Annotated in this window: 50 protein-coding genes and 2 pseudogenes (1 of these 52 running past the window's edge); 30 read left to right on the forward strand and 22 right to left on the reverse strand. The window is 65.7% G+C overall.

The genetic code is table 11. The annotated features are described in order from the left end of the window. Both JNL31_RS15250 and JNL31_RS15255 read right to left on the reverse strand, forming a co-directional pair. Positions 1-1,146, reverse strand: a 1,146-nt coding sequence (locus JNL31_RS15250) for a hydantoinase/oxoprolinase family protein (protein WP_294974966.1), incomplete at its 3' end; no start/stop codon positions are given. Between the two features lie 87 nt (positions 1,147-1,233). Continuing rightward, on the reverse strand, positions 1,234-2,982 hold the full coding sequence (locus JNL31_RS15255) for a hydantoinase B/oxoprolinase family protein (RefSeq protein ID WP_294974969.1): 1,749 nt from the start codon (positions 2,980-2,982) through the stop codon (positions 1,234-1,236). A gap of 299 nt (positions 2,983-3,281) precedes the next feature. Between JNL31_RS15255 and JNL31_RS15260 the strand changes: the two genes are divergently transcribed. After that, the gene (locus tag JNL31_RS15260; RefSeq protein WP_294974972.1) at positions 3,282-4,241 is read left to right on the forward strand and encodes a helix-turn-helix domain-containing protein; all 960 of its coding nucleotides are present in this window, start codon (positions 3,282-3,284) and stop codon (positions 4,239-4,241) included. Positions 4,242-4,311: 70 nt separating this feature from the next. Here JNL31_RS15260 and JNL31_RS15265 read toward each other — a convergent pair whose 3' ends face one another. Next, positions 4,312-4,479, reverse strand: coding sequence for a hypothetical protein (locus JNL31_RS15265; protein ID WP_294974975.1), 168 nt, complete (start codon positions 4,477-4,479; stop codon positions 4,312-4,314). Positions 4,480-4,693: 214 nt separating this feature from the next. Here JNL31_RS15265 and JNL31_RS15270 point away from each other — a divergent pair, with 214 nt between their 5' ends. The 8 genes from JNL31_RS15270 (at position 4,694) to JNL31_RS15305 (ending at position 16,059) form a co-directional block, all read left to right on the forward strand. Beyond that, positions 4,694-5,845, forward strand: coding sequence for an amidohydrolase (locus JNL31_RS15270; RefSeq protein WP_294974978.1), 1,152 nt, complete (start codon positions 4,694-4,696; stop codon positions 5,843-5,845). Positions 5,846-6,015: 170 nt separating this feature from the next. Then, positions 6,016-6,774 carry an IclR family transcriptional regulator gene (locus JNL31_RS15275; protein WP_294974981.1) on the forward strand — a complete coding sequence of 253 codons (759 nt, stop codon included), beginning with the start codon at positions 6,016-6,018 and terminating at the stop codon, positions 6,772-6,774. Beyond that, entirely contained in the window at positions 6,771-10,625 is a 3,855-nt protein-coding gene (locus JNL31_RS15280) for a hydantoinase B/oxoprolinase family protein (protein WP_294974984.1), read from the forward strand. Before JNL31_RS15275 ends, JNL31_RS15280 begins: the two co-directional genes overlap by 4 nt. A gap of 51 nt (positions 10,626-10,676) precedes the next feature. After that, a complete protein-coding gene (locus tag JNL31_RS15285) occupies positions 10,677-12,251 on the forward strand; it encodes an ABC transporter substrate-binding protein (protein WP_294974987.1) in 1,575 nt (524 codons plus the stop codon). Between the two features lie 66 nt (positions 12,252-12,317). Continuing rightward, the gene (locus JNL31_RS15290; RefSeq protein ID WP_294974990.1) at positions 12,318-13,325 is read left to right on the forward strand and encodes an ABC transporter permease; all 1,008 of its coding nucleotides are present in this window, start codon (positions 12,318-12,320) and stop codon (positions 13,323-13,325) included. Continuing rightward, positions 13,322-14,218: an ABC transporter permease gene (locus JNL31_RS15295; RefSeq protein ID WP_294974993.1), complete on the forward strand. Its 897-nt coding sequence runs from the start codon at positions 13,322-13,324 to the stop codon at positions 14,216-14,218. Before JNL31_RS15290 ends, JNL31_RS15295 begins: the two co-directional genes overlap by 4 nt. A gap of 1 nt (position 14,219) precedes the next feature. After that, the gene (locus tag JNL31_RS15300) at positions 14,220-15,248 is read left to right on the forward strand and encodes an ABC transporter ATP-binding protein (RefSeq protein WP_294974996.1); all 1,029 of its coding nucleotides are present in this window, start codon (positions 14,220-14,222) and stop codon (positions 15,246-15,248) included. Then, a complete protein-coding gene (locus JNL31_RS15305) occupies positions 15,241-16,059 on the forward strand; it encodes an ATP-binding cassette domain-containing protein (protein WP_294974999.1) in 819 nt (272 codons plus the stop codon). The genes JNL31_RS15300 and JNL31_RS15305 overlap by 8 nt, the downstream gene beginning before the upstream one ends. Positions 16,060-16,222: 163 nt before the next feature. Here the strand turns inward: JNL31_RS15305 and JNL31_RS15310 are convergent. From JNL31_RS15310 to JNL31_RS15340, 8 genes and pseudogenes are all read right to left on the reverse strand, one after another. Then, positions 16,223-16,525 (reverse strand): annotated as a pseudogene (locus tag JNL31_RS15310) (helix-turn-helix domain-containing protein); the annotation flags it as partial. Continuing rightward, complete coding sequence (locus JNL31_RS15315) at positions 16,525-17,184, reverse strand: hypothetical protein (RefSeq protein ID WP_294975002.1); 660 nt, start codon at positions 17,182-17,184, stop codon at positions 16,525-16,527. The pseudogene JNL31_RS15310 and the gene JNL31_RS15315, both read right to left, overlap by 1 nt. Before the next feature lie 75 nt (positions 17,185-17,259). After that, positions 17,260-17,700 (reverse strand): 2Fe-2S iron-sulfur cluster-binding protein, encoded by a 441-nt coding sequence (locus tag JNL31_RS19180; RefSeq protein WP_366928951.1) that lies wholly within the window; start codon positions 17,698-17,700, stop codon positions 17,260-17,262. 736 nt (positions 17,701-18,436) lie between these two features. Further along, a pseudogene (locus JNL31_RS19185) lies at positions 18,437-18,862 on the reverse strand (Rieske 2Fe-2S domain-containing protein); the annotation flags it as partial. A 41-nt stretch (positions 18,863-18,903) separates the two neighbouring features. Continuing rightward, a complete protein-coding gene (locus JNL31_RS15325) occupies positions 18,904-19,920 on the reverse strand; it encodes a nitrate/nitrite transporter (RefSeq protein WP_294975008.1) in 1,017 nt (338 codons plus the stop codon). 16 nt (positions 19,921-19,936) lie between these two features. Next, complete coding sequence (locus tag JNL31_RS15330) at positions 19,937-20,842, reverse strand: alpha/beta hydrolase (RefSeq protein WP_294975011.1); 906 nt, start codon at positions 20,840-20,842, stop codon at positions 19,937-19,939. 28 nt (positions 20,843-20,870) lie between these two features. Then, entirely contained in the window at positions 20,871-21,254 is a 384-nt protein-coding gene (locus tag JNL31_RS15335; RefSeq protein WP_294975014.1) for a RidA family protein, read from the reverse strand. 143 nt (positions 21,255-21,397) lie between these two features. Continuing rightward, positions 21,398-21,703 (reverse strand): hypothetical protein, encoded by a 306-nt coding sequence (locus JNL31_RS15340; RefSeq protein ID WP_294975017.1) that lies wholly within the window; start codon positions 21,701-21,703, stop codon positions 21,398-21,400. 264 nt (positions 21,704-21,967) lie between these two features. Here JNL31_RS15340 and ribB point away from each other — a divergent pair, with 264 nt between their 5' ends. Further along, entirely contained in the window at positions 21,968-22,711 is a 744-nt protein-coding gene (gene ribB / locus JNL31_RS15345; RefSeq protein ID WP_294975020.1) for a 3,4-dihydroxy-2-butanone-4-phosphate synthase, read from the forward strand. A gap of 95 nt (positions 22,712-22,806) precedes the next feature. Next, positions 22,807-23,904 carry an LLM class flavin-dependent oxidoreductase gene (locus JNL31_RS15350; RefSeq protein WP_294975023.1) on the forward strand — a complete coding sequence of 366 codons (1,098 nt, stop codon included), beginning with the start codon at positions 22,807-22,809 and terminating at the stop codon, positions 23,902-23,904. Positions 23,905-24,091: 187 nt separating this feature from the next. Here the strand turns inward: JNL31_RS15350 and JNL31_RS15355 are convergent, their stop codons facing one another. Then, complete coding sequence (locus JNL31_RS15355; RefSeq protein ID WP_294975026.1) at positions 24,092-24,736, reverse strand: FCD domain-containing protein; 645 nt, start codon at positions 24,734-24,736, stop codon at positions 24,092-24,094. A 141-nt stretch (positions 24,737-24,877) separates the two neighbouring features. Here JNL31_RS15355 and JNL31_RS15360 point away from each other — a divergent pair, with 141 nt between their 5' ends. From JNL31_RS15360 to JNL31_RS15375, 4 genes are all read left to right on the forward strand, one after another. After that, positions 24,878-25,999, forward strand: coding sequence for a cupin domain-containing protein (locus JNL31_RS15360; RefSeq protein WP_294975028.1), 1,122 nt, complete (start codon positions 24,878-24,880; stop codon positions 25,997-25,999). A gap of 9 nt (positions 26,000-26,008) precedes the next feature. Beyond that, a complete protein-coding gene (locus tag JNL31_RS15365; RefSeq protein WP_294975031.1) occupies positions 26,009-26,932 on the forward strand; it encodes a fumarylacetoacetate hydrolase family protein in 924 nt (307 codons plus the stop codon). Between the two features lie 79 nt (positions 26,933-27,011). Next, positions 27,012-27,941: a carbon-nitrogen hydrolase family protein gene (locus tag JNL31_RS15370; RefSeq protein WP_294975034.1), complete on the forward strand. Its 930-nt coding sequence runs from the start codon at positions 27,012-27,014 to the stop codon at positions 27,939-27,941. Beyond that, the gene (locus JNL31_RS15375) at positions 27,941-28,573 is read left to right on the forward strand and encodes a flavin reductase family protein (protein WP_294975037.1); all 633 of its coding nucleotides are present in this window, start codon (positions 27,941-27,943) and stop codon (positions 28,571-28,573) included. The genes JNL31_RS15370 and JNL31_RS15375 overlap by 1 nt, the downstream gene beginning before the upstream one ends. A 15-nt stretch (positions 28,574-28,588) precedes the next feature. On the opposite strand, the gene JNL31_RS15380 is transcribed toward JNL31_RS15375, so the two are convergent. After that, on the reverse strand, positions 28,589-29,335 hold the full coding sequence (locus tag JNL31_RS15380; RefSeq protein WP_294975039.1) for an IclR family transcriptional regulator: 747 nt from the start codon (positions 29,333-29,335) through the stop codon (positions 28,589-28,591). Between the two features lie 125 nt (positions 29,336-29,460). Here JNL31_RS15380 and JNL31_RS15385 point away from each other — a divergent pair, with 125 nt between their 5' ends. The 6 genes from JNL31_RS15385 to JNL31_RS15410 are packed head-to-tail and all read left to right on the forward strand — an operon-like array spanning position 29,461 to position 34,483. After that, positions 29,461-30,432: an ABC transporter substrate-binding protein gene (locus JNL31_RS15385; RefSeq protein ID WP_294975042.1), complete on the forward strand. Its 972-nt coding sequence runs from the start codon at positions 29,461-29,463 to the stop codon at positions 30,430-30,432. Between the two features lie 52 nt (positions 30,433-30,484). Then, positions 30,485-31,276 carry an ABC transporter ATP-binding protein gene (locus JNL31_RS15390; protein ID WP_294975045.1) on the forward strand — a complete coding sequence of 264 codons (792 nt, stop codon included), beginning with the start codon at positions 30,485-30,487 and terminating at the stop codon, positions 31,274-31,276. Next, positions 31,273-32,055, forward strand: a complete 783-nt coding sequence (locus JNL31_RS15395) for an ABC transporter permease (protein WP_294975047.1) — start codon at positions 31,273-31,275, stop codon at positions 32,053-32,055. Before JNL31_RS15390 ends, JNL31_RS15395 begins: the two co-directional genes overlap by 4 nt. Next, positions 32,052-32,429: a hypothetical protein gene (locus JNL31_RS15400; protein WP_294975050.1), complete on the forward strand. Its 378-nt coding sequence runs from the start codon at positions 32,052-32,054 to the stop codon at positions 32,427-32,429. The genes JNL31_RS15395 and JNL31_RS15400 overlap by 4 nt, the downstream gene beginning before the upstream one ends. 8 nt (positions 32,430-32,437) lie before the next feature. Further along, complete coding sequence (locus JNL31_RS15405; protein ID WP_294975052.1) at positions 32,438-32,812, forward strand: ABC transporter permease; 375 nt, start codon at positions 32,438-32,440, stop codon at positions 32,810-32,812. Between the two features lie 3 nt (positions 32,813-32,815). Then, positions 32,816-34,483, forward strand: coding sequence for a sulfatase-like hydrolase/transferase (locus JNL31_RS15410; protein WP_294975055.1), 1,668 nt, complete (start codon positions 32,816-32,818; stop codon positions 34,481-34,483). A gap of 24 nt (positions 34,484-34,507) precedes the next feature. Here the strand turns inward: JNL31_RS15410 and JNL31_RS15415 are convergent, their stop codons facing one another. Then, entirely contained in the window at positions 34,508-34,681 is a 174-nt protein-coding gene (locus JNL31_RS15415) for a hypothetical protein (protein ID WP_294975057.1), read from the reverse strand. Positions 34,682-35,206: 525 nt separating this feature from the next. Here JNL31_RS15415 and JNL31_RS15420 point away from each other — a divergent pair. From JNL31_RS15420 to JNL31_RS15430, 3 genes are read left to right on the forward strand one after another with little or no spacing between them, the layout of a single operon-like run. Continuing rightward, positions 35,207-36,088 carry a cyanophycinase gene (locus tag JNL31_RS15420; protein ID WP_294975124.1) on the forward strand — a complete coding sequence of 294 codons (882 nt, stop codon included), beginning with the start codon at positions 35,207-35,209 and terminating at the stop codon, positions 36,086-36,088. A gap of 24 nt (positions 36,089-36,112) precedes the next feature. Further along, complete coding sequence (cphA, locus tag JNL31_RS15425) at positions 36,113-38,917, forward strand: cyanophycin synthetase (RefSeq protein ID WP_294975059.1); 2,805 nt, start codon at positions 36,113-36,115, stop codon at positions 38,915-38,917. Positions 38,918-38,923: 6 nt separating this feature from the next. Next, on the forward strand, positions 38,924-40,672 hold the full coding sequence (locus JNL31_RS15430) for a Mur ligase family protein (RefSeq protein WP_294975062.1): 1,749 nt from the start codon (positions 38,924-38,926) through the stop codon (positions 40,670-40,672). Between the two features lie 25 nt (positions 40,673-40,697). Here JNL31_RS15430 and JNL31_RS15435 read toward each other — a convergent pair whose 3' ends face one another. After that, positions 40,698-41,390 carry a GntR family transcriptional regulator gene (locus JNL31_RS15435; protein ID WP_294975065.1) on the reverse strand — a complete coding sequence of 231 codons (693 nt, stop codon included), beginning with the start codon at positions 41,388-41,390 and terminating at the stop codon, positions 40,698-40,700. A gap of 192 nt (positions 41,391-41,582) precedes the next feature. On the opposite strand from JNL31_RS15435, the gene JNL31_RS15440 reads away from it, so the two are divergent. The 6 genes from JNL31_RS15440 to JNL31_RS15465 all read left to right on the forward strand — a co-directional run bounded on the left by JNL31_RS15440 (position 41,583) and on the right by JNL31_RS15465 (position 48,121). Continuing rightward, positions 41,583-42,776, forward strand: coding sequence for a Xaa-Pro peptidase family protein (locus JNL31_RS15440; protein WP_294975068.1), 1,194 nt, complete (start codon positions 41,583-41,585; stop codon positions 42,774-42,776). 80 nt (positions 42,777-42,856) lie between these two features. After that, complete coding sequence (locus JNL31_RS15445; protein WP_294975070.1) at positions 42,857-44,461, forward strand: ABC transporter substrate-binding protein; 1,605 nt, start codon at positions 42,857-42,859, stop codon at positions 44,459-44,461. Between the two features lie 71 nt (positions 44,462-44,532). Then, a complete protein-coding gene (locus JNL31_RS15450) occupies positions 44,533-45,540 on the forward strand; it encodes an ABC transporter permease subunit (protein ID WP_294975073.1) in 1,008 nt (335 codons plus the stop codon). Continuing rightward, positions 45,537-46,439, forward strand: coding sequence for an ABC transporter permease subunit (locus JNL31_RS15455; RefSeq protein ID WP_294975076.1), 903 nt, complete (start codon positions 45,537-45,539; stop codon positions 46,437-46,439). Before JNL31_RS15450 ends, JNL31_RS15455 begins: the two co-directional genes overlap by 4 nt. A gap of 3 nt (positions 46,440-46,442) precedes the next feature. Further along, positions 46,443-47,282: an ABC transporter ATP-binding protein gene (locus JNL31_RS15460; protein WP_294975079.1), complete on the forward strand. Its 840-nt coding sequence runs from the start codon at positions 46,443-46,445 to the stop codon at positions 47,280-47,282. Next, complete coding sequence (locus tag JNL31_RS15465; protein ID WP_294975081.1) at positions 47,279-48,121, forward strand: dipeptide ABC transporter ATP-binding protein; 843 nt, start codon at positions 47,279-47,281, stop codon at positions 48,119-48,121. The genes JNL31_RS15460 and JNL31_RS15465 overlap by 4 nt, the downstream gene beginning before the upstream one ends. Positions 48,122-48,497: 376 nt before the next feature. On the opposite strand, the gene JNL31_RS15470 is transcribed toward JNL31_RS15465, so the two are convergent. The 7 genes in view from JNL31_RS15470 to JNL31_RS15500 are tightly spaced (at most 26 nt apart) and all read right to left on the reverse strand, a layout consistent with a single transcriptional unit that may run on beyond the window. Next, complete coding sequence (locus JNL31_RS15470) at positions 48,498-50,312, reverse strand: prolyl oligopeptidase family serine peptidase (protein ID WP_294975084.1); 1,815 nt, start codon at positions 50,310-50,312, stop codon at positions 48,498-48,500. Next, positions 50,309-51,280: an oligopeptide/dipeptide ABC transporter ATP-binding protein gene (locus tag JNL31_RS15475; RefSeq protein WP_294975087.1), complete on the reverse strand. Its 972-nt coding sequence runs from the start codon at positions 51,278-51,280 to the stop codon at positions 50,309-50,311. Before JNL31_RS15475 ends, JNL31_RS15470 begins: the two co-directional genes overlap by 4 nt. Further along, positions 51,277-52,257 (reverse strand): ABC transporter ATP-binding protein, encoded by a 981-nt coding sequence (locus JNL31_RS15480; RefSeq protein WP_294975090.1) that lies wholly within the window; start codon positions 52,255-52,257, stop codon positions 51,277-51,279. The genes JNL31_RS15475 and JNL31_RS15480 overlap by 4 nt, the downstream gene beginning before the upstream one ends. Then, positions 52,247-53,119 (reverse strand): ABC transporter permease, encoded by an 873-nt coding sequence (locus JNL31_RS15485; protein ID WP_294975093.1) that lies wholly within the window; start codon positions 53,117-53,119, stop codon positions 52,247-52,249. Before JNL31_RS15485 ends, JNL31_RS15480 begins: the two co-directional genes overlap by 11 nt. Next, a complete protein-coding gene (locus JNL31_RS15490; RefSeq protein ID WP_294975096.1) occupies positions 53,109-54,032 on the reverse strand; it encodes an ABC transporter permease in 924 nt (307 codons plus the stop codon). Before JNL31_RS15490 ends, JNL31_RS15485 begins: the two co-directional genes overlap by 11 nt. A 19-nt stretch (positions 54,033-54,051) precedes the next feature. After that, on the reverse strand, positions 54,052-55,653 hold the full coding sequence (locus JNL31_RS15495) for a peptide ABC transporter substrate-binding protein (RefSeq protein WP_294975099.1): 1,602 nt from the start codon (positions 55,651-55,653) through the stop codon (positions 54,052-54,054). Between the two features lie 26 nt (positions 55,654-55,679). Beyond that, positions 55,680-56,669, reverse strand: partial view of a succinylglutamate desuccinylase/aspartoacylase family protein gene (locus JNL31_RS15500; RefSeq protein ID WP_294975102.1) — the 3' portion only. Its footprint extends 120 nt past the window's final position; 990 of the gene's 1,110 nt are visible here — the last part of the coding sequence; its start codon lies beyond the right edge, outside the window; its stop codon occupies positions 55,680-55,682.

Genomic DNA, 56,669 nt, shown 5'->3' on the forward strand with positions numbered 1-56,669 from the left:
GCCGAGCACCAGGTTCGCATCTGTCGTGGTGGGCTTCTCGCCGCCCTGGTCATAGCTTGCCGGGCCGGGTTCCGAGCCCGCCGACTGTGGCCCCATCTGCATCAGGCCCATGCTGTCGATCCAGCCGATCGAGCCGCCGCCCGCGCCCAGCGTTTCCACCTGGATCATCGGGATGCCGATCCGGTAGCGCAGGAAGTCGATGTTCTTCGACACGTTCGCCCGCCCGTCGCGGGTCAGGGTGATGTCGAAGGAGGTGCCGCCCATGTCGACGGTGATGATGTCCTTCATGCCCCAGGGCTCGCCCAGCCAGAGTGCGGCCTGCGGCGCCGAGGCGGGGCCGGAGTTGATGGCATAGACCGACTGGTCGCTGACGACATGACCCAGCGCCAGCCCACCATTCGACTGGAAGTAGCGCACCGGATGCCGCGCGCCGAGCGACTGGAAATAGGCATCCACCGCCTCGACATAGCGCTGCAGGATCGGGGCGAGGTAGGCATTGACGATGGCGGTCGAGGTGCGGGTGTATTCGCGCACCTGCGGGTAGAGCTGGCTGCCCACCGTCAGGCGGACATGCGGCATCATCTCGCGCACGATCTCTGCCGCGCGGGCCTCGTGTTCGGGGTGCAGCACCGACCAGACGAAGCTGATGGCCACCGACTCCACGCCTTCGCGGAGGAAGTGACGGCAGGCGTCGCGGACGTCGTCCTCGTTCAGAGGCGTGTGGACGGCGCCGGTGGACAGCACCCGTTCGGCGACGCCGCGCCGCAGGTAGCGCGGCACAAGCATGGTCGCGGGCGGGTATTCGGGATCGTAGCGATAGCCGTCCTCCTTGTGGCCCAGGCGGATTTCGATGCTGTCCTCGTGGCCGCGCGTCGCGATCAGGCCGGTCCTCGCCCCGTTGTGGGTGATCAGCGCGTTCAGCCCCACCGTGGTGCCGTTGATGCACAGGTCGGCGTTCGAGACGATCTGGTGCGGTGAGAGGCCCGTTTCCTCTTCGATCAGGCGCAGGCCGTTGCGGATGGCGGCTGTGGGGTCGTTCGGCGTGGAGAGTGCCTTGAAGATGCGGACGCCCCCCTTCCGGTCGGCCAGGATGAAGTCGGTGAAGGTGCCGCCGGCGTCGATGCCAAGACGATACTGGTTCTGCATGTCGTGGGTCCTTTCGGGGTGGCCGGGGTCGCGCGGGGGGTGTCGCCCCCCGGGTTCCCCCGGGAAATTCCTGTACGAGGGAAGCGATCAGGCGGCGCGGAGCCGTGCCGTCGCTGCGTGATCGACTTCCAGGCTGTCGCGGTCGGCGATGACGACGCCGTAGTCGAGCCGGGCGCCGTCAAGGCTGACAAGGCCATTGCGCACGTCTTCCACGACCTTCTGGATGTCGCGTTGGAACGGGTTGCCGTAGCCGCCGCCGCCGGGGTTCTTGTTGGCGGCGCGTTCGCCGGGCTGGATCGTCTCGATCACATTGTCGGTGATGATCGTCGTCGCGCCGCCCCGGGTGACTTCCAGTCGCCCGACCTTCTTCTCCACCATCGTCGATTTCGCCCCGGCGGCGCCCATCGCCGGGATGCGCCGCCCCTCGCCGAAGGTGATCAGCGTCATCGGGCTGTCCAGCGGCTCCACCTCCCAGCAGGTGCCGGAACCGCCCCGGTTCCTGCCCGCCCCGCCGGAATCCTCCATCAGCGAATAGCGGTGGATGATGATCGGATAGCTGTGTTCCAGCATCTCGATGTCACCGCTCGTCAGTGCGCCGAAGCAGCATTCCGGCCCGACCGCATGCCAGCCGTCGGCCTGCGACGTGGCCCCCGCGCCCGAGATGATCGAGGCCAGCACCATCGTCACATATTCCTCGTCATGCCGCTTGTCCCACCCCGCGATGTTGCAGCCATTGGCATGTCCCCAGCTGGCCGAGACCTTGTGTGGCGCGGCCTGCTCGAAGGCCAGGCGCACCGCATCGGTCAGCGTCTCCATGGGCGTGGTGGTGCAGTTCATGTGCGGCGCCGGGGACTTGGCGTTGCAGAGCGTGCCCTTCGGACCCATGTCGGTGGTCACGCAGCGGTAAAGCCCTTCGTTGTAGGGCGGCGGCAGTTGCGCGAACATCATCAGGCCAAGGTAGACGCCCGAATGGCTGTTGCCTTCGTAGCTGTTGATGAAATACGGAATCTGCGGCGGCGACTGGATGGCGATGTGGCAGCCGTCGCCCTTGACCGTCACGGTCGCGGTGATCTCGAAATCGCCATAGCCGTGCCCGGCGTCCTCAAGGATGGCGGTGCCCTGATAGGTTCCGTCCGGCACTTCGGAAATCAGCTTGCGCATATGCGCCTCGGCCATGTCGAGAAGCTCGGCGATGCAGTCCTGCACCGTCTCCTTGCCGTATTTCTTCATCAGGTTGATCAGGTTGCGCGCCCCGACCTGGCAGGCACCGATCAGGGCGTTGAAATCGCCCTCCTGGTCGCGACGGGCGCGCATGTTGGTCAAGAGCAGGTTCATCACGTCCTTGCGCGGACGGCCACGGTCCCACAGCTTGACCGGCGGGATGCGCAGACCTTCGGCGAAGATCTCGGTGGCGTTCGGGTTGTAGCCTGCCGGGACCGGGCCGCCGATATCGGTGAGATGGCCCTTGCAAACCGTCCAGAACACCAGTTCGCCCTCATGGAACACCGGGTAGTACATGCAGGTGTCGATGATGTGGCTGCCGCCGTAAGCCGGGTCGTTGTGCAGGATCAGGTCGCCCTCGTGAATGTCGCCCTCGAAGAAGCGCGCCACCGATTTCATCGCGGGGATCAGCGAACCAAGGTGGATCGGGATGTCCTGGCCCTGGAGGATCATCTCGGGCGTGTGGTTGAAGAGCGCCGTCGAATAGTCATGCGCGAGGTTGAACACCGACGACCGCGCCGTCTGCTCCAGCGTCAGCGTCATCTCGCGCTGGGTCGTCTCCAGCACGCCGCGCACCACCGACAAGGTGATCGGGTCCACATTGCGTCTTGTCATCCTTCGGCTCTCCCCCTTGGGAAAACCGCCCGGGCCGGGGCTGTCCAAGTCCTCCCTGCGATGCCCGGGCCGTTTTCCAGCCTCTCTCCATGACCGGACTGTGACGCGAATCCCGGCGGCGATCTTGCACCTCAGGGCGGGAAGATTTGCCGATCCGTGCATGGCGGAGGACGGATTTGTCGGCGGGTGCACAATGGCTTGTCACCGGGCGCACCCGGCCAGGGCCGGGGTCGATAGTTCTTGCCTGACAGCGGCTTCGCGCCTAACGATTCCCCATCGGCGCTTTGGGGAGAGGGCGCATGGAAGTCACCGCGCACAGCACGGCCCAGACGGCGCCCGGCCAGAGGTCGGCGCACTGGAACCGGGTGATCGCCGATACCTACTTTCCGCTTCACCTGACCTTCCGGGACGCCGCCGACTTTTCGGGCCAGCTGGAACAGCGGCAGATGGGCACTGTGTCGCTGTCGCGGCTGGCGACGGAACCCCTGCAGTATGAACGCCGCCCGAGCCATATCTCGCACACGAGCGAGGAGGAATACCTGATCACCGTGCCGCGCCTGAGCCCGGTCGAATTCCGCCAGATCGGGCGCGAGGTGCGTTGCGACCCGGGCGGCTTCATCATCGAGCGCGGGGACGAGCCCTACCGCTTTGCCTATGATGCGCCCAACGAGCTGAGCGTGCTGAAGATCGGCAAGAAGTCTTTGGCCGAGAAGGTGCGTGATCCCGACCGGTTCTGTGCCCGGATCATCGACGCGCGCAGCGGGCTTCCGGCGCTGTTCACCTCGATGATGCAGCATCTGCATGCGCTGCCCCTGGGCGAGGGGCGCGCGGCCGAAGTCCTGGGCCGCCAGATGGTCGAGGTGCTGGCGCTGACACTGGACGAGACGGCGGGCGACGACCACCAGGTGCGCAGCTCGGTCAGGGCAGGCCACCTGCGCCGGGCCGAGCAGGTTGTCCGTCGACACCTGTCCAGCCCCGAGCTTTCGCCCGATTTCGTGGCCGACGCCTGCGGCATCTCGAAGCGTTACCTGCACGAGCTGTTCGGAGACACCAACCAGACCGTGTCGCAGTTCATCCGCGAGGAACGGCTGACCGCAGCCCGGGACACGATCACCGCATCCCCTGCGCTGGCGATGGCCGAGATCGCCTATCGCTTCGGCTTCTGCGACCAGGCCCAGTTCTCGCGGCTCTTCAAGGCCAAGTTCGGCCTGTCGCCATCGGACTGGCGCAAGTCGGGGGCCGGGCCCGCAGGCCACTGACAGCCGCGACGGGGACTGCGGCAGGGGTGCGCCAAGGCCGCAGGGTCCAGCGACTGGCCAGCAGCGGGCGTCAGGTTTCCGCCGCCGCCTTCCTGCGGTCGAGGGTCAAGCGGGCCGCCACCCCCAGCCGCAGGTAGATGGCTTTCATCACCGATAATGCGGAACAATGGCAAAGGGCATCAGCACCCAATCCGCGCGAGGCTGTCGCAAAGGGTTGGCCGCAAAGCCAGGCACGCATCGAAGGCACCCGCGCTTTTCCGGGATGTCCAGGTGTGGCGATGTCCTGCCGCAGCCGGGTAGCGATGCCTTGGATTCCCGCGACCCCGGCTGTTCATGGCATCGTGGTTCGCAAGGAGTCGTTCTGAGGCCTACACCCGACGGCACCGACGTGTATGATTCCAGCCATGCTGCGCTGCACGACGTCAGTTGTGAGCATCGACAGGAGGTGTGTCATGCCGGTCATCAACCGTATCGCGAGCTATGCCGACGACCTGACCGCGTTGCGGCAGGAGTTCCACGAACATCCCGAGATCGGCTTTCAGGAGGTGCGGACCTCGGCGAAGGTGGCTTCATTGCTTGCAGGCTGGGGCATTGCCGTGACACGCGGGGTCGGCGGCACCGGCGTGGTCGGTGTGCTCGATGGCGCGCGGCCGGGCCGGACCATCGGGCTCCGGGCCGACATGGATGCCCTGCCGATGGACGAGGAAACCAACCTTCCCTACCGGTCCAGGACGCCTGGCGTCTTTCATGGCTGCGGCCATGACGGCCACATGACAATGCTGCTGGGTGCCGCGCGTTACCTGGCCGAGACGCGGGATTTTGCCGGTCGTGTCGTCTTCATCTTCCAGCCCGCCGAGGAAGGGTTGGGCGGCGCCCGCGCCATGCTCGCTGATGGCCTGTTCGACCGTTTTCCCTGCGACGAGCTTTACGGGTTGCACAACTCGCCCTACAGCGCCCATTCGCAGGTGAGCATCCGGCCCGGAAAGGCGCAGGCGGGGGCGGCCTTCTTCGACATCACCATCGCAGGGCGGGGCAGTCACGGCGCGATGCCGCAGATGTCGGCCGACCCGATCGCCACCGGCGCGGCACTGGTGGGGGAGTTGCAGCGGATCGTGTCGCGCAACCTCGATCCGACCCATCCGGGCGTCCTGTCGGTGACGGAGTTCCATGCCGGCACCGCCTACAACGTCATCCCGGCGCAGGCTGTGCTGCGGGGCACGTTCCGGTTCATGGAGACTGCGGACGGCGACCTGATCGAGGCACGGCTGCGGCGCATCTGCGCGGGGATGGCGGCGGCGCAGGAGGTGGGGATCGACGTCGAGGTGCGCCGGGTCTTCGACGTGCTGGTCAACGATCCCGACCGCGCGCTCGACATCGTTGCCGCGGCGCGCGATGTCGTCGGCGACCGGGCCGCAGCGGATGCCGATCTTACCATGGGATCGGAGGACATGGCCGATCTCCTGCGCGTCGTTCCGGGAGCCTTCTTCAACCTGGGACATGACGGCGGCGTACCGCTGCACAACCCCGGTTTCCTGTTCGACGACTCGATCCTGCCGGTGGGGGCAAGCATCTTTGCCCGCATCGTCGAGACCCGCGGCGTTTGACCGCAGGCCAGTCAAGATACTGAAAACATAAGAAGATGCGGCCCCGCCACGGGGCTGCCACGTCGTGCCGACACGCCGGGCCGGGCGGGTCGAATTCTCTGTTGACAGAATCGCCCGGACGAGAGTAGTTCCATTTCAAGCAACCAGTGATCCACTTTACGGAACACCATATGACAATCCTTCAGAACGCGGCGGATGTGCTCAGACTGTTCGGAACCGGAAGCACCGAACTGACGGTGTCCGAGGTTACGACGCGCCTTTCCATGCCGAAGGCCAATGCTTCGCGGCTGATGAGAGCGATGCGCGATGCCGGGCTTCTGGAAACGATCGGCGACACGCGGCGGCACCGGCCCGGTCGGCTGGTGCTGGATCTGGCTGTCGCCTTCAAGCATTCCTCCGGGTTGATCGGCCGCGCCTCGGAAGTGGTCGCCGAAGTGTCGCGCCAGTTCGGCCATACCGGCTATATTTCGTTGCGCGAGGGCCGCGAGGTCACGGGCATCGCCGACTTCCCCGGGACCAACACGCTGCGCGTCATGGGCGCCATCGGCCGCCGCCTGAAGGCCGAAGCCAGCGCGACCGGCCGGTCGCTGCTGGCCCGGCTGCCCGAGGACGAAGTGCGCGCGCTTTACGCCGGGCAGGACGGAGCGGGCGCCCTGACGGCGCGCCTGGCCGCGATCCGGGAGCAGGGCTTTGCCTTTTCCAGCCAGGAGGCCACGCCGGGCGTCGATGCCATCGCCATCGCGGTCGCCGACCCGGCCACCGACGAGGCTGTCAGCCTCTGCATCGTCTATCCGCACGCCGTCGTGGACCTTGAGGACCGCGACAGGATGCTCGCCGCGCTCGCGGCTGGCGCCACCCGCATCGCACATGACCTGGGCGACACTGCCTTCGTCGAACCCAGCTTCTCACAGAAGGGAATTTTCGCATGACCGGACCTGAACCCCGCTGGCGCGTAGGCTTCGACATTGGCGGGACATTCACCGACTTTGTCCTCTACGACGGCAAGACCGCCTCGGTCACGCTGCACAAGCGGCTGACGACCCCGCACGACCCTTCGGAGGCCGCGCTGAAGGGGCTGGAAGAAATCCTCGAAATGCGCGGCGTCAGCCATGCCGACCTGTCGGAGATTGTCCACGGCACCACGCTTGTCACCAATGCGGTGATCGAGCGGAAGGGCGCGCCGGTCGGTCTGATCACGACGCGGGGCTTCCGCGACATCCTCGAAATGGGGACCGAGCAGCGCTATGACATCTATGACCTTTACGTCGCCTTCCCGGAACCGATCGTCAGCCGCGAGCTGCGGCTGGAGGTCGACGAGCGCGTGACTGCCGCGGGCGATGTGGTGACCCCGCTGGACGAGGCGGCGGTTCTGGCTTCGGCACGGGCGCTGGTGGCGCAGGGCTGCGAGGCCATCGCCATCGCCTTCATGCATTCCTACGCCAATACCGTCCATGAACGCCGCGCCGCCGAGATCGTGCGCGGGGCCTTCCCCGATCTCGCAATTTCGATTTCCAGCGATGTCGTTGCCGAGATGGGCGAATACCAGCGCATTGTCACCACCTGCGCCAATGCCTTCGTGCAGCCGCTGATGCACCGTTACCTGACCCGGCTGGAGCTGGCGCTGAGCGCGAAAGGCTTCGCCGGTCCCTTGCGGCTGATGCATTCGGCGGGAGGCCTCGTCTCGCTGGAAACCGCGCGCGATTTCCCGATCCGGCTCCTGGAAAGCGGACCGGCGGGCGGCGGGCTGGCCACCGCGCTTTTCGCCGAGGAAGCGGGTCTGAAGGACGTGATTTCCTTCGACATGGGCGGCACCACGGCCAAGGCCTGCATGATCGAGGAGGGCCGCGCCGAAGTGGCCCCGATGATGGAGGCGGCGCGGGTGCATCGCTTCACCAAGGGCTCGGGCCTGCCGATCAAGGCGCCGGTGATCGAGATGATCGAGATCGGCGCGGGCGGCGGGTCGATTGCCGCCATCGACGAGGTAGGCCTCTTGAAGGTCGGCCCGCATTCGGCGGGGTCCGATCCCGGCCCGGCCTGCTATGGTCTTGGCGGCACTGCGCCGACCGTGACCGACGCGAACCTGGTGCTCGGCTACTACGATCCGGGCTTCTTCCTGGGCGGGCGCATGACGCTTGACCTTGCGGCGGCGCGGGGCGCGATTGCCCGGGTGGCCGACCCGCTGGGCCTGACGGTCGAGGCGGCGGCGCTTGGCATCCACAAGGTCGTCGTCGAAAGCATGGCCTCGGCCGCGCGTGTGCATCTGGTGGAACGCGGCAAGGACCCGCGCGACTATGCGATGGTGGGCTTCGGCGGTGCAGGTCCTGCCCATGCCGTCGACGTCGCCCGGGTGATGGGTGTCCGCTCGGTGCTGATCCCGCCGGCCTCCGGTGCCGCTTCGGCGCTTGGCTTCCTGGCCGCGCCCCTGTCGTTCGAGGGAGTGCGTTCGCATCGGGTGGAACTTGTGGCCGGTTTCGACGCTTCGGCAGTGAACACGCTTCTGCGCGTGCTTGAGGAAGAGGGCCTGCGCCATCTGGAACGCGCCGGAATCGCGCGGGGCGAGGCCGTCGTCGAGCGCAGCGCGGACATGCGGCTGGTCGGGCAGATGCACGACATTTCGGTGCCGCTGCCGGGCAACGATCTGGCGGAGACCGACCTGCCGGACATCCGCGCCGCCTTCGTGCGCGCCTATTCCGCCCGCTTCGCCGACCCGTTCGCGGGTGCGCGGTTCGAAGCGGTGAACTTCCGCGTCCGCGTCGCCGGACCCACGCCGAAACTGGCGCTGACCGGCGCGGCGGGGGGCGGCGATGCGGCGACCAGGATCAAGGGCAAGCGCTGCTGCTGGTTCGAGGACGGCAGCTTCGAGACCGTCGTCTACGACCGCTACGCGCTGCAATCCGGCGACGAGATCCGGGGCCCGGCGATCATCGAAGAACGCGAGTCGACCACCGTCATCGGCCCGTCCGACAGCGTGACCATCGACGAAGGGCTGAACATCTGCGTGAAGCTTGGCGCCATCAAGGCGGCCGACGCGCTGATCACCGCCGAGATGTCGCGCGCCGAGGCGGTGGCGCGCATCCAGTCCGACCCGATCGGGCTGGAAATCATGTGGTCGCGGCTGGTGAACGTGGTCGAGGAGATGTGGCTGACCGTCTGCCGCACCGCCTTCAGCCTCGTCATCGCCGAGGCGCAGGATTTTGCCTGCGAGCTTCTGGACAAGGACGGCGAGACGCTGGCGCACAGCCCGCGCGCGATGCCGGTCTTCAACCTGACCCTGCCGCGCGCGGTCAAGGCGCTGCTCAAGGCCTATCCGGCCGAGACGCTGAAGCCCGGCGACGTCCTGATCACCAACGACCCCTGGCTCTGCGCCGGGCACCTGTTCGACATCGCCATCGTGACGCCGGCCTTCCGCAACGGGCGGCTGGTCGGGCTGATGGGGACGGTCGGCCATGTCTCCGACATCGGCGGCACCAAGGACTCGCTCCACGCCCGCGAAATCTACGAGGAGGGCCTGCAAATCCCGCCGATGAAGATCTTCGACGCCGGGGTGCCGAACGAGACGCTGATCAACATGATCAGCCGTAACGTGCGCAACGGCGAGCAGGTCCTGGGCGACATCTTCTCCTTCGTCGCGGCGAACAAGCTCGGTGCAGAACGGCTGGACGCCTTCATGCACGACTACGGGATGCACGACCTCAGCGCACTGGCCGAGGTGGTGCAGGGCCTGTCGGAAAAGGCGATGCGCGACGCGATCCGCGCGCTGCCGGACGGCGACTACCGCTCGACCATCACCAACAACCCGCTGGGCGAGAAGATCACCTATCCCGTGCTGGTGAAGGTCGAGGGCGACAGGATCACCGTCGATTTCGACGGCGCCCCGCCGCAATTGCCGCAGGGTGGGCTGAACGCGACGCTGAACTACACGGCGGCGCACGCGACCTATCCGCTGAAATGCATGCTGACGCCGACGGTCAGGGGCAACGCGGGCTGCTATCGTCCCTTCACGGTGAAGGCGCCGGAAGGCTCGATCCTGAACCCGACCTATCCGGCGGCGGTGAACCTGCGCACGCGGACCGGCTGGTATCTGGCGCCGAACATCTTCCGCGCGCTGGCGCAGGCGGCGCCGGACAAGGTGCAGTCGTTCACCGGCCTTGCCGTGGCCGCGAACGTTTACGGTCAGGACCAGGACGGCCAGTTCTACTCCGACCTCCTGTTCTGCGGCGGCGGGCAGGGCGGGTCCGACCGCAAGGACGGGCATTCCTCGCTCCTGTGGCCGACCTCGGCGGCGAATACCTCGATCGAGCTGATGGAAAGCCGCGTTCCTGTGCTGGTGCTGGAGAAAGCCTTCCTTGCCGACAGCGGCGGCGCGGGCCGGACCCGCGGCGGCCTTGGCCAGGTGGTGCGCTTCCGCAAGCGTGACGAGGACGGGCTGGAGATGCTGGTCTCGGTCTATCCCGAGGGCGTCGACAACCCGATCGCCGGTCTGTTCGGCGGCGAGGCGGGCGGCGGGGCACGCGGGCTGGTGCAGGGGGCGGACGGACGCCTCCTGCGCGACTGCGGCACCGGCGCACTCGTCTCGCTGCACACGACCGACCAGGTGGTGGAACTTGTGCTGGGCGGCGGCGCCGGGTTCGGCGATCCGGACGAGCGCGACCACGCCGCCGTGGCCCGCGACCTCGCCCGCGGCTACGTCACGCCCGAGCATGTCCAGCGCCACTACCAGAACACCGCGGTTCCGACGGGCAAGCGCGCGGAACCGGAGCCAAGCACGGTCTGGGCCTGAAACCCGGATCGCCCCCCCTTTGGACAGACGAATCCAACCAGGAGCACTACGATGACATCCTCGACCCAGTTCACCATCTCGCGGCGCGGCCTTCTGGCGATGGCCGGCGCGGGCCTCGCCGCCGCAAGCTTCCCAAGGCGCCTGTTTGCTCAGTCGGGCAGCAATGTCCTGATCGTCGCCTCGGGCCAGGACATCCCCAACTTCGACCCGCATACCGCGACGGGCTATTCGGCCTCGTTCTTCATGCGCAACGTCTACGACCCGCTGGTTCGCGTCGCCGGCAACCCGCCCGAGCCGGTTCCGGCCCTGGCCGAAAGCTGGGAGATGAGCGCCGACGGCCTGACCTACACGTTCAAGCTGAACGCGGCGGCGAAGTTCCACAGCGGCAATCCGGTGACGGGGGACGACGTTGTCTATTCGTTCCAGCGGGCGCTGGCGCTGGCCAAGGGCAATTCCTGGATGATCCGCGACATCGTCACTCCGGAAGACGTGACGGCGGTCGATGCGGGCACGGTCGAGTTCAAGCTGGCCAAGCCCTTCGCGGCGTTTCTTCAGGTCCTGCCCTGGATCTTCGTCGTCGAGAAGGCGGCGGTCGAGGCCAACCTTGGCGCCGATCAGGGCGAGACCTGGCTTATGACCAACACGGCGGGATCGGGGCCGTTCCAGGTCGCCCGCTTCGAGGTCGGCACGCTTTACCAGCTTTCCCGCGTCGCCGATGCCTGGCAGTCGGGCGGCGGCAATCTTGATGGCGTGATCTGGCAGATCGTGCGCGAAACCGCGACGCAGCGGTTGATGCTACAGAACGGCGAGGCGCATATCGCTGTGGACCTCACCTCGGAGGACATGGACGCGCTGAAGGACGCGCCGGGCGTGGTTCGGGTGATCGAACCGGAGTACCGCACCTTCTCGATCAAGATGAACACCGAGAAGGGCCCGCTGGCCGACATCAACCTGCGCAAGGCGATTTCCTGGGCCACCAACTACCAGGGTATCCTCGATGCGGCGGGCTATGCCGACCTGATGACCGGGCCGCTGCCGACCGGCATCCTTGGCTTCGACGCAGGGCTTGAGGTCTATCGCACCGATCTCGACAAGGCCCGCGAGTTCATGGCCAAGACCGAGAAACCCGAAGGCGGCTTCACGCTGAAGATGTTCCATGTCTCGGGCCTCGAACAGCAGCGTCGCTGGGCACTGATCATGCTCGACAGCCTCAAGCAGCTGAACATCGACCTGGAGATCCAGCCGCTGAACTGGCCGGACATGGTTGCGGCCTGCCAGTCGCCGGACACCTTCCCCGACCTCTTCCCTGTCTACCAGACCGCAAACTATGGCGACCCGGACAACATCGCCTTCGCGGCCTATCATTCGTCGCGCAACGGCGGCTGGCAGAACGCGGTCTACCACAACCCGGAAGTGGACGCGCTGATCGAGGCGGCCCGCAGCGAGATCGACCCGGCGAAGCGGATTGCCATCTACGGCGACTTCCAGAAGAAGGTCGTCGAGGATGCTCCCGACATCTTCGGCGTGCTGGAACGCCGCAAGCTCGGCATGCGCGACAGCGTGAAGGACTGGCATTTCACGCCGGTCGCCTCCAACGCGATCGAGGTCTGGCCGCTGTCGCTCTGATCGGCCGGAACGGGCCGGACGTATTGCTCCCTGCGTCCGGCCGCCACCCCACGGAAGGCGTCTGACATGCTGTACTTCATCCTGCGGCGGATCCTCATGCTTGTCCCGGTGGTCATCGGGCTGACGGTGATCATGTTCGCCATCGCGCGCATCCTGCCGGGCGATCCGGTCGCGCTGGCGGCAGGACCGAATGCGACGCCGGCCGAGATCGAGGCGCTGTCGCACGAATTCGGCCTGGATCAACCGATCTGGACGCAATATTTCCACTACGTCGGCGGTCTTCTGCACGGCGACCTTGGCACCTCGCTCTTGACCCGCCGCCCGGTTGCCGCCGATATCGCGGCCTATCTTCCGGCGACGCTGGAGCTGGTCTGTGCCGCGATGCTGATCGCCGTGGCGATCGGCATCCCGCTCGGCCTTGCCACCGCGGTCTGGCGCAACCGCTGGCCGGATTATCTTTCGCAAGTGGTCGCCATCGGCGCGATCTCGATGCCCCGCTTCTTCCTCGGCCTTCTCCTCCAGCTCTGCTTCGCGATGTGGCTGATGTGGCTGCCGCTTGGCGGCCGACTGCCGATCATCGTCATCCCGCCGCCGACCGTCACCGGCTTCCTGACCATCGACACCCTGCTTGCCGGAGACCTGCACGCCTTCACCATGGCGCTGCGCCATCTCGCCATGCCCGCCATCGCCATGTCGCTGTCACCCCTGGCGACGATCATGCGGATGATGCGCGCCTCGACCATCGAGGTGATGGGCCAGGACTATGTGATGACCGCCCGTGCGCTTGGCCTGCCGCGCGGCAAGATCATCCTGAAATATGTCGCCCGCAATGCCGTCTCGGCCACGCTGACCGTGATCGGGCTCTACTTCGGCTGGCTTCTCGGCGGCACCGTGCTGGTCGAGACCGTGTTCGACTGGCCGGGCCTCGGGCTTTACGCGACCAAGGCGATCGTCTCGCAGGACATGATGCCGGTGATCGGCGTCGCGCTGGTGATCGGTCTGCTTTTCGTCCTCGCCAACCTTGTCATCGATCTTCTTTACGGCGTCATCAACCCGAAGGTACGCTACTCATGACCGACAGCGTCCAGACCCCCCGGACCGAGCCCGTCCGCCATCGCGACGACCGCCTGCGCCGGGCGCTGTTCCGGTTCAGCCAGAGCAAGCTGTCGATGATCGGCGCGGCCATCGTCGCGGTCGTCCTGTTCTTCGCCGTCTTCGGCACGGTGCTGGCGCCGTTTCCCGGCCATGTCGCCGGGGCGGTCGACACCGCCAACCAGTTCCAGGCCCCTTCCGCCGCCCATCTGTTCGGCACCAACGAGCTGGGACAGGACGTGCTTTCGCTGGTGATGGCGGGGACGACCGTCTCGGTCCTTGCCGGGTTCGGCGTGGTGCTGATCGGGTCGGTCATCGGCACGCTTGTCGGCGCGGTCGCCGGTTTCGTCGGCGGCTGGACCGACGAGGGGCTGATGCGGCTGACCGACCTGACGCTGACCATCCCCAGCCTGATCCTGGCCATGGCGATTGCCGCCGCCCTTGGCCCCGGCTTCACCAACATGGTGATCGCGATCTCTCTCTCATGGTGGCCGGGCTATGCGCGCCTTGTCCGCGGCGAGGTCCTTGCCGCGCGCGAGGAGGTCTATGTGACCGCCGCCCGCGCCATCGGCGCCAGCCCCGCGCGCATCCTGTTCCGGCACATCCTGCCCAATGTCGTCTCGCCGATCATCGTCAAGATGTCGCTCGACATGGGCTTTGCCATCCTCACCGTGGCCGGCCTTGGCTTCATCGGCATCGGCGTGCGGCCGCCCACCCCGGAATGGGGGACACTCCTGTCGCTCTCTCGCGCCAACATGCCCGGCTACTGGTGGACGGCGATGGCCCCCGGCCTGGCGATGTTCCTTGCCGTCTTCGGCTTCAACCTCCTGGGCGACGGGCTGCGCGACATTCTCGACCCGAAGGCGAGGCGCTGACATGACCGGACCGCTTCTCTCCATCCGTGACCTGCACCTGACGATGACCAGCTTCGACGGGGCGGCCCATGTGCTGAACGGCATCGACCTGACGGTGCAGCGCGGCGAGATCTGGGGCCTTGTCGGCGAATCCGGCTGCGGCAAGTCGCTGACCGGGCTCTCGATCTCGCGCCTTGTGCCGACGCCACCGGCGACCTACCGGAAGGGCGAAATCCGGTTCGAGGGCCGCGACATCCTGAAACTGCCGCTGCGCGAGATGCAGGATCTGCGCGGCAAGCGGATCGGCATGATCTTCCAGGACCCGACCACCAACCTCAACCCGGCCTACCGGGTGGGCGAACAATTGATCGACGTAGCGCTTGCCGCCGCCAGCCACGACCCTTCGGTGCTTGGATGTCCGCCTGGGGCAGGCCGCCGCGAGCGTCGCCGCGCGGCGCGGCGGCTGGCGGGCGAGATGCTGGAGCGGGTGGGCATTCCGGACGCCGGGGCGCGGCTTGACAATTATCCGCACGAATTCTCGGGCGGGATGCGCCAAAGGGTGCTGATCGCCATGGCGCTGATCGGCCGACCCGACCTCCTGATCGCCGACGAACCCACGACGGCGCTGGACGTGTCGGTGCAGGCGCAGATCCTGAAGCTTCTGAAGGGAACGGTGGCCGACCATGACATCGGCGTCATCCTGATCACCCACAATCTGGGCGTGGTGGCCGAAACCTGCAGCCATGTCGCGGTGATGTATGCCGGAAACATCGTCGAAAGCGGCCCGGTCTCCAACGTGATCGAAAGCCCGGCCCACCCCTACACCAGGGCGCTGATGGCGGCGATCCCGACCAAGGCGTCGAAGCGCGGCACGCTGAAGGGGCTGGGGGGCACCGTGCCGAACCTGATCACCCCGCCGCCCGGCTGCCGCTTCGCGCCGCGCTGCCCGCTGGCGATCCCGGCCTGCACTGCGGCGCTGCCCGGTGCCGTCGACCTCGGCGCCGATCACCGCGCCGCCTGCATCCGCCTGGAGGCGCTGGAACATGTCTGAGCCGATCCTGCAGATCGAGAACGTCTCGAAGACCTACGCCGCGCGCCGCGCGCTTTTCGGGCGGACCGCCGAGGTGCGGGCGCTGAAGGACGTGTCGATCTCCGTCCAGAAGGGCGAAAGTTTCGGCCTCGTCGGCGAAAGCGGGTCGGGCAAGACCACGCTCACCCGCTCGATCCTGCATCTGGAGACCCCGAGCGCCGGGCGCATCCTGTTCGAGGGGCAGGATCTTGCGCGTCTCTCGCCGGCAGACCTGCGCCGCTTGCGGGCCCGGGTGCAGATCGTCTTCCAGGACCCCTACGCCTCGCTCAACCCGCGCATGTCGGTGCGCGACATCGTCACCGAGCCGATGCTGGTGCATCACGACATCCTCGGGCTGTCACGGACGCAGCGCACCGACCGCGCCGCCGAGCTACTGTCGCTGGTCGGGCTTGGGCCGCAGCACCTGACGCGCTATCCGCACGAATTCTCGGGCGGCCAGCGGCAGCGCATCTGCATCGCGCGCGCGCTTGCCTCCGGGCCGGAACTGCTGCTGCTTGACGAACCGACCTCGGCGCTGGACGTGTCGGTCCAGGCGCAGGTCCTGAACCTGCTCTGCGAGTTGCAGGACCGGCTTGGCCTGACCTATTTCTTCATCAGCCACGACCTGGCGGTGGTGCGTTACCTGTGCAGCCGGGTGGCACTGATCTATCGCGGCGAGCTGGTCGAGGAGGGCACGACAGACGAGATCTTCGACACGCCGAAAAGCGACTATGCGCGCATGCTGATCGGAGCGATGCCCGAGGTGAAGGTGCGGCGCGGCGCGACGGCATAGCGGTCCTTGCCGCAGGTTCCCACATCGGTCGAGCGAAGCGCGGTTCTCCGGGGCGTGTGCCGGCCCGGGTCCGCCGCACCCTGTGCGGCACGAACCTAGCGCCCCCCGCCGGGCCGCGCCTCGCGCCGGGCCGCGCGCAGCGTCTCGCCCGGGCGACGGTATCCGAGGGGCTTTCCCCGAAAGTGAGGCGGTAGTCGACCGAGAACCGGCCCAAGTGGTTGAAGCCGACCTCAAAGGCGACGGTCGAGACGCTCTTGCCGGTCTGGTCGGTCAGGAACTGCTCGCGCGCCTTCATCAGTCGCGTGATCTTCAGATAGCCCATCGGCGTGGTGCCCGCATATTCGCGGAACCCGGCGCAAAGCTTGTCGGCCGAGACGCTGGCAACCTTGCGCAATTCGTCCAGCGGAATCTCGTCCTGGCAATGATCCTCGATGTGACGCATCGCCCGTTGCATGTAGGGCAGCATCAGCTCGAAGAGATTGCGCGAGATTTCGTCGGAGTAATTGTTCTTGTGATGCACCAGAAGGGCACGGACCAGCGACAGCTCAGCTCCTTCCCGACATTGGGATAGGACAGGATGCTGCCCTCGGTCGACATCTCCTTCAGGTAGTGCTCGGCCGTGCGCCACCAGGATGCGGTCGCCGTCGCCTCCAACGGCATGCCGATCTCGAAGACCAGCGGCCGCTTTGCCTGCCGCCCGATCAGCCGGCTCAGCGCCAGTTCCATGATCGGGCGCTTGATCGTCACGAAGATCGAGCGGTAGTCGCGGTCGATATCCACCTGAAGTTGCTGGCCCGGCGACAGAAGGATGCCGTGCGCCGGGTCGGATTTGTGCCGGGCAAGGTCCTGTGTCACCGTCTGCGCGCCGCGCAGGGGCAGGTTGACGGTGTAATGGTCGATGCCGTCACCCATCTGCACCGTGACCTCGGTGCCATATTCCAGAAAGCCGAACGAGATATCGGCCGACGGCGTCCCGTTTCCGGCATAGTTGAAGGCCAGGTCCTTCTGGTGGTAGATTTCCAGCCCGTGCGGGCCGCAGAAATCCTCCATGAGCCGATGGACCGATGTCGCCTGCCGGTCGCTGACCTGGGCAAACCGCTGGGCGCGAAGCAAGCTGAGACTCATGGCGCTGACCTCTGGCTGCGGTCCAGGAACCGGGCGCAGACTGCCGTCCGATCCCCCGACCTTGCTTCATGACGGCTACAGATCAAGGACCAGCCGCGCATTGGCCTTCCCGCGCGAGACGCAGATCAGCATCCGGTCGCCCGAAGCCCTTTCGCCCGCAGACAGGAAATGGTCCCGATGCTCGATCTCGCCCGCCAGGACCCTGGTCAGGCAGGTGCCGCAGATGCCTTCCTCGCAACTGGTGGCGCAGTCGATCCCGTGGGCTTGCAGCACCTCCAGGATACTCTGCCCCGCGGCAACCACAAGCTCGGTCCCGGATTGCGCCAGCGCCAGCGTGAAGGGCTCGCCCGCGTCCTGCCCGCTGTCGGGCGCGGTGAAATATTCCCGGTGGAGGACGATATCGGGTCGCGCCGCCAATGCCTCCGAGACCGCTGCCATGAAGCCGCCCGGACCGCAGAGATAGAGATGCGTCCCTGCCACCATCCGGTCGACGAAGCGGCCGATATCGAACCTCATCGCAGGATTGTCGTCGGGATAGAGCCGGACGCGCTCCTTGAAGGGGCCGCTCAGAACCTCGGCCAGAAACGGCGTCCGCGCGGCCGATCGGGTTGGCGAAATGCAGCCCGAACGGCTTGCCGCGCGCGTTCAGGCTGCGCGCCATCGCCAGGATCGGCGTCACCCCGATGCCACCGGCAAGCAGCACCACCGGCGCCGCGCTCTCCTCCAGCGGAAAGGCGTTCCGCGGCGCACCGATGCGCAAGGCCGACCCCTCTGCCACGCCGCCGTGCATCGACCGCGAGCCGCCGCGCCCCGCTTCCTCGCGCAGGACCGAAATGACATAACGATCCGTCTCCCGCTCGTTGTTCAGCAGCGAATACTGCCGCAACTGGCCGCCGAATTCGCCCGAATAGCGGGTCTGTTCCAGGATATCGACCTTGAAGGACAAAGTGTTGTCGCCCGAGATCACGTCATAGGGCGCGATATCCGTGGGCGGCCAGCCAAAGGAATTGCGGTGCAGGAAGGGCACATGGGCGATGTCGTTGTAATTCTCGACCCGGCGCCCGGCGGAAGCCTTGATCTCGTAGGAGGGAATGCGGATCACCGTGCCCGAGCCGTCCTCGATCTGCGGCCAGCCCGGCATCTCGGCCCGCGCCTGGTCGGCCAGGCAGACCCAGATCAGGCCATAGCGTTCGCGGCACTGGAAGGTGCGCGGCCGCAGCTTCTTCGGAATGGGCGAACCCTTGGCCAGCGCCGGGATGCCGACGCAGGTGCCCTCGCCGTTGTATTCGAAGCCGTGAAAGCCGCAGACCAGCAGCCCGTCGCAGACCGAGCCAAGGCTCAGCTGGCCGCCCCGGTGCATGCAGACATCCTTGGCGGCCTTCACGCCATCGCGGGTGCGGAACAGCACCACCGGCATGTCCAGAAGATGCACCCGCACCGGCGCATCGGCCACCTCGCCGCTGGTGGCGACCGGGTGCCAGAACCCGGCAAGGATTACCCAATCCGAACGCGCGAAGCTGCAATGAAGCGGCAGGTCGTCCTGCGGCTGGGTGTTCTTGGCTGATACGAACATGTGGCTCTCCGGGGTTTTCTGGACAGTGGGGCGCGGGCGGCAGCTGGCCGCGGAAGCGCGCCCGTAGGTGGCGAGGTGCGAAACAGGGATCGGAATTTCGGGCATTTCCGGCGGGTTCCGGGGTTTTGCCCGGTCAGAATCATCTCTTATTGCGCCCGATATCCGGAATGCGCCATCATCCAGCCGTAGAGGATCGGCACCACGAAACCACCGATGGCCGAGATGGTCAGCATCAGCCCGCAGGCGGTGGGGATGTCCGAAATCTCCAGCTGGTCGCGGCAGAAGCCCGGTGTCGAGATCCAGGCCGAGAAGGCCATGATCGACGAGGCCCCGATCACCGCCGATGCGACGACGAGCCCGGAAAAGCCCAGATGCGGCACCAGGAACTGCGCGGCGGCCTGCACGATGCAGGCGGCGATGAAGGTCGGGATCACGCCGAAGACGCGGTCGGCGAGCCAGCCGCCCAGGGGGCCGCCCAGGATGCCGCTGAACAGAAGGATGTCACCCAAGAGGCCCGCCTCATGCGCCTCAAGCTGCAACCGTTCGGCGGTGAACTGCGGCAAAAGCTGCGAGGCGGTCAGGTAGCTGCCATAGCCGCCGATGAAGCTGGCGCCGACGAGCCACAGGTCGCGGTTGCCGAAGGTGCGCTTCAGCGAAGCCATGTTCAGGTTCCGCGCGCCGACCTCGCCCTGGCCCCCGGATTTCGGCATCGGGAAGACAAAGAGAAGCAGAAGGAACGAAGCCGCCGCCACGCCCCCGGCCGCCAGCAGACCGCCGCGCCAGCCGAATGCCGTGACCACGTCGATCCAGACGTAAAGGCCGAGCCAGGCACCCATGGTGAAGGCGATGCCCGAAACGATGCCGTTCGCGGTGCCAAGCTCATGACCCCGGAACCACGCCGCCGTCAGCCCAAGTGACGCACCGACATAGATCGAGGCGCCAATGCCGCTGAGGAAGCGCGCGACCAGCAGCACGGAATAGCCCGGCGCGATTGCCGCCAGCCCCGCCCCAAGCGCCACCACCGCGATCCCCAAGAGCATGGCAAAGCGCATCCCGAACGCTTCCGAGATCATCCCGGCGGGAATATGGGCAAGGCCGTATCCGGCGACGAAGATGCCGATCAAGAGCCCGAGCTTGGGATAGCCCAGCCCCATTTCGGTCATCACCGGGCCGCGCGCCCTAGCGGGCGGTCGCGGCGACCATCTCCAGCACGGCATGCGTCAGCGGTCGGTCTGGATAGGCAAGGTCCGAGAGCAGGTTGAAATGGTTGCGGTCCGGGGCCTCGACCACACGCAGCGGGTGCCCCTTCGCCCGCCAGGCCTCGGCATAGGCGCGGGTCTGGTTGTGGAACCCCCGCGTCTCCAGCCCGCCGACCGACAGGACCAGCGGCGGGGCGTGGTCGGGGATCAGGAACAGCGGGCTCGGCCTTTCAGCCTGCGAGGGCACCAGCCGCAGCCAGTCGTTCGCCTCGATGTCGCAGATCGGCCGGATGTCATACAGCCCGCTGAGCGCCATCGCCCCCTTGATCTCGTCACCGGGCAGGCCGAACTCCTCGTGCCAGCCCTCGGCCAGCAGCATCCCCACCAGATGCGCCCCTGCCGATCTGCCACCGACGAAGATGCGCTCCGGGTCGATCCCGTAGGTTGCGGCATTTCCGTGCAGCCAGGCCAGAGCGCCGCGCATCTCGCGCACCACCTCGGCCAGGGTCGCTATCGGCAAGAGCGTGTGTTCCAGCACCGCCACCGCCACGCCTGCATCGGTGAAGACCCGCGCCATCAGCGCGGCGTCGTCCTTGCTTTGCGACCGCCAGTAGCCGCCGTGAATGAAGACGAAGACCGGCGCTGGCTGACGCGGGCCAGGCACCGGAAAGAGGTCCAGCGCCTCGCCCCGGGCCGGTCCGTATTTCAGGTCGTAAAGCCCCGGACAGGCGGCCTTGGCCTCGGCGGACAGCCGGGCGTATTCCGCGACGCAGGCGTCGAAATCCGGCACCGAGGCGCGGGCGTTGTATTCGACCCCGCGCTGCCGGAGGTCGGGGAAGAACAGGTCGATCCCGCTTTTGGCCATCGGATCCGGCCCGTCACGCATGGGTGCCGGGGGCGACGACGGCAATGACCTAGATCTCGACCAGGATCATGGGCCAGATCAGCGCGCTGATCGACAGGCCGGTGCTGGCCGGACGATAGTCGCCGAAGAACTCGGCCCGCACCTTCCAGTACTCGCGCGTCACCTCCTTGGTCAGCGGGCAGGCGTAATAGGTCGTCATCTTGACGACGTCGCGCATCGTCGCGCCCTCGCGGGCAAGGATGGCCTTGATGTTCTGGAAGCACTGCCGGGCCTGCCCGGCCACGTCGCCCTCGGCCACGACGCGGCCATCGGCATCCAGCGCGACCTGGCCGGAGAGATAAATCGTGTTGCCCGCCCGGACGGCCGGGGCGGCAGGCATCTTCTTTTCCCATTCCCATTCCGGGGCAACGGATCTGTTGTGATGCGCGGTCATGGCGGGTCTCCGGCGTGATCGGTCGGGCGCGGCCTATCCGTTTTCCTGACCAATCCTGTCCGGTATCCGGCGCCCTGGACCCGAATGAAAAAAAAGCCCATCGCCGGCGCGGCGGGCGGCAGAGGGAGAGCGGAGGGAAAGGGTCAGCCGCCGGATTTCGGGCGTTGCTGCAGCGCGCGGAACTGCCCGCCGTGAAAGACCAGCGGCTCGGCCAGCTGGCGCGTGGTCAGCGCCTCGATTTCCAGAAGCACGATGCCATGATCGCCCGCCGCGGTCTTCACGGCGGCCATGACCTTCGGGTCCTCCCAGCCCAGAAGCCCGGGGCCAAGATCGACCACGTCGACCACATGATCCGGCGCCGCACCGGTCAGCGCCGTCGCCAGCAGCGAGGCCGCATGGGCCGTGCGGGAAGCGGGCTTGGGATTTCCGACACAGACGACAGCAGACATGTCCTCTCCTCCGACAGGATAGCGCAGCCTCAAGTGTCCGGTTTCGCCCTCCGTCGCGCTATCCGGTTTCCTTGGCCGGGCTATACGCTTTGCCGCCGGTCATCCGGCATGGCCCTGACCACCCGCCCGGATGCCTCTCGGCACCACAGGACTGGATAGAGTTCGACCGTCCACCGGATGGCCCGCCCCTGATCCCTCGGCCATGGTTTTCCGGATACGCCACCCGTTTCGGATCGGCGACCGGATCCCAGGATTGGAGATGTCATGTCCAAAATCGACGCCACGATCAGCGATGTCACACACTCTCAGCCCGTTCGCAGCCGTGGACCCTACTGCCGGGCCCTGCCTTCGCCCCTCGCCGCACCGACGCAGGGTTGCCCCGTCACCGAAGCCCTGCGGCGTCTGGCGGCGGGCGAGATGATCCTGGTCGCCGATGACGAGGACCGCGAGAACGAGGCCGACCTGATCGTCGCCGCCGAGCTTTGCACGCCTGAGCAGATGAGCTTCATCATCCGCCACGGCTGCGGCATCGTCTGCGTGCCACTGGCCCGCGAGATCGCCGTCCGGCTGAACCTGTCGCCGATGGTCGGCTGCAACGATGCGCCGCTTGCCACCGCCTTCACCGTCTCGGTCGATGCGCGCGACGGGCTGACCACCGGCATCTCGGCGACAGAGCGCTGCATGACGGCGCGGGAACTGGCCGATCCCGGCGCCATCGCTGGAGATTTCGTCCGCCCCGGCCACATGTTCCCGCTGATCGCCCGCGATGGCGGCGTGCTGGAACGCACTGGCCACACCGAGGCCGCGGTTGATCTGTCCCGCCTGGCCGGGCTTCAGCCGGTGGGCGTCATCTGCGAGCTTTTCAACGATGACGGCACAGTGATGAAGGGCGCGCAGGTCACGGCCTTTGCCCGCCAACATGGCCTTGCCAGCCTGACGATCGAGCAGCTGGTCGACTGGCGCAACCGGACCGAGGCGGCGCCCGTGGCGAAAGCTGCGTCGGCCTGATCCTTCTGCTACCCGACCTCTCGCCTGGCGATGCCCGCCGCTGGCACCGCGCCATCCAAACCGTGCAACCCGAACCCACCAACAGGAGAACAGTCATGGCCAAAGAGATTCAGGCCGGAGTCTTCATTCCCACCGTCCGCAGCGGTTGGGTCCACTCGACCAACGCCCCGCACGCGCCGGGCTCCTTCAAGCACGCGCTGGAGGTCACGCGCCTTGCCGAATACCTCGGCTTCGATTTCGTCCTGAGCCCGCAGAACTGGCGTGCCGCGCAGGGACCGCACCGCTTCTGGGGCGACACGGTCGATTCCATCGCCGCCGCCGGGGCGCTGTCGCAGGCGACCGACCGGATCAACATCTGGTGTACCGCCCATATCTCGGTCCACAAGCCCGCCGCCATCGCCAAGATCGTCGCCTCGCTGTCCGAAATCAGCGAGGGCCGGATCGGGCTGAACGTGGTGACGGGCGGCAACTACATGCAGCTTTATCCGCTGGGGTTCTGGGACGATATGGGCCATGACGAACGCTATGACGTGGCTCAGGATTGGGTCACGCTGATCCGCAAATACTGGTCCGAAGCGGTCGTCACCCATGATGGCCCCTATTTCAAGGCCGACGGCGGCATCCTCAGCCCGCGCCCGGCCAGGCGCCCGACGCTGGTCAATGCCGGTGCCTCGCCACGCGGGCTGAAATTCGCGGTCGACAGTTGCGATGTGGCCTTCCTGATGGGCGGGGGCGACGCGAAATTCATCGAGCAATCGAAGATGGCCAAGCGGATGGCGAAAGAGGCGGGCAAGCCCGATTTCAAGGTGATGGGCGCCATGACCATCATCCCGGGCGAAACGCAGGAGGCGGCGCAGGCCCTCCTGGATCACTTCGAGGCGGGGGTCGATCTGCAGGGGCTTGCCGATCTGGCCTCGGGCTATGAGAAGAACACCAAGGGCTTCGAGAAGCTGAGCGCTTCGTCGCTCGCGCCGCTGGGCGGGAAGGACTACAAGTCGGTCATGCCCTGCGCCATCGTCGGATCCTATGACAACCTGGCGGAGAAGATCGCCCGGCAGGTGAACGAGGCGGAACTGGACGGCATCCTCCTCATCGTCCCGGACTACATCAGCCATCTGGGCCAGCTTGGCACCCGCACCCTGCCGCGACTGGCGGAGTATGGCATCAAGTGCAAGGTCGGCTCGACCCTATAGAGCCCGCCCTGCGGCTTGTGCCTCCGGGCTATCTCCCTCCCCCTCCACGGGGGAGGGATGGGGTGCGGGCAGCCCGGGCCCAATGGTTAAGACCAGCCTAACGGAAAATCCCAAATTATTGAAATCCTTGAAGGACGCGACTTTGTCCACCGTGGACACTCCGTCGGTTTTGGAAGGACGCAGCCGCTCAGGCCGGTGCCAAGCCAGACCGGATCGTGACCGCCGTGCGCAGGTAGTGGTCGCGCAGCAGCTCCTCGGCGCGGCGGGTGTCGCGGGCAAGCACCGCGTCCGCGATCGCGCCATGCTCGGCGTCGATGTCGCGTTTCTGCGGCCCGGCCGCGATCAGCGCCGGGATCCGGTATCGCTCGGTCGCGGCATAGAGACGTTCGAAGAAATCCATCAGCCAGTCCGATCCGCAGGCCACCAGGAGCGAGCGGTGGAACGCATGGTGCCGCGCCTTCAACTCGTCCACATCGCCGCCCTGGCGCCTGGCCTGAAGCCGGAGCGCGTAGAGCGCGGCGACAATCGAGGCTTCCCAGCCGTCGTCGCCCCTGGCGATCGCCAGGCGCAGCGCCTCGGTCTCGACCAGAAGGCGGGCGTGGAGGGCATCCTCGAACTCGGCCAGCGACCGGGCCGAGACCCGGAACCCGCGCAGGGATTCGGCGGTGACAAGCCGTTCGGCCTGCAACCGGTTCAGCGCCTCGCGCAGGGGGGAAAAGCCCATCCCGTAGCGTTCGCTGAGATCGGCGAGCCGCAAGGGGCTTTCGGGCGCGAAGCAACCCTCGACGATGTCCTTGCGCAGCGAAACATAGGCTTTCTCGGCAAGAGTCATGATCGCTTCCCCTGGTTCCGGCCAGCATATCCAGCGCCGCGAACGCGTGCAATTCCATTATTTTCGAAAATTACTATTGCTATCGAAAATACAGGCTGGCATAGTTCCTGCGTCACCGCTGTCGAAGAATGGAGTTGCCCCATGTCCACCGGACGCGAGAACCACCGCGAAGATGTTGTCGGTCGCGCCAATGTCGAGGATACACCCGAGCTTCTGGCCTATTACGATCAGCTGGATGGCTTCAACGCGGGCGCGCTCTGGACCGTGGCGAACAAGATCGAGCCCTGGCAGCCGAAGAGCCAGTCGGTTCCGGTGGTCTGGCGCTTCAAGGATCTGCGCGACCATGTGGTCCGCAGCGTCGACCTTGTGACGCCCGAGAAGGCAGGGCGTCGGGTGATCTACCTGAACAACCCCGGCCGACAGGACGTGGCGGCGGCGGTCGGCTGGATCTATGCCGGGCTTCAGGTGATGAACCCGGGCGAGGTCGCGGGCGCCCACCGCCATTCGGCCAGCGCCATCCGGTTCATCATGGAAGGCCGCGGGGCCTATACCGTGGTCGATGGCCACAAGATGACGCTCGGCGCGAACGATTTCGTCCTGACGCCGAACGGGACCTGGCACGAACATGGCGTCAGCGCGGATGGCTCGCTGTGCCTGTGGCAGGACGGGCTGGACATTCCCTTCGTGAATGCGATGGAGGCGAACTTCTACGAGGTCCACCCCGACCTCAACCAGGCGGTGGGCTATGCCGTCGACGACATGACGAAGACCTGGGGCAACCCCGGCCTGACGCCCTACGGGCAGGATTGGCGCAAGGGCTATAGTCCGATGTTCAAGTATGAATGGGCGCCGACCTATGCGGCGCTGTCGAAATACGCCGGCTGCACCGAAGGCAGCCCATTCGACGGCGTCATGATGGAATATGTGAACCCGGTGACGAACGGCCCGGTGATGCGGACACTTGGCGCCAGCATGCAGATGCTGCGACCAGGCGAGCATACCAAATCGCACCGGCACACCGGCAGCTACCTCTATCACGTCGCCAAGGGGCGGGGGCATTCGATCATCAACGGCAAGCGCTTCGACTGGTCCGAGCGTGACATCTTCTGCGTCCCGTCCTGGGCCTGGCACGAGCATGTCAACGGTTCGGATCGCGAGGATGCCTGCCTCTTCTGCCTGAACGACCTGCCGGTGATGCGGGCGCTGGGGCTCTACCGCGAGGAAGCCTTCGGGGAAAACGGCGGCCAGCAACCGCTTCTGTAGGGACGGACCATGAAACTTGTGACATATCGTGCCTCGGTCGAGGGCGCGGCGCGGCTTGGCGTGATCGAGGGCGACCTTGTCGTCGATGTGGAACGGCTGGCGGCTGGCCAGGGTGAATCGCTGCCCGTGTCGATGCTGGGCCTGATCGATGCCGGGCGCCCGGGGCTGGAAACGCTGCGGGCCTGCCTGGAGGCCGCGAAGGGCCGCCACAAGCCCGGCGCGGCAACGGCGCTTGCCAATGTGCGCCTGCTGGCACCGATCCCGCGGCCACGGAAGAACATCTTCGGCATCGGGCTGAACTATGTAGAGCATGTCGCGGAAAGCGCCGCCTCGCTCGACACCGCGAAGGACCTGCCGAAGCAGCCGGTGGTGTTCTCGAAACCGCCGACGACGGTGATCGGGCCGGGCGAGGCGATCGAGCACAATGCCGACATCACCAGGCAGCTTGACTGGGAGGTGGAGCTGGCGGTGATCCTCGGCACCACGGCCCGGCGCATCCGGCGCGAGGACGCGCTGGCGCATGTCTTCGGCTATTCGGTGATGATCGACGTCTCGGCCCGAGACAACCGGCGGGCGGGGCAGTGGATCTTCTCGAAAGGAATGGACAGCTACGCCCCCTTCGGCCCCTGCATCGTGACGGCGGACGACATCCCCGATCCGCAGGCGCTGGACCTGTGGCTGACGGTCAACGGCGTCGAGAAGCAGCGGTCGAACACGCGGCACATGCTGTTCAAGGTCGACGAGCTGATCGCCGACATCTCCTCGGGCATCACGCTGGAACCGGGGGACATCATCGCCAGCGGCACGCCGGAAGGCGTGGGGGCAGGGCGGGTGCCGCAGGAATGGCTGCATCCGGGGGATGTGGTCGTCGGCCATGTCCAGGGCATCGGCACGCTGCGCAATCCGGTGGTGAACGCAACGCCCGAGAGCTGACCCGGGCCATGCAGTTTTCGGAAAGCCAGCCGGGCTTCGGGAGTGCTACGCTCGCCCCGCACGATGGAAAGGACCGCCCATGACTGACCCCTTCACCGCCGCCGTGGTCCAGATGGCCTCGGTCCCGTCCGATCCGATGGCGACCGCCGAAAAGGCCGCCGCCCGCCTGCGCGAGGCCGCAGCGAACGGAGCCCGGCTGGCTGTCTTTCCCGAAGCGCTGATCGGCGGCTATCCGAAGGGCGCCAGCTTCGGCGCGCCCATCGGCCTGCGCAAGCCCGAGGGGCGCGACGCCTTTGCCCGCTACCACGCCGCCGCGATCGACCTGGATGGGCCGGAGGTTTCCTGTCTGGCCGAGGCCTGCGCCGAGACCGGGGTGTTCGCGGTGGTCGGGGTGATCGAGCGCGACGGGGCGACGCTGTACTGCACCGTCCTGTATTTCGACGGCGCAAGGGGGCTGGTCGGAAAGCACCGGAAACTGATGCCGACGGCGGGGGAACGGCTGATCTGGGGGTTCGGCGACGGCTCTACCCTGCCGGTGTTCCAGACCGAGCTTGGCACGGTGGGCGCGGTGATCTGCTGGGAAAACTACATGCCCGCGCTGCGGATGCACATGTATCATCAGGGGGTCACGCTGTACTGCGCGCCCACGGCGGACGACCGGGATACCTGGCTGCCCACCATGCAGCATATCGCGCTGGAGGGGCGGTGCTTCGTGCTGACCGCCTGCCAGCACATCACCCGAGCGGCCTATGGGCCCGACCACGAAAGCGCCCTGGGCGACGAGCCCGACCGCGTGATGATGCAGGGCGGGTCGGCCATCGTGTCGCCCCTGGGCCGGGTTCTGGCGGGACCGGACTTCAGCGGCGAGACGATCCTTTACGCCCGGATCGACCCGGCCGAGGTCATGCGGGCTAAGTTCGATTTCGACGTGACGGGCCATTACGCCCGGCCCGACGTATTCCAGCTGACCGTGGACACCCGCGCGAAACCCGCCGTGCGGGAAATCTGATGCGCTACGATCTGGACCAGGTTCCCGAGCCCATCGCCTACAAGCTTCTGGCCGCGACGGTGATCCCCCGGCCCATCGCCTGGGTGGTGACGAAGGACAAGGCCGGGGTCAACGCCGCGCCCTATTCCTTCTTCAACGTCATGGGGTCGGCCCCGCCGACTGTCGCGCTCGGGCTGATGGCGGCGCCGGACCGGGGGTTCAAGGATACCGCGCTGAAGATCCTTGAAACGAACGAGTTCGTGGTGAACCTGGTGCCGGAACGGCTGGTGAAGGCGATGAACCTCACTGCGGTCGATGCGCCGCGCGGGGTGGATGAGCTTCAGCTGGCCGGGCTGGCCACGATTCCCAGTGTCCACGTCGCCCCGCCCCGGATTGCGGAAAGTCCGGTCGCCTTCGAATGCCGGGCGCTGTCCTCGGTCGTCACCGGCCCGTGCCAGACCATCGTGATCGGGCGCGTCCTGTCGGTGCATATCGAGGATCGCTACCTTCTGAACCCCGAGCGCGCCCATATCGACACCGACGCGCTGGACCTTGTCGCCCGCAGTTTCGGGTCAGAATACATCCGCAGCCACGACCGCTTCGAACTGCACCGCCCGACCTGGGCCGGCCTGAAGGCCAGCGAAAGCGTATAGCCTTCCAGGGCCGCTTCAGTGCTCGACGCGCAGCTGGCTGCCAATTTTCATCGAGATGGTTTTGCTACCGGCAAGGATTCCCTGCAGAATCTTCTGGAACAAGGCAGGCTGCATACGATGGGGCGGCACGACGACCGCCAGTGATCCAAAGGCAAACGATCCGCCACGAAACACCGGAGCCGCCACGCCGAATGCCTCGTCGTCGCCCAGGAATTCGTACTCGGAATACCCACGCGCGCGGGTCAATTCCAGCCGGGCCTCAAGCTCCGCCTTTTCCTTGGCATCCCTCGCGGCCTCCTGCAGAACCGAAGCGCTGACCGCCGGAGAGGCAAAGGCCAGAAACGCCACTCCCGCAGCTGTCGTATCGAGGGGCAGAGTGTTGATGCCCTGCATCGTGATGCGATGCACCTTCCGGCTCTCCGCCGTGGCGACAACCGCCATTGCCTGGCCATTGAACTGGGTGAAATGGCAGGTCTCGCCGGTCAGCTCCAGAAGATCGTCAAGCACCGGCTGCACGACCGACAGAAGGGGGACAGTCGCCTCTCGCACGCGGGCCAGATCCAGCACAGCAGGGCCGAGGCGATAGGTCTTTGTCCCCTCGACCTGCTCGACCAGACCTGATTCGCACAGCGTGCCAAAAAGCCGATAGACGGTCGCTTTGCTTTCCCCGGTCAGACGCGCAGCCTCGCTCAGCCCGATCTCGGGGCGGGACTGCGTGAAAAGGCGCAGGAGAGCAAGCGCGCGTTGAACCGCTAAAGCCATGTTATTCAGTCCTTATCTTCGACACGGCGCCAGCGCCACAACAATGTTGACCAACAGTCGCATCTCGCGCATCATATTTGGACCAGTGGTTCGTACAGTGAACCACACAAAGCAGGGGGATGTAAATGCAAAGCTTCGTTCGGCGCACTGCGATTGGTTGGATGGTGGCAGCTGCCTTGTTCGGGCAGACCCTGGCCGCGCTGGCCGAGGAAACCCCGGTGAGGGTTGCCTACTTCCTGGCCGATTCCATGCTTCCGGCGCTCTATGCGCAGGACAAGGGCTACTTCTCAGAGGCAGGGCTGGACGTGGAATTCGTGGCGGTCCAGACCGGCCCCGCAGTTGTTTCTGCCGTTGCGTCAGGCGAAGCGGATATCGGCTATGCGGCTCCGGTCCCGCCGATCAACGGGCGCCTGAATGGCGTGCCGGTGAAGATGTTCCTGCAACTCTCGCAGGAATTGGCGCCGGACAAGACATACACCTGGCTTGTCGCGTCAAAGGCCTCGGGCATTGCCGACCTTGCCGGTGTCAAGGGCAAGAAGATCGGCTTCAATGCGAATGGCGGGCTCTGCGAGCTGATGTGGCGCGACCATCTGGCGTCGGTCGGCCTGACGATTGATGATGTCGTGCCTGTCGTGCTGCCCTTCCCAGAACAGGAGGCCGCGTTGCAGCAGGGAAATCTCGACGCGACCTGCACGATCAATCCGTTCCATGTGTCGATGCTCGGCAATGCCGAACTTGGCGTCACCATGCTGGCCACTGGAACGCTTGCCGACCTGTCCCAGCCTCTCATGAACGACGCGCTTTTCGCGACGGATGACTGGCTGGCGGCTAACGGCGAAACGGCCACGACGGTCGCCCGCGTGATGGACAAGGCCCGCAAGGAGCTGTTGTCGGATCGGGCAGCCCTTTCCGGTGCGGCCGAGAAGTATATGGAACTTGCCCCGGAGGCCGCCGCCTCGTTTGTCCTGCCGATCGTCAACGAAAGCATGCTGATCACCCCTGCCGACGTTCAGCGCATCCTGGATGCGATGGTTAAGACCGGCCTCAACCCAGGTCCGTTGAATGGTGCCGATTTCGTGTACGAGCTGAAGTACTGAATCTCTTCGGGCAGGCCTCTGCGGGTCTGCCCCTTCTGCCGGAAAATCTCCCATGACAGCGATCCTGACAGCGGAAGCCATGGGCAAAGCCTATGGTGGTCGCGAAAACCGCCTTCCGATCATCGAGGGCCTGAGCCTTTCGATCCAGCGTGGAGAGTTCGTATCCCTGGTCGGGCCATCGGGCTGCGGCAAGACAACGCTGCTGATGTGCCTTGCCGGCCTGATCGCGCCGAGCGAAGGGCAGGTGCGCTTCATGGACCGGGCCGTGGAGGGCCCGCCCATTGGGCTTTCGGTGGTTTTCCAGGACTACTCACGCAGCCTTCTGCCCTGGAAGACGAACCTCGACAACATCCTGTTCGGAATGCGCCGCGTGGTCGGGATGGACAAGGCGGCCAAGCGGAACAAGGCCAAGGAAATCCTGGCGGCCGTCGGATTGACGGGATTTGAATCGCATTACCCCTGGCAGGTTTCCGGCGGGATGCAGCAGCGCGTCGCGATCGCGCGCGGTATCGCGGCGCAGTCCGAGCTTCTGCTGCTGGACGAACCGCTTGCGGCGGTCGACGCCCAGACCCGCGCCGACATGCAGGACCTGTTGCTGGACCTGGCGCAAAAGTTCCAGCAGACCTGCCTTCTCGTGACCCACGACGTCGAGGAGGCCGTCTACATGGCCGACCGCGTTCTGGTGCTCGGGCCGCGTCCGACCCGCGTGGTGCGCGAGGTGGTCGTCGGCTTGCCGAAACCCCGCGACCAACTGGTCACGCGTGAGGATCCGGTCTTCCTTCATGCCCGCCACGAGGTGTTGCAGCTGATCCGCGACATGCGGCACCGGAAGGCATCGGCGTGAATTCCGCCGTGGTCCTGGCCGAACGGTTCCGGGTGCCGCTGTGCCTGGCCCTTGTCTTCGGGGTTTGGCAGGGCGTGCATGGGCTGGCGATCGTGCCGGACAAGTTCTTCCCCTCGATCCCGGCAATCCTTGCAGCCTTCTGGCAGATGCTGACTGACGGATCGGTGCTGGTCGCCTGGACGACGACCTTCCTTCGGGCGCTGATCGGTCTGGTGGTTGCTGCAACCCTTGGCGTCGCGCTGGCCATCCTGTCGGATTTGTCGCCAGTCCTGTCCCGCGGCATCCGCTATGTCTCGGACGTGCTGCAACCGATCCCGCCCGCGGCCTTCGTGCCAATGGCCGTCTTCATGCTGGGCCTCGGGGTGAAGCTCTATGCCTTCGTCATCGTGCTGGTCACGGTCTGGCCGACCTATCTGAACGGCGTCGCGGCCCTTCAGTCGGTCAGCCCGGTGCAGGTGAACACGGGCCGGATGTTCGGGCTGAGCCGCAGCCAGCTTCTGTGGCAGATCCGCCTGCCGGCCGCTTTGCCCCAGATCTTTACCGGCATCCGCTATGCCGCAACGATCAGCCTGATCGCCGTGATCGTCTCCGAGATGCTGGCCGGCCGGGACGGGATCGGCTTCATGATCTACAAGAAGGTCAATGCCCTGCGCACGCCGGAAGTCTTCGGCCTGATGTTCCTGGTTGCCTTCAGCGGGTCCGCCCTCAACGCGTTGGTCGCGGTCCTGCGCCGCAGCATGACCGCCTGGCACATGGGAATGATGGAGCGGCGCGAATGAGCGTGGAACAGCGCAATGCGCTTTTTGGCCTGGTGGTGCCGCTTGGCATCCTGGCCCTGTGGCAGCTCCTGGCCTCGGGGCAGACCACGCCGCTTTTTCCCGGCCCCGGGAAGGTCGCGGTGGCGATCTGGCAGAATGCCCCGGTGATCCTGTCGGAACTGGGCATCACGCTCCTGCGGGCGGCGGCCGGATTCGCGCTTGCGGCGGTGACGATGATCCCGCTTGGCATCTTCCTGGGCCGGGTGCGGGTCATCGGCGTGGTGCTGGAACCGCTGATGGACATGCTGGCGACGCTGCCGCCGCCCGCGATCATCCCGCTGGTGATGCTTTTCGCCGGGACCGGCGATTGGGCCAAGATCGTGATCATCACCTAGCGGCGGCCGTGCCGCTGGTGATGAACAGCTACGAAGCCTCGCACTCGATCCATCCCATCCTCAGCCGGGTTGCACGGTCAATGCATCTGACACGGCTGGAAATCATGTGGCTGATCGACTGGCCTTCGTCGCTTCCGATGATCATGACCGGCGCCCGGCTGGCGATTGCATCCAGCCTTCTGGTCTCGGTGACATCGGAGATGCTTCTGTCGACCAACGGCATCGGCACCTATCTGCAACGCAGCCAGGAGACCTTCCGCATCGACGCAGGGCTGGCCGGAATCGCCTTCATCTCGCTTGCCGGGATCGTGGTGAACTCCGCGATGGCCTGGCTCGAACGACGCTGGCTCTTCTGGCACTACCGCGACAAGACCGGAGAATAGGCTTTGGCCCGCAACATCCTTTTCATCATGTGCGACCAGCTGCGCGCCGACTACCTGTCGTGCTACGGCCATCCGCACCTGCACACGCCGAACATCGATGCGCTGGCCGCGCGCGGTGTCCGGTTCGAGCGGGCCTTCGTGCAATCCACCATCTGCGGGCCGTCGCGGATGTGTACCTATACCGGCCGCTACATGCGCAGCCATGGCAGCACCCAGAACGGTGTGCCGCTGAAGGTGGGCGAGATGACACTGGGCGACCACCTGCGCCCGCTCGGCGTCAGGACGGCGCTGGTCGGCAAGACCCATATGGTCGCCGACAGCGAGGGGATGGAGCGGCTGGGCATCGACCCGGCGTCGATCATCGGCGTACATGTCTCGGAATGCGGCTTCGAGCCCTACGAACGCGACGACGGCCTGCATCCCGACGGTCCCTATTCACCCGATCCTGCCTACGACAACTATCTGCGCGCGCAGGGCTTCGATGCCGAGAACCCGTGGGAGCACTGGGCGAATTCGGGCCAGGCCGAGGATGGAAGCCTGCAGAACGGCTGGCTGCTGTCACATGCCGACAAGGCAGCCCGCGTGCCGGAGGAGCATTCCGAAACACCGTACATGACCCGCCGCGCCATGCAGTTCATGGCCGAGGCCAAGGCGGATGGCAGCCCCTGGTGCCTGCACCTTTCCTACATCAAGCCGCACTGGCCCTATATCGTGCCGGCGCCCTATCACGCGATGTACGGGCCGGATCAGGTGCTTCCCGTCCGCCGCAGCGCTGCCGAGCAGACCAACCCGCACCCGATCCTTGCGGCCTTCCAGGCCGAACGCTATTCGCAGGTCTTCAATCGGGGCGGCGCACGGGAGCGGGTCATCCCCTGCTACATGGGCCTGATCAAGCAGATCGACGATCAGCTGGGCCACCTCTTCGCCTTCATGGATCGCGAAGGGCTGGCCGACGAAACTATGATCGTCTTCACCTCGGATCATGGTGACTATCTGGGCGATCACTGGCTGGGCGAGAAATACCTGTTCCACGATGCCTCGGTGCGGGTGCCGCTGATCATCGCCGATCCGTCGCCGCAGGCCGACCCGACGCGCGGCACTGTCAGCGGCGCGTTGATCGAGACCATCGACCTTGCCCCCACTTTCGTCGAGGCGATGGGTGGCACGCCCGCGGCGCATATCCTGGAGGGCCGCTCGCTTGTGCCGCTTCTGCACGGAACTGCCGACGATACCGGGCGGCGTCATGTCATCAGCGAATATGACTATGCCTTCGATCTGGCCCGCATCAACCTGAGTGTCCCGGTGCCCGAAGCGCGGCTGTACATGGTCCATGACGGGCGGTTCAAGTTCATCCACGCCGACGGATTCGCGCCGATGCTCTACGATCTGGAGACCGATCCGGACGAGTTTGCCGATCTTGGCCGTGATCCCGCACTTCAGCCGGTCAGGGACCGGCTCTACGAAGCACTGGCCAAATGGAGCCGCACCACCCGAACCCAGACAACGCTCCCCGATGAGGCGATCACCGGAAGCGACGCGCGCGCGCTGGTCTATGACGTCAATATCGAGGCAGGCGTTCTCGTCGGCTACTGGGATGAAGCCGAGCTTGCAGCCGAGCGCCTGAAGGCAAGGCTCTTTCATGATGGTCGGTCGACACCCGGCGCCGACTGAATCGCGCCGGGGACCTGCCCTCCTTCAGTCGCTGCGCCGTCCGTCCACGGAATTGTCCCGCGTAAACTCCTCGCCAAGCTGGCAATGGCTGAAGCGGTACTGCCTTGGCCATTGTTCGGGCGCGGGATGGATCCCGTGCTTCTTGCCCGCGATCCGGTCAATCCACGCCACAAGCCGCGCCCGGAGTTCCCTGCCCACCGGTGTCGAAGGGGTGGATCCCGATCAGGTTGGCCATCTCGTAAGGATCCTGACCTGCCCCTGGTTTTCCCTCGTTCATGACAAGAGGCCCTTGGTTTGATCGTGGTCAGCTTCGTGTTGAGCGAGCGCACGGGGCGCGGAGCTGTGGCTGGCAGCCGGGCTGCAGGGGGCGCATCGCGCCCTGCTGGCGGCACTGGCGACGCACCCGGTGCTGTGCGCGCGGGCGGGAGCGCCAAGCCACCTGGCAGGGCAGGTTCCGCGTCGGGGCCGTACGGGTGTGAAGGATCAGGAGTTCCATTTCCCGGTCCGAAACCGGGTCCTGTGCCAGGACGGACTCCGTCGCAGCTGGATGCAAAACCTGCCCGGACGCAGAACTTGGTCGCATCGGCACTGGCAAAGCCGCTTGTGGCAGTCCGAAACGTAAACCACACTGGTCAGCACGAAACAGACGACGGATCAGGAAGACGCGGAGCCCGCGCCCTGACTGGCCCGACACAACCCGAAGACCGGAAAGCCAGACCCCTCATGTGCCCAGCCCAACTATCGGCCAATCAAGATCGTGGCTTCATCATTCCCATCGGCGGCGGTGAGGATCGCATCAAGGAGCGGCAGATCCACCGCCGATTTGTCGAGCTTTCAGGAGGGGCTGCAGCCGACATCGTGGTCATCCCCACGGCATCGGAACTGGAATCTACCGGCCAAGACTACAATCGGATCTTCCGCGATCTTGGCGCCGCCGGAGTCGACTATCTTCCCATCACCAAGCGTGCCGATTGCGACAATCCGCGCTACCTGGAAATGCTGGAACGGGCGACCGGGATCTTTCTGACCGGCGGCAATCAGTTGCGACTGTCCACCATTCTTGGCGGCACGGGGATCGCCCAGAAGATCCGCAAGCGCAACGCCGCCGGGGCGACCGTGGCTGGGACCTCGGCAGGCGCCTCGATCATGTCGGAACACATGATCGCCGGTGGCGAGAGCAATTCGATACCTGCCGAGGGGGTGGTCAGTCTCGCGCCCGGTCTGGGGCTGACGAATGCCGTGATCATCGACCAGCATTTCACCCAGCGGAACCGTCTGGGTCGATTGCTGGCAGCCTCATCCTACAACCCGTTTCTGATCGGCCTTGGCATTGACGAGGATACCGCGGCCTTCATTGGCCCGAACGGCATGTTCGAGGTGGTCGGGTCCGGAACCGTGACCGTCGTCGATGCCTCGGGACTTTCCTATTCCTCCATGTGGGAGGCCAGCCGGGGTCAGGCACTGTCGCTGCTGGGTCTCAAGGTTGACGTGATGAGCGAGGGGTGCCGCTATGATCTGGTCGGTCGGCACGCCTATCCGCCCGATCCTAGCGACGCCTTCTGCGCACTGCCAAACCGCTCTGTTGAAGGCGGATCAAAACACTGACCTGACACCAAGGGGGTTTCCGACATGAAGATCGTCTCCACCAATGTTTTTGTCGGTCCGAATGTCTGGGCAAGTTTCCCGGTCATCAGGCATGTCGTCGATCTTGGCGTGCTGGAGGCCTGGCCCTCGGCGCGGATCGGCGATGCCTGGATCGACGCATTGGTCGAGGCGCTGCCAGGTCTGGCCCAACACGGCTGTTCCTACCGCGAGCCGGGCGGTCTGATCCGCCGCCTGCGCGAGGATGAAGGCACCTGGCTTGCGCATGTGGCCGAGCATGTAGCGCTGGAGATCCAGGGGGTTGCCGGTTCGGAAGTGACTTTCGGAAGAACGCGGGGTACCGGCACGGAGGGTCAGTACAATCTGGTCTACGAGTATCGGCAACGCGATGTCGGACTTGATGCCGGACGGCTGGCGATCCGGCTTCTGATGCATCTTCTGCCGGATCGTCTCAAGGCACAGGTGGACTACGAGTTCGATGCGGAGTTCGACTTTCCGGCGGAGCTGAAGGCGTTCGTCCTGACCGCGCAGCGCAAGGAGTTCGGCCCGTCCACGGCCTCGCTGGTCAAGGCGGCCGAAGAACGCGACATTCCCTGGATCCGGCTCAACAACCAGTCGCTGGTGCAGTTCGGCCATGGCAAGCACCAGCAGCGCATTCAGGCCACGATCACCAGCCAGACCAAGCATATCGCGGTCGAGATTTCCTGCGACAAGGAAGACACCCATAACATGCTGAACGACCTGGGTCTGCCAGTGCCGCAGCAGCGTGTCGTCTACTCGCCGACCGAGGCGGTTCGCGCGGCGCGCAGGATCGGGTTTCCGGTGGTGGTCAAGCCGCTGGACGGCAACCACGGACGCGGCGTTTCGATCAATCTGACCGAGGATGCCCAGATCGAGACCGCTTTCGCCGAGGCGCGGGCGCAATCCAAAAGCCGGGCAATCCTGGTCGAAAGTTTTGTCACCGGCATGGATCACCGCATGCTTGTGGTGAACAATGAACTGGTGGCCGTTGCCAAGCGCGTGCCCGGGCATGTCGTCGGCGACGGCAAAAGCACCATCGCCGAACTGGTCGAGGTGGTGAACTCGGACCCCCGGCGCGGCATCGGCCATGAAAAAGTGCTGACGAACCTGGAGCTTGATGCGCAGGCGGAACGGTTGATGCAGGAAGCCGGAGTTACCGAAGCAACCGTGCTACCGGAAGGCCAGACCTTCTTCCTGCGTTCTACCGCCAACCTGTCCACCGGCGGCACGGCCATCGACATGACGGATGTCTGCCACCCGGACAACAAGGACATGGCCGAGCGCACCATCAAGGCTGTCGGGCTGGATGTGGGCGGCGTGGACTTCCTGACCTCCGACATCACCAAGAGCTACAAGGAAATCGGCGGGGCGATTGTCGAGGTGAATGCCGCGCCCGGCTTTCGCATGCATGTGGCACCATCGGAAGGCACGCCCCGCGACGTGGCGGGCAAGGTGCTGCAGATGCTGTTCCCGACAGGGGCGCAGTCGCGGATTCCGATCGGCGCGATCACCGGCACCAACGGCAAGACGACAACCAGCCGGATGCTGGCGCATATCATGAAATCCAGCGGCAAGATCGTCGGCATGACCTCGACCGACGGGGTCTATGTCGATGGCAAGCTGTCGGTGAAGGGCGACATGACCGGCCCGGCCTCGGCCCAGATGGTGCTGCGCGACCCGTCGGTCGATTTCGCAGTCATGGAAACGGCGCGCGGTGGTCTGGTCCGTTCGGGCCTTGGCTACCAGCGCTGCGATGTCTCTGCCTGCCTCAACGTGGCGGCGGATCATCTTGGCATGGGTGGCATCAATACGCTTGAGGAACTGGCGGTCGTGAAGCGGGTCGTGGTGGAAACCGCCACCGACGCGGTCGTCCTGAATGCCGATGACCTGCACTGCCTGCGCATGGCCGATTTCTGCCACGCGACCCACATCTGCTATGTGACGATGAGTTCCGACCATCCGCTGGTGAAAGAACACATCCGGGCAGGCGGTCGTGCTGTTGTGCTGGAAAAGGCGATGAATGGCGACATGATCACCATCTACGCGAAGGGTCTGCACCTGCCCGTGCTTTGGACGCATCTGATTCCGGCGACGCTGGAAGGCAAGGCGATGTACAACGTGCAGAACGCGATGTTCGCCGCAGCCATGGCCTTTGCCTTCGGGCTTGATCTCGACAACATCCGTCATGGCCTGCGCACGTTCGACACCAGCTTCTTCCAGGCGCCGGGGCGGACCAACGTCTACGACGAACATCCCTTCAAGGTGATCCTCGACTACGGGCACAATCCCGCCGCCATCGCCGCCATGGCCGATCTCGTCGACCGGCTGGACATCAAGGGCCGCCGTCTGGTCGTGGCGGCCATGCCGGGGGACCGGCGCGACGAGGACATCGCAGCTGCCGCGCGCGAACTGGCCGGGCATTTCGACCATTATTTCCTGAAGCCCGATGATGACCGGCGTGGCCGGGGTCCGATGGAAGTGCCGGAGATGCTTCGCGCCGTCCTGTTGGAAAACGGGGTGACCGAAGCGCAGATAACGATGATGCCGGATGAGTCCACCGCCATCGACACCGCTCTTGCCGCAGCGGCGCCCAACGATCTTCTCGTGGTCTTCGCCGATGAACTGGCGCGGTCGTGGAAGCAGATCATCTACTTCAAGAAGACCGAGCGCGAAGCGATTGCGTCGGCGGCCCCGGTCCGGGTCGAACGGCCGAAGGTCGGTTTCGAAGAGCTGTTGGCGGGTGGCGATCAGCTGATCCGGGATGAACGCGGCGTGCGTCTGGCGCGCGGCGCGGGCGAAGAGGCGGACTGACGGGCCATGACCCGATCCGAGTGGCTGAAGGACGCGCTGCAAATCCCCTTGCCCGAGGATCCGGCGCTGGTTCTCAGCGGCTGCCGCAGGCTGCTTGGCCCCAATCTGTTCAGTGCATCACCGGGGGCGGTCGGCGACGCCCTGTGCCCGGGCCGCGATCCGGATGTGGTGCTGCAACTCTGGCTGGATCAGGTGCGCAGCCTGCTGGAGGATCTTGCCTGGCAGGACCCTTCGCTGACCGAACGGCGCTTTGACGGTGGCGCCAGTATCTTTCTGGCCGCCGCCGTGGACCAGTTGTTTTCCGCCGCCTATGTGATCGAAGCCGGCTGGTATTTCTGTGCCTGCGGGCTTCTGGGAGTGGTCCCGATCCCGCGCGAAGCCCTTCTGGCGGACTTGCGGTCGATCCTTGCCCATGAGACAAACCCGGCCCTCGCAGCCCTTGTCGCCGGGGCCGAGACGCGAGGGATCGACCGGCTTCTGGACGATGACCTGATCACCTTCGGTCACGGGAAAGCCTCGGTTACATGGGAGGTGGACAGCCCTCCTGTCGCACCCGACTGGCACGGTATTCATGATCTGCCGCTGGTGCTGGTGACCGGGACCAACGGCAAGACCACCACCACGCGGCTGATTGCGGCGATGGCGGCTGCGGCGGGGCTGGTTTCCGGGCTGTCCTCGACCGAGTTCGTCAAGGTCGGCGACGAAATCCTTGAACAGGGCGACTATGCCGGCCCTGCCGGGGCAAGGTTGCTGCTGCGCGACCAAAGGCTGGAACTTGCGGTGCTTGAAGTGGCGCGCGGCGGCATCCTGCGCCGCGGCCTGCCGGTGACGCGGGCGCAGGTGGCCGTCGTCACCAATGTCGCCGCCGACCATCTTGGCCAGTATGGCATCACCACGGTGGACGATCTTGCCCGGGTGAAGCTTTCGGTGCATCGCGCGCTCCGGCCCGGTGGTGCGCTTGTGCTCAATGCGGACAATCCTTTCGTGGTGTCCGCGGCCCCGGCGCACCACCCCACGATGTGGTTTTCGCTTTCACCACAGACGGCGCAGATCCGTTCGGCGCGGGCAAGGGGCGAGCCCTGCGGCTGGTACGACTCCGACATGCTGGTGCTGTCGGACGGGTCAACCGAGACCGCGCTGATCGATGCCCGCGATGTGCCGCTGACCCTTGGCGGCGCTGCCCGGTACAACATCGAGAACGCGCTGGCGGCGGCGCTGGCCGCGCGCGGGTTGGGCTTGCCGGATGACGCGATCCGCTCCGTGCTGGCGCGGTTCCGGTCCGATCCGAAGGACAACCCGGGGCGCGCAAACGAATTCCTGTGCAACGGGGCGCGGGTCTTTGTCGACTATGCCCATAACCCGCATTCGATTGCCGCCATCTCGTCGGCCCTTGCGGCGTTGCCGGCAAAGCGCCGGTTCATCCTGCTCAGCCATGCCGGAGACCGGTCGGACGAAGAGATACGCGCGCTGGTGACGGGCGCTTTTGCTTTGTCCCCCGACCTTGTTGTCGTGGCGGAGAACCCCAAGTTCCTGCGGGGTCGCGCCCTTGGCGCCTTGCCTGCCCTGATGCGGGCGCGATGTCTTGAGCTGGGTCTGAACCCGGCGGCGATCCTTGATGCGCCCAATCCCGGGGACGGGGCCGAGCGCATTCTTGACGCGTTGCAACCGGGTGATCTTGCGTTGTTGCTGGTGCATGACAACCGCGAACGGATCTTCGCCAGGCTGGCCGAAACCGGCGGCTGGACGCGGCCCTAAGCAAGGAAGCGCCCCTCCGTCTCCGCTAGGCCGTTTCCGGGGTGGCGCCAAAGGCCGCCTGGATCTTTGCCAGATGCTCGCGCAGCATAGCATGGGCGCGGCGGATATGGGCGGTGGTCAGCTCTGCCGCGGCCTCGGCATCGCCGCGCGCGCAGGCCTCGAGAATTTCCAGATGCTCGGCATTGGCGCGGGCATGACCCTCGGTCAGCAGCAGTTGCGCGCGCACATAGCGGTCCAGCCGGTCCATCGCATTGGTCAGGGTGCCAAGATGAAAGGGCAGGTTACTGGCCTGATACAGCGTCATGTGAAAGGCGCGGTTCAGATCGCCCCAGCGCATCGGATCGTCGGTGGCGGAAAAGGCGTCACAGATCGCGCGCGCTTCGGCGATCACGGCTGGCGTCATATGCGGCACGGCGGCGCGGATCACATGGGCGTCGATGATGCAGCGGAAATCGAAGATCTCGCTGGCCTCGGCGATGGAGAGGCCGACCACGACCGCCCCCTTGAAGCGATGGTTCTTCACCAGGCCCTGCTGTTCCAGCATGGTGATCGCCTCGCGCACCGGAATCCGGCTGGTGTTGAACAGGCGCGCGATCTCATCCTGCCGGAGCGAGTCGCCGTCTTTCAGGCTGCCCTCGATGATGGCCCGGCGCAGCGCCTCGAACACGAGGCCTCCGGCCGAGATGGTCCTGGAAATATCGACACCTTTCAAAGCCATTCCAGCCCCCACCCGCACCCTTTCGCCTTACCCATTTTTGGCCTGATCGGGAAGAAGTTTGATATTGTATATAGGATCCAATCCAGTTTAGGTGACACGGCGTTTCTGCGAGGGGCACATCGCGCCCAAGGAGGGGGCGGTCACATCGGCCGGTCCCCCGCGTGTCGCCCGTGAACGGACAATGGAAGTTTGATGACCGATTATGCGACCGCGCTTGCCGATTTCCGCCCTGTCCCGGCGCCTGCGATCCAACCGGCAGAGCTGCGGGCGCGGATCTCGGGGCTTCAGGCGCGGATGGCCCGGGCGGAGGTAAAGGCGGTCTGGCTGGATGCCTCGTCCTCGCTGACCTATTACACCGGGCTGTCGCTGGGGCTGTCGGAACGGATTCACGGCGCGCTCGTCCCGGCGGAAGGCGCGATGATCTATGTCTCGCCCCAGTTCGAGGCGCCGAAGCTGCGGACCCTGTTGTGTATTCCCGGCGACATCGCGGTCTGGGAAGAACATGAAGACCCCTATGCGCTGATCGCGACCCGCGTGGCGGGCTTTGATGCGCCGGGTGCGGGTCTGGCGCTGGACCCGGCCACGCCCTTTGTCTTCGCCTCGGCTCTGATGCAGGCCGTCCAGGGCCCCGTGACTTCGGCGCAAGCGATGATCTCGGCGCAGCGGCAGGTGAAATCGCCCGCCGAACTTGCGCTGATGCAAACCGCGATGGAGGCGAGCTTTCGGGTGCAGAAGGCGGTCCATGCCGGACTGCGGGCAGGTATTTCCACCACAGAGGTCGCCGAGTTCATCCTTGCCGCGCACCGCGCCCTTGGCCTGAAGCCGCTGTTTGCCGCCGTGCAGTTCGGCGAGGCGACGGCCTATCCGCATGGCGTGCCGCATCCGCAGGTGCTGGCCGACGGGGACATGGTGCTGATCGACATGGGCGGCACCCTGCAGGGCTACTCATCCGACATCACCCGGACCTATGTGTTCGGCACCCCGACCCCCCGGCAACGCCAGTTGTGGGAGCTGGAGCGGCAGGCGCAGGCCGCGGGTTTTGCGGCGGCGCAGATCGGCACCCCTTGCGCCGCGGTCGATACGGCGGCGCGCAAGGTCTTTACCGATGCGGGCTTTGGCCCCGGCTATCAGGTTCCGGGCCTGCCACATCGCACCGGGCATGGACTGGGGCTGGATATCCACGAGGTGCCCTATATCGTGGGCGGCAACAGCACCCCGCTGGAAGCGGGCATGTGCTTCTCCATCGAGCCGATGCTGTGCGTCTATGGTGAATGCGGCGTTCGGCTGGAAGATATCGTCTACATGACACAGTCCGGCCCGCGCTGGTTTGTGCCCCCTGCCGAGCGGCTGGATGATCCGTTCGGTTCGACAGAGATCGGGACCTAGCGGCGACGCCAGGTCTTGAAAAGTCCGGCCCGCGTCAAATGGGTCGGCGCAGTTACAACAGAGAGTGAAAGGACCAAGACATGAAAATGCTTACTCGTATCCTTGTTGCGGCATCAGCACTGGCGATGACTTCCGCCATGCCTGCCCTTGCCAAGACCTTCGTCTATTGCTCGGAAGCGTCGCCCGAGGGCTTTGACCCGGCGCCCTACACCGCAGGCGGCACTTTCGACGCCTCGGCCCACCCGATCTACAACCGCCTGACCGAATTCAAGAAAGGCACGACCGAGGTCGAGCCGGGTCTGGCAGAAAGCTGGGAAGTGTCGGAAGACGGCACCCAGTATACCTTCCATCTGCGCAAGGGCGTGAAGTGGCAGTCGAACGAGAAGTTCACCCCCACCCGCGATTTCAACGCCGATGACGTGATCTTCTCGTATGACCGTCAGGGCAATGCCGAGAATCCCTGGCACCAGTATATCCCGGGCATCACCTACGAATACTACACCTCGATGGCGATGCCGGAGCTGATCAAGTCGATCGAGAAGATCGACGACTATACGGTCAAGTTCACCCTGAACACGCCCGAAGCGCCGTTCCTGGCGAACATCGCCATGCCCTTCGCCTCGATCGTGTCGAAGGAATATGCCGATGCGCTGGACGCCGCCGGTACGCGCGAAGACCTGAACAACCTGCCGATCGGCACCGGGCCGTTCAAGTTCGTGGCCTATCAGAAAGACGCGGTGATCCGTTATGCCAAGAACCCGGACTACTGGGGCACCGCGCCGATCATCGACGACCTGGTCTTCGCGATCACCCCGGACGCCGCCGTGCGCCTGCAGAAGCTGAAGGCCGGCGAATGCCACCTGATGCCCTATCCGGCACCCGCCGACATCGAAGGCATCAAGGCTGACGCCAGCCTGAAACTGGACGAACAGGCCGGTCTGAACGTCGGCTATCTGGCCTACAACACCACCATGCCGCCCTTCGACAATCCGAAGGTCCGCAAGGCGCTGAACATGGCGATCAACAAGCAGGCCATCGTCGACGCGGTGTTCCAGGGCGCGGCCGAGCCGGCCAAGAACCCGATCCCGCCGACCATGTGGTCCTACAACGATGCCGTCGTCGACGACGCCTATGATCCCGAAGCGGCCAAGGCCATGCTGGCCGAAGCCGGTGTGACCGACCTGTCGATGAAGATCTGGGCGATGCCGGTGCAGCGTCCCTACATGCCGAACGCCAAGCGCACGGCAGAGCTGATGCAGGAAGACCTGTCGAAGATCGGCGTCAAGGTCGAGATCGTCAGCTACGAATGGGGTGAATACCTGGCCAAGTCCATGGAGCCGGGCCGTGATGGCGCGGTGATCCTGGGCTGGACCGGCGACAACGGTGACCCGGACAACTTCCTGTCCGTGCTGCTGTCCTGCGACTCGGCTGGCGAAGGCGGGGCGAACCGTGCCTTCTGGTGCAACGAGGACTTCTCGAAGCTCTTGAAGGACGCCAAGATCACCGCCGACCAGGCCGAGCGCACCAAGCTGTACGAACAGGCCCAGGTGATCTTCAAGGACCAGGCGCCATGGTTCACCATCGCGCACTCGACCCAGTATGTGCCGATGTCGGCCAAGGTCTCGGGCTTCGTGATGAGCCCCTTGGGTGACTTCACCTTCGAGACCGTGGACATCGCCGAGTAATCGGCGCATCCGTCTGACGAAACCTGGCGCGCGGGGGCTGGTCCTCCGCGCGTCTTTCAAGGAACGAGGCCATGGTCCGGTTCATTCTTTCCAAACTGCTGTATCTGGTGCCGACCTTCCTTGGCATCACCCTCATCGCCTTCAGCTTCGTGCGCATCCTGCCCGGCGACCCGGTGCTGTTGATGGCGGGCGAACGCGGCGTGACGCCCGAACGCCATGCCGAGCTGACGGCCCAGCTGGGCTATGACAAGAACGTGGTGCTGCAGTATTTCGATTTCCTCGGGCGGCTGTTCCACGGCGATTTCGGCAATTCGCTGGTGACGAAGAAGCCGGTGATCACCGAATTCCTGTCCCTGTTCCCGGCAACAGTCGAGCTGGGGCTTTGCGCCATCATCATCGCCACGCTGATCGGCGTGCCGGTGGGGGTTCTGGCCGCGATCAAGCGCGGCTCGTGGTTCGACCAGGTCTCGATGACCACGGCACTTGTCGGCTTCTCGATGCCGATCTTCTGGTGGGGTCTCCTCTTGATCATCTTCTTCTCGGGAATCCTGGGCTGGACGCCGGTATCAGGCCGGATCAGCCTGATGTATTTCTTCCCCGATGTGACCGGCTTCATGCTGATCGACAGTCTGCTGTCGGGCCAGGAGGGCGCCTTCGGCTCGGCGGTCAGCCACCTGATCCTCCCCTCTGTCGTGCTGGCGACGATCCCGCTGGCGGTGATCGCCCGGCAGACCCGTTCCGCGATGCTTGAGGTGATGGGCGAGGACTACGTCCGCACCGCCCGCGCCAAGGGGATGCCGGCCAGCCGTGTCATCGGCATTCACGCGCTGCGGAACGCGATGATCCCGGTCGTCACCACCATCGGCCTGCAGATCGGTGTGCTGATGGCCGGTGCCATCCTGACCGAGACGATCTTCTCTTGGCCCGGCATCGGCAAATGGATGATCGATTCGATCAGCCGACGCGACTATCCGGTCGTGCAGTCCGGCCTGCTCTTGATCGCCGGGCTGGTGATGGTGGTGAACCTTCTGGTCGACCTGACCTACGGCCTGATCAACCCGAGGATCCGCAACACATGACCGATACAACCGTCAAACTTTCGGATGCCGCAATCCGCCGCCGCATGCTGGCCGAGTTCTGGTTCTACTTCAGCCAGAACCGGGGTGCGGTGCTTGGGCTGATCGTCTTTATCCTTCTGGTGCTGATCGCGGTCTTTGCCGGGCTTCTGGCCCCGCATGACCCAACGGTGCAGTATCGCGACGCCCTGCTGGTCCCCCCGATGTGGGAGGAAGGCGGACGCTCGGCCTATGTCTTTGGCACCGATGCCGTCGGGCGGGACATGCTGTCGCGGCTGATCTACGGCGCGCAGTATTCGCTGTTCATCGGCATCGTCGTGGTCTCCATCGCGCTGGTCGGCGGCATCGTCATCGGTCTGCTGGCCGGTTTCTTCGGCGGCTGGGTCGATACCGTCATCATGCGGGTGATGGACGTGATCCTGGCCTTCCCCTCGCTTCTGCTGGCGCTGGTGCTGGTGGCGGTGCTGGGGCCGGGGCTGACCAATGCGATGATCGCCATCGCCATCGTCTACCAGCCGCATTTCGCCCGCCTGACCCGCGCCGCCGTGATGTCCGAGATGAAGCGCGAATATGTCACCGCCGCCCGGGTCGCCGGGGCAGGCAACCTGCGGCTGATGTTCAAGACCATCCTGCCGAACTGCCTGGCCCCGCTGATCGTGCAGGCGACGCTGTCGTTCTCCTCGGCCGTGCTGGATTCGGCCGCGCTTGGCTTTCTTGGCATGGGCGCGCAGCCGCCCGCGCCGGAATGGGGCACCATGCTGGCCGAAGCGCGGGAATTCATACTGTCGGCCTGGTGGGTCGTCACTTTCCCCGGCATCGCCATTCTCGTTTCGGTTCTGGCGATCAACCTGATGGGCGACGGTCTGCGCGACGCCCTTGACCCGAAACTGAAGCGGAGCTGACAGATGGCGCTTCTGAACATCCGCAACCTCACGGTCAAATTCGCCACCGCCACCGGCAGCTTTACCGCCGTCGACGGGATCGACGTGTCCGTCGACAAGGGCGAGGTTCTGGCCATCGTCGGCGAATCTGGCTCGGGCAAATCGGTGTCGATGCTGGCGGTGATGGGGCTCTTGCCCGACACCGCCACCATCACCGCCGACGAGATAACCTATGACGGGCAGGACATCTCGAACCTCACCCCCGCGCTGCGCCGCAAACTGATCGGGCGCGAGATCACGATGATCTTCCAGGAACCCGTCGCCTCCCTGAACCCCAGCTTCACCACCGGCTTCCAGATCGAGGAAGTGCTGCGACTGAACCTTGGCATGTCCCGTCGCGAGGCCCGCGCCCGCGCGCTTGAGCTGTATCGCGCCGTCGGCATCCCCGAGCCGGAGGAGAAGCTGAAGGCCTATCCGCACCAGATGTCGGGCGGGCAATGCCAGCGGGTGATGATCGCCATGGCCATCGCCAGCAATCCGCGCCTCTTGATCGCCGACGAACCGACCACGGCGCTGGATGTGACGATCCAGAAGCAGATCCTCGACCTTCTGATGAAGCTGCAAGAGGATTACGGCATGGCCCTGATCCTGATCACCCATGACATGGGCGTGGTGGCCGAAACCGCCGACCGGGTGGTGGTGCAGTACAAGGGCAAGAAGATGGAAGAGGCCGACGTGCTGTCGCTGTTCGAAAGCCCGCAGAACCCCTATACGCGCGCGCTTCTCTCGGCCCTGCCCGAGAATGCCACCGGCGACCGGCTGCCCACCGTGTCCGACTTCTTCACGCAGGAGGCCGCAGGATGACCGCTGTTGTCGAAGGTCGCACCATCATCCAGGACTATCACATCCCCGGCGGCCTCTTCGGCGGCGCCAAGACGGTGCGAGCGCTGAAAGGCGTGGATTTCAAGGTGGAGAAGGGCAAGACCCTCGCCATCGTCGGCGAAAGCGGCTCGGGCAAGTCCACGCTGGCCCGGGTGATCGCGCTGATCGACGCCCCCACGGGCGGTGAGTTGCTGATCGACGGCCAGCGCGTCGACATCAGCGCCAGGCGCCCCGGCCCCGAGATGCGGTCCAAGGTGCAGATGGTGTTCCAGAACCCCTATGGCAGCCTGAACCCGCGCCAGAAGATCGGCGATGTGTTGATGGAGCCCATGGTGATCAACACCCAGGTTCCCGCAGCCGAACGCCGCGAGCGGGCCGAGGCGATGCTGAAGAAGGTCGGGCTGCAACCGGAACATTTCAACCGCTATCCCCACATGTTCTCGGGCGGGCAGCGCCAGCGCATCGCCATCGCGCGGGCCTTGATGCTGAACCCCTCGCTGCTGGTGCTGGACGAACCCGTCTCGGCGCTGGACCTGTCGGTGCAGGCGCAGGTGCTGAACCTGCTGGCCGATCTGCAGGACGAGTTCGGGCTGACCTATGTCTTCGTCAGCCATGACCTGTCGGTCGTGCGCTACATCGCCGACGACGTGATGGTGATCTCGAAAGGCGAGGCGGTTGAACAGGGCAGCCGCGAGGCGATCTTTGCCGACCCGCAACACCCCTATACCCGCCAGCTGTTCGCGGCGACCCCGGTGACGGACGTGTCCGCCATCCGCACAAGGGTGGAACGGCGCCGTCTTGCGCGGGCAGGGGCAGTGTAGCCCCCGCGCCGCCATCGAACCGGTGATCGCCCGCGGCCCGTGCTGCCGCCTGGTCTGAATTCGGGACGCAGGGCAGGAAGGCGACCCATTCGGCCAGGGTCAGACCCGCTCCAGCGCGATGGCAATGTCCTGGTCGACGCTGATGCACAAGCTGGACAGGGACCGCCGCCCGAACCACCAGCTTCAAGCAGCATAGTCTGAACCCAGTGGTGCAGAATTTTCTGCTTCAAAATCAGGGTGCCCGTTCCAAATCAGTCGACGAGACAAAGCCGTCGCAAGGTGTTTCCTGCGATAGGTTCACGCCGTCAAACCGTGTGGTGGGACAACTGGCGAACCGCTCTGCGAAGATGTCATCGGCGAAAGCTGCCTGCACGCGTCAAACAGGTGCCGTTGCAACGTCGAGAAACGCATTTTGAAGGAACTCTGCGCTTTTTCGCAGATAGCGTTCCACATTCCGTCGTCTGAATACGCCATGCCCTTCGTCGGCGAACAGAAGGACCTCATGCCGAATCTTCGCCCTGGTCAAATCCCGGATGGCCGCGTGGGTGTTTTCTGGCCCGACGTTGGAATCTGCCAGCCCGTGTACAATCAGGACGTGCCCCCGTATGTGGTCTACAAACCGGCCAGGGGAGGCATTGGCGTACTTCTCGGGAAACTCCTCGGGTGTGCCGCCCATCATCTCTTCGGAATAGGCTCGGCCATGGGGCATTTCGGTAGCGTGGTAATCGATGTCCAGCCGGTACATGCCGCACATCGGAATGGCGGCGGTTACAAGGTCGGCGTGGCGGGTGATGGCGAACCAGCTGGAGAAGCCGCCGTAGGAATTGCCTGCCACCGCGATCGGGCCGGGGATGCCTGCGGCAAGGGCGGCCTCCAGCCCGGCACGGATGTCGGCCTGTTCGCGCCCGCCCCAGCCGTCTTCCTTCACCGCCTCGCGGTGGGCGTAGCCGAAGCCAGTCGAGCCGCGATAGTTGGGGTCGAGGACGGCATAGCCCTGTGCGACCCAGAACTGGATCTTGGGATTCACCCAGTCCTCGGAATGCCAGGTCGGGCCGCCGTGGACATGGGCGATCAAGCCTTTGGGCCGGCCTTCGGGCCGGTAGAGCCAGCCTTGCATCGGGCGCCCGTCCGGCGCGGTCCAGCGAAAGTCCTGCGGCGCGGTGTGGCGGCGCCTTGGTTCGGGGGCGGCACGGAAGATTGCGCGGCAGGTGCCGTCGGCCGCGATTGCGACAAGGTCGTGGGGACTGTCGGCATCATAGGCCTCGGCCAGCCAGCCGCCGTCGGGCAGGGCGGCATGAGGCAAGAGGCTGCGGCGGCCGGAGAGGTTGGGCAGGGGGTGGATGCCTTTCGGCCCGACAAGCGATGCGCGCGTATGGCTTTCAACGTGGTGGATGCAGAGGAAGTCGTCTCCGGTTCCGCCGAGGATGGAATGGGGGCAGAGGTCCGGCTCTGAGGCGAGCCAGTCCACCGCGCCGCTGGAAAGGCCAAGAACGCCCATCTTGTCGCACCCGTCGTGGTCGCAGGCGAAGGCGATGCGGTCGTCGTTCAGCCAGGCGGCAAGGACGTTGTTCGTTTCGCCCAAGTCCAGGACCTTGCGGGACTCGCCGCCGGCGACAGGGACGGTCCATAGCTGGTAGCCGCCCGGCGCGCGGTCGCTGCGGTGCCACAGGAGGCGGCTGCCGTCGGGTGAAAGCTGGGGGCCGACGTAGAAATGCGGCGGGCTGTCGGCAGAGGCAAGGCAGCTGCGCAGGCCGGTCGTCAGGTCCTGCCGCCAGAGCCAGGCGCCTTGGGTGACTTCGTTTCGGTGGTAGTCGAAGTCGGCGAGGAAGAAGAGGGCCGAGCCGTCCTTGGCCAGGACCCCGCCATAGACGTAGTGCGTGTCCTGGGTGGGCGTGATCTGGGTCAGAGCCTTGGTTTCGCGGTCGAGGATGAGCAGGTGGTCATGCTCGTTCGCGTTAAGCGACTGGGCGAGGATCAGGCGGCGGCCGTCGGGGGCGACGTCGCGGATCAGGTAGTGGTCCCGCCCGTCGGTCAGCATCCGGGGCGGGGCGGAACCGTCTAGGGGCGCGCACCAGACATTCTCGGTGTCGGTCAGGCCCGCCATGCACCAGAAGGCCCAGCAGCCATCCGCACTGGCGTGGATGTTCGAAAGCTGGGGCAGGGCGGCCCAGAGGGTGGCGAGGTCGGTCATGGGCCCTCGATGAAATGGCAGGCGGCGAGGCGGTCGGGGGCGACTTCGCGTAGGACGGGGCGGGTGGAGCGGCAGAGGTCGGCGGCTTTCGGGCAGCGGCTGGCGAAGACGCAGCCGGGCGGGGGGGAGAGGACCGAGGGGAGTTCCCCTGCGAGCGCGGTGCCGACGCGGCCCTTCTCGCGCCGGGGGTCGGGTTCGGGGACGGCCTGCATCAGGGCCTGGGAATAAGGGTGTAGGGCCTTGGCGTAGAAGGCGCTGCGGGGCGCGTGTTCGACGACGCGACCGAGGCACATAACCATCACGTCATGGCTGATGTGTCGCACGACGGCAAGGTTGTGCGAGATGAAGACGAGGGCGAGGCCCATGCGTTCCTGCAAGTCCATCAGGAGGTTGATGACCTGGGCCTGGATCGAGACGTCCAGCGCCGAGACGGGTTCGTCGCAGATGATGAGCTTAGGCCGCCCGACCAGGGCCCGGGCGATACCGACGCGCTGTGCCTGACCGCCCGACAGTTCATGCGGGTAACGGTCCGCGAAATCGGCAGAGAGGCCGACCTGCCCCAAAGCCTCGATGGCACGGGCGCGGGCTTCGGCGCGGGTGAGACCGGGCTCGAAGGTGGCGAGCGGGCGGCTGACGATGCGGGCGAGGGTCATGCGAGGATCGAGGGCGGCGACCGGGTCCTGGAAGATGATCTGCATCTCGGACCGGCGGCGGCGCAGGTCGGGGATCGTGGCCATGTCCTGCCCTTGCCACAGGACCTGCCCTCCGGTCGGCGCGATCAGACGCAGGAGCGCCCGGCCGAGGGTGGACTTGCCGCAGCCGGATTCGCCAACGACGCCAAGGGTGCGGCCCGGCTCCAGCGTGAAGGAAACCTCGTGGACGATGGGCAGTAGGCGCGGGCCGGAGAGCAGACTCGCGCCCGGCACCTTGTAGCCCACCCCGAGATTGCGTGCCTCCAGCAAGGTCATGGCGCGGCCCCCGTCAGGTAACAGGCGGCGCGGCGACCGGGGCCGAGGGCGGTGAGATCGCGCAAGGGCGGGCGGTCAGTGGTGCAGGCGGCCAAGCGCACCTCGCATCGGTCGACGAAGGGGCAACCCTTTGCCGAGCCGCCCGAGCGCGGCGTACCGGGGATGGTGCCAAGCCGTGGGGTCAGCACGGTTTCCAGGCGCGGCATCGCGGCCAGAAGGCCCCGCGTGTAGGGATGTGCGGGGGCGTCGAACAGCACTTCTGCCGGGGCTTCTTCCATTACCCGCCCCCCGTAGAGGACGACGACCCTGTCGCAGAGCCGCGCCACAACGCCCAGATCGTGCGTGACTAGGATGATCGCCGTTCCGGTCTCGCGCGCAAGCTCGGCCATGAGGTCAAGCACCTGTGCCTGGATGGTCACGTCGAGCGCGGTCGTGGGTTCGTCGGCAAGCAGCAGGCGGGGTTTCGCCAGCAGCGCCATCGCGATCATCACGCGCTGCCGCATCCCGCCGGAAAACTCGTGCGGGAAGCGGCGTGCGCGGGCGGCGGCATCGGGGATGCGGACGCGGTCGAGCATCCGGACGGCCTCGGCCCGCGCCTCGGCCTTGGACAGGCCCTTGTGGACGATCAGCCCCTCGGCCAACTGGTCGCCGACGCGCATGTAAGGGTTCAGGCTGGTCATCGGGTCCTGGAAGATCATCGACAGCGCGTCGCCCCGCACCCGGTCAAGCCGGTCGGGTGACAGCGCCAGAAGGTTCTGGCCCTGGAACAGCACCTGACCCGAGGCCCGCCCGTTTGCCGCCAGAAGCCCCATCATCGCGTAAAGGATCTGGCTTTTGCCCGAGCCACTTTCGCCGACGATGCCCAGCACCTCGCCCGGTGCCACATCCAGAGAGACGCCGTCGACGGCCATCGTCTCGCCCTGCGGCAGGCGGAAGCGGACGCCGAGGTCCCGTATGGACAGGAGACTATCGGTCATTGGGATCAAAGGCATCGCGCAGCCCGTCGGCGATGAAGTTCAGGCAGAGGAGCACGAGGGCCAGAAGCCCCCCGGGCAGGAGGAGAAGGCGGAGGTCGCTGTCCATCGCCGCAGTCCCGGTCTGGATAAGATTGCCCCAGCTGGCCTGCGGTTCCTTGATGCCGATGCCAAGGAAGGAGAGGAAGGATTCCGACAGGATCACCTCGGGCACCAGGAGCGAGCCGTAGACGATGACGGTGGACATGCAGTTCGGCACGATGTGTTGCAGCACAATCGCGGGGCCGGTCATGCCCCCCGCCCGCGCGGCCTGAACGAACTCGCGTTGGGCGAGCGACTGCGCCTGAGCGCGGACGATCACCGCGGGAGTGAGCCAGAGGGTGAAGACGATGGCCGAGAAGAGGGCGACGTTTCCGCCGCCGAACAGGAGGCTGAGAAGGATGACGAGGATCACGTAGGGAAAGCCGTAAAGGATTTCGACGAGTCGCATCATGAAGCCATCGGTGCGACCGCCGACATAGCCCGCGACAGCGCCGTAGAGGACGCCGATCACCCCGGCCACCAGCGCGCCGAGAAAGCCGATCGTCAGCGACACCTGCCCGCCTTCCAGGACGCGGACCAGAAGGTCACGGCCGAAATCGTCGGTGCCGAAAAGGTGGGGCCAGATGAATGCGGCCGGGGCGGAGATGAAGTCGAAATCCGCGTCCTCGCCGGAGAAGGGAAAGGCGTAGGGCCCGAGGAAGCACAGCACCACAATCGCGGCCAGCACCACCACCGAGGCCATGGAAAGCCCGTTCTGCCGAAAGCGGCGCAGTTGCAGGTGGAATGTCGAGGTGCCGCGCGGCGGGGCGAGATCAACGCTCATTGCGGATTCTCGGGTCGAGGATCGCCCGGATCACATCCGTCGCGATGTTGAACAGGATGAGGATGCCGCCGTAAAGGAGCGTAATCCCCATGACCAGCGGGTAGTCGCGGTTCAGCGCCGCATCGACGAAATGCCGTCCGATACCCGGCACGGCGAAGATCGTCTCGATCAGGATCGAGCCGGTGATGATCGCTGCCGTCGCCGGGCCAAGGTAGGCGATCACTGGCAGAAGCGCGCCGGTCAGGGTGTGGCGCCAGAGGACGCGGTGCCAGCCGATGCCCTTGGCCCTGGCAGTGCGGACGTAGTTTTCGCGCAGGGTCTCGATCATCGAAGTGCGGGTGAGGCGGCTGATGTAGGCGATGTTGGGCAAGGCCAGCACGATCACCGGCAGGACCAAAGACCGCCAGCCGTCATTGATGCCGCCCACCGGCAGCCAGTTCAGTCGCAGCGCGAAGGTGGCCTGCAACAGGGGGCCTATGACAAAAATCGGGATGGCTATGCCGACGACGCCGACAGTCCCGGCAAGGTAGTCGGTTGCCGAGTTCCGCCGGAGCGCCCCGGCAAGGCCAAGGGCCACGCCGACCATCGCGGCGATCACCACGGCCCAGAAGCCGATGGTGAGCGAGTAGGGCAAACCGCTCGCAATGAGGTCGTTGACCGAATAGTCGCGGTGCCGGGTAGACGGGCCAAGGTCCAGGCGCAGCACCCCCCAGACAAAGCGTCCGAATTGCCTCCAGATCGGCTCGTCCAGGTGGAAGGCAGCCTCGATATTGGCCTGGACTTCGGGGCTGATCTTGCGATTGCGCGAGAAGGGGCCGCCGGGGGCCAGCCGCATGACGAAGAAGGTCAGCGTCACCAGCGCCGCCAGCGTCAGGCCCCCATGCCACAGCCGTTTTCCGATGAAGCGGAGCATCCCGCGCAGGTTCCGTTGCCTACTCCAATGTCATGAACTGCGAGTTGTGATAGCCGGCCGCTGAGGCGCCGAAGCCCTTGACGTTCGGCTTGACGAGGTGGCGGTAGGGTTCGATCGAGATCGGCGCGAAGATATAGTCGTCGAGCAGGATCTTCTCGGCCTTGGCCAGTGCGGGGTAGCGCGTGGCCTTGTCCGGCTGCTGCGCGGCCTCGTCCATCGCGGTGTCGTATTCGGGTTTCTCCCAGCCGTAACCCGGTTCCGCAGAGGGGCGCATGTAGGACAGGAATGTTTCCGGCCCGGCAAAGTCACCCACCAGATTGTCGGCAAAGATGGTCCAGTCATCGGTGTAGAAAAGGTCAAGCCAGGCTTTGCGCTCCATCGAGTTCACCTCGACCTCGGCCCCCAGCACCTTCTTCCACATCAGCGCGGCGCCTTGGGCGCGGCGGATGTTGATCTCGGCGACCGTCGTTGCGATGGACAGTTTCAGCGGATTGTCCGGGCCGTAGCCGGCCTTGGCGTAAAGCTCTTTCGCCAGCGCCTCGCGGTCGGCCTGGGACATGTCGGCTTCGGCGATGTCGGGGCCCTTGTAGTCGGGGTCGAAGCCGCCCGCATAATTCAGCTTGGGCGTCGCGCCGCCCTTGACGATCTTGTTCTCCAGCACGTCGCGGTCCAGTGCCAGCGACAGGGCGCGGCGGAGGTCGATGTTCTGCAGGTCGGGGTTCGACAGGTTGAAGCTGTAGTAGATCAGGTAGGTCGAGGGGAAGACCCAGACCTCGTCCGGCGTTTCGGCCTTCAGGCGCTCCAGATCGGCCAGCGGAATGTCGTAGGTGATGTCCAGCTCGCCCGCCTGATAGCGCTTGAGTTCGGTCCCGACGTCCTCGGTCACATGATACTTGACGAAGGGAATCTTCACGTTGGCCGCGTCCCAGTAGTTCGGGTTTTTCTCCAGCAGGACATGGCTTTGCGGCACGACCTCCTTGATGACATAGGCCCCGTTCGTGACGACCTTCGCCGGGTCGATGAACACGCCCGCACCGTTCGCATCGAAGCTCGGCGAATGCAGGGGGGCCATCTGGAACGACCCCATCAGGTCCAGGATATGCGGGGCAGGCGTCTCCATTTCGACGACGACCGTCCGGTCATCCGGAGCGGTCACGCCCAGAACGGAAGGGTCCTTGGTCTCGCCGTTGGCAAGCGCTGCGGCACCCTTCACCTTGATGGTCGAATAGAAGTAGTAGCCCTTCTCGGACACGGTGTCGGGGTTGAGGGTTCGCAGAACGTTGTTGACGAAATCCTGCGCAACGAGGGGGTCGCCGTTCGACCACTTCAGCCCCTCGCGCAGGTGGAAGGTGTAGGTCTTGCCGTCGGCACTCGCCTCCCAGCTTTCCGCGGCGCCGGGGATGATCTTGCCGACCGGATCAAAGCTGATCAGCCCCTCGTAGGCATCCGCCATGATCCACCCGGCCGCCGAGTCGAAGTTCACCTGCGGGTCGAGCGAGGCCCATTCCGACCCCACGCCGCGGTCGAGCGTATCGTCGGCCAATGCCGGGCCTGTCGCCAGCGAAAGCGCCAGAGCCGCACCAGCCAGCCACCGCGTCAGCCGTCCTGCCTTTCCGATCATCTACGTCACTCCCCGTTATGGTTGGTTCAGTTGGACAGAAGGTCGCCCTTCCGCCGGATTTCCGTGCCCGCAACATGGCAGAGGCCCTGGCCCTTCAGGCAGGTGGTCCAAAGTTCCTGGCGGAACAGAAGGCCGGTCGTGGGCGCCAGAATCTCCACCCTGCGCCGTGCCGCTGCATCGGTCACATGGCCCAGCACCTGTCCTTCGGTCACGCGGTCGCCTGCGGCTGTCACCCAGCTGACGATCCCGCCGATGGGGGCCATGAATTCTACCGCGCCTGCCAGGGGCATTTCCTCGGCCGGTCCATGGGAAGGGACCGGTCCCCCGGTCAGCACCCCGACCCCGGCGAGGAAGGCCATCAATCCCTCGGCATCGCGGACCGCCGTCGCGTCCGACACGTCGCCCTGTCCACGGTATTCCAGCGTGGTCGAGAAGCAGGGCATCGGCACCGCCGCGCCGAACCTGTCGCGCAAGCTTCGCCAGGGCACGGTATGCGCCTCATCAAAGGCATTCCCGCCCGAGACATCCTCGATCAGCGCCAGGACCGAGCCGGTGCAGCGGCCCAGAAGATCGGTGATCTCGGGCCGCGCGGTCGAGGCGTAGAAATGCATGATCGCCCGGTGGTCGCAGTGGAGGTCAAGTACGATGTCGGCGTCATGGGAGCCCTGCATCAGGCGGACGCGCAACTCGTCGACCTCGGTTTCCGGCTTCGCCTCGGACAGGGCCTTGGCGAAGGCGGTGCGGATGGTGGCCGCATTCGCCTCCGCGTCCGGTCCAAGTTGCCCATCGAGTGCATCGCCCGACAGCGCTGCAAGATCGGGATAACCCCGGTTGAAATTGTGCGCGCCTTCCAGGTCACGCCGCCCGACAGGCTTGTGCAGCAACCATTCGGAGAGGCCGATGGGGTTCGCCACGGGGACTACCACGACATGCCCGGCAATTTGTCCCTCGGCCTCGGCCTGATCGAGCAGGTCCATCAGGTGAAACAGGGCCAGCGGACCCGGCATCTCGTCGGC

The organism is Tabrizicola sp., from assembly GCF_016792905.1.
Lineage (GTDB): Bacteria > Pseudomonadota > Alphaproteobacteria > Rhodobacterales > Rhodobacteraceae > Tabrizicola.

Excerpts from the sequence above, each read along its gene's own strand:
- JNL31_RS15495 (WP_294975099.1), bottom strand. The coding sequence starts at position 55,653 with ATGATCGGAAAGGCAGGACGGCTGACGCGGTGGCTGGCTGGTGCGGCT.
- JNL31_RS15260 (WP_294974972.1), top strand. The coding sequence starts at position 3,282 with ATGGAAGTCACCGCGCACAGCACGGCCCAGACGGCGCCCGGCCAGAGG.
- JNL31_RS15330 (WP_294975011.1), bottom strand. The coding sequence starts at position 20,842 with ATGCGTGACGGGCCGGATCCGATGGCCAAAAGCGGGATCGACCTGTTC.
- JNL31_RS15350 (WP_294975023.1), top strand. The coding sequence starts at position 22,807 with ATGGCCAAAGAGATTCAGGCCGGAGTCTTCATTCCCACCGTCCGCAGC.
- JNL31_RS15270 (WP_294974978.1), top strand. The coding sequence starts at position 4,694 with ATGCCGGTCATCAACCGTATCGCGAGCTATGCCGACGACCTGACCGCG.
- JNL31_RS15360 (WP_294975028.1), top strand. The coding sequence starts at position 24,878 with ATGTCCACCGGACGCGAGAACCACCGCGAAGATGTTGTCGGTCGCGCC.
- JNL31_RS15375 (WP_294975037.1), top strand. The coding sequence starts at position 27,941 with ATGCGCTACGATCTGGACCAGGTTCCCGAGCCCATCGCCTACAAGCTT.
- JNL31_RS15420 (WP_294975124.1), top strand. The coding sequence starts at position 35,207 with ATGTGCCCAGCCCAACTATCGGCCAATCAAGATCGTGGCTTCATCATT.
- JNL31_RS15370 (WP_294975034.1), top strand. The coding sequence starts at position 27,012 with ATGACTGACCCCTTCACCGCCGCCGTGGTCCAGATGGCCTCGGTCCCG.
- JNL31_RS15385 (WP_294975042.1), top strand. The coding sequence starts at position 29,461 with ATGCAAAGCTTCGTTCGGCGCACTGCGATTGGTTGGATGGTGGCAGCT.
- JNL31_RS15365 (WP_294975031.1), top strand. The coding sequence starts at position 26,009 with ATGAAACTTGTGACATATCGTGCCTCGGTCGAGGGCGCGGCGCGGCTT.
- JNL31_RS15465 (WP_294975081.1), top strand. The coding sequence starts at position 47,279 with ATGACCGCTGTTGTCGAAGGTCGCACCATCATCCAGGACTATCACATC.
- JNL31_RS15265 (WP_294974975.1), bottom strand. The coding sequence starts at position 4,479 with ATGCGTGCCTGGCTTTGCGGCCAACCCTTTGCGACAGCCTCGCGCGGA.
- JNL31_RS15380 (WP_294975039.1), bottom strand. The coding sequence starts at position 29,335 with ATGGCTTTAGCGGTTCAACGCGCGCTTGCTCTCCTGCGCCTTTTCACG.
- JNL31_RS15490 (WP_294975096.1), bottom strand. The coding sequence starts at position 54,032 with ATGCTCCGCTTCATCGGAAAACGGCTGTGGCATGGGGGCCTGACGCTG.
- JNL31_RS15340 (WP_294975017.1), bottom strand. The coding sequence starts at position 21,703 with ATGTCTGCTGTCGTCTGTGTCGGAAATCCCAAGCCCGCTTCCCGCACG.
- JNL31_RS15285 (WP_294974987.1), top strand. The coding sequence starts at position 10,677 with ATGACATCCTCGACCCAGTTCACCATCTCGCGGCGCGGCCTTCTGGCG.
- JNL31_RS15390 (WP_294975045.1), top strand. The coding sequence starts at position 30,485 with ATGACAGCGATCCTGACAGCGGAAGCCATGGGCAAAGCCTATGGTGGT.
- JNL31_RS15480 (WP_294975090.1), bottom strand. The coding sequence starts at position 52,257 with ATGACCGATAGTCTCCTGTCCATACGGGACCTCGGCGTCCGCTTCCGC.
- JNL31_RS19180 (WP_366928951.1), bottom strand. The coding sequence starts at position 17,700 with ATGAGGTTCGATATCGGCCGCTTCGTCGACCGGATGGTGGCAGGGACG.
- JNL31_RS15290 (WP_294974990.1), top strand. The coding sequence starts at position 12,318 with ATGCTGTACTTCATCCTGCGGCGGATCCTCATGCTTGTCCCGGTGGTC.
- JNL31_RS15450 (WP_294975073.1), top strand. The coding sequence starts at position 44,533 with ATGGTCCGGTTCATTCTTTCCAAACTGCTGTATCTGGTGCCGACCTTC.
- JNL31_RS15435 (WP_294975065.1), bottom strand. The coding sequence starts at position 41,390 with ATGGCTTTGAAAGGTGTCGATATTTCCAGGACCATCTCGGCCGGAGGC.
- JNL31_RS15440 (WP_294975068.1), top strand. The coding sequence starts at position 41,583 with ATGACCGATTATGCGACCGCGCTTGCCGATTTCCGCCCTGTCCCGGCG.
- JNL31_RS15470 (WP_294975084.1), bottom strand. The coding sequence starts at position 50,312 with ATGACCGACCTCGCCACCCTCTGGGCCGCCCTGCCCCAGCTTTCGAAC.
- JNL31_RS15485 (WP_294975093.1), bottom strand. The coding sequence starts at position 53,119 with ATGAGCGTTGATCTCGCCCCGCCGCGCGGCACCTCGACATTCCACCTG.
- JNL31_RS15460 (WP_294975079.1), top strand. The coding sequence starts at position 46,443 with ATGGCGCTTCTGAACATCCGCAACCTCACGGTCAAATTCGCCACCGCC.
- JNL31_RS15455 (WP_294975076.1), top strand. The coding sequence starts at position 45,537 with ATGACCGATACAACCGTCAAACTTTCGGATGCCGCAATCCGCCGCCGC.
- JNL31_RS15430 (WP_294975062.1), top strand. The coding sequence starts at position 38,924 with ATGACCCGATCCGAGTGGCTGAAGGACGCGCTGCAAATCCCCTTGCCC.
- ribB (WP_294975020.1), top strand. The coding sequence starts at position 21,968 with ATGTCCAAAATCGACGCCACGATCAGCGATGTCACACACTCTCAGCCC.
- JNL31_RS15275 (WP_294974981.1), top strand. The coding sequence starts at position 6,016 with ATGACAATCCTTCAGAACGCGGCGGATGTGCTCAGACTGTTCGGAACC.
- JNL31_RS15295 (WP_294974993.1), top strand. The coding sequence starts at position 13,322 with ATGACCGACAGCGTCCAGACCCCCCGGACCGAGCCCGTCCGCCATCGC.
- JNL31_RS15280 (WP_294974984.1), top strand. The coding sequence starts at position 6,771 with ATGACCGGACCTGAACCCCGCTGGCGCGTAGGCTTCGACATTGGCGGG.
- JNL31_RS15335 (WP_294975014.1), bottom strand. The coding sequence starts at position 21,254 with ATGACCGCGCATCACAACAGATCCGTTGCCCCGGAATGGGAATGGGAA.
- JNL31_RS15315 (WP_294975002.1), bottom strand. The coding sequence starts at position 17,184 with ATGAGTCTCAGCTTGCTTCGCGCCCAGCGGTTTGCCCAGGTCAGCGAC.
- JNL31_RS15475 (WP_294975087.1), bottom strand. The coding sequence starts at position 51,280 with ATGACCTTGCTGGAGGCACGCAATCTCGGGGTGGGCTACAAGGTGCCG.
- cphA (WP_294975059.1), top strand. The coding sequence starts at position 36,113 with ATGAAGATCGTCTCCACCAATGTTTTTGTCGGTCCGAATGTCTGGGCA.
- JNL31_RS15445 (WP_294975070.1), top strand. The coding sequence starts at position 42,857 with ATGAAAATGCTTACTCGTATCCTTGTTGCGGCATCAGCACTGGCGATG.
- JNL31_RS15355 (WP_294975026.1), bottom strand. The coding sequence starts at position 24,736 with ATGACTCTTGCCGAGAAAGCCTATGTTTCGCTGCGCAAGGACATCGTC.
- JNL31_RS15400 (WP_294975050.1), top strand. The coding sequence starts at position 32,052 with ATGAGCGTGGAACAGCGCAATGCGCTTTTTGGCCTGGTGGTGCCGCTT.
- JNL31_RS15305 (WP_294974999.1), top strand. The coding sequence starts at position 15,241 with ATGTCTGAGCCGATCCTGCAGATCGAGAACGTCTCGAAGACCTACGCC.
- JNL31_RS15255 (WP_294974969.1), bottom strand. The coding sequence starts at position 2,982 with ATGACAAGACGCAATGTGGACCCGATCACCTTGTCGGTGGTGCGCGGC.
- JNL31_RS15325 (WP_294975008.1), bottom strand. The coding sequence starts at position 19,920 with ATGACCGAAATGGGGCTGGGCTATCCCAAGCTCGGGCTCTTGATCGGC.
- JNL31_RS15300 (WP_294974996.1), top strand. The coding sequence starts at position 14,220 with ATGACCGGACCGCTTCTCTCCATCCGTGACCTGCACCTGACGATGACC.